The sequence below is a fragment of the Gracilimonas sp. genome, from assembly GCF_040218225.1.
Taxonomy (GTDB): Bacteria; Bacteroidota; Rhodothermia; order Balneolales; family Balneolaceae; genus Gracilimonas.
Genome location: NZ_JAVJQO010000008.1, coordinates 1 through 57,671, shown reverse-complemented (window position 1 = coordinate 57,671; position 57,671 = coordinate 1). Strand labels below are relative to the sequence as shown.

The following is a 57,671-nucleotide window of genomic DNA, read 5'->3' as shown; positions in this document are numbered from 1 at the left end:
ATATATCAGCCATAAGTTGCAGAGGGAACGTCAAATTAAAGTCTCTATGGTAATCGTAAGGCCCCCAATCATTTACTTTTACAAAACTGCTGAACTTCATTTTCTTGTAAATCATCCTGACATCCCCGCCATATCGGGTGATTAGTCTTGGATCGCTGCCTCGTGCCTGAGCATCTCCTCCATAGAGGTTGGCAATAATTCCAAGATCTCTGTTCAGTTTTGATACAACCCGGGCATGAACTTCCCAAAGGTCTTCAGCTGGTGGTGCTCCCGGGAATGGGAAAAAGGTTCTTCCATCCGGCAGAATACCAATTGCAGCATCCTGTGTAGTGGGAAGATGGCGATACACAAATCCAAGACTCATCGCCAGAGGGGCATCTTCCGCTATATCGTTGTTCCATTCGTACATGTAAGTGCCCGGAGTCGGGTCGAATGTAAGTAGCAGCTCACCCGCTATTTGCTCACGGTTTGCCCTTACTATAAATGGGTCTGAAAGGATGTTTCGGGGGCGACCGGGCGCTTGCACATCGGAAGGTACCGGACCTTCAATTGGTTTTTGCCATAAGAAGTTAGGTGCAATTTGCAGATTCCCGACATTGTAGGTAAAACCAGACAAGAAATTGTATTGATTGCCACTTCCACTGTCTTTAAGTCTCCAGCCTGTAAAAGTCATGGTTTGGTCTGCTCCGCCGTTGGCAACTAATCCCATGATAGCAGATTGAGCATACCAGTTAAATAAACCACGTGAATAGGTCAGTTTAACTTTTCCACCCCAGTTATCCATTGATTCGATTTCATCTACATATACATCATAGCTACCGTCAGATTGCTCACGAACCAATTGGAATTCCCGGCCATTTAGTGGCTGCCCGGCCCAAATACCCCCAAGTTCTACTCCAAAATTCCCGAACTCACGACCGGCATATAGAGTCAGGCGTCGGGTTTTAGGCTGAGGAATAGCAAATGAGCTTCCTGTTAATCCCTGTCTTTCGATATCCTCATGAAACACTCCAGTAAAATCGGTTTGCCCAATATTTGTGGAATACTTTAGCAATACTGCCGGGTTAGCACCCCACCAAAGTTGTGGACCGAAAGCCAATTTGAAGCCATCGAACATTTTTTTCCCTTCGGCTTCAAACCCAAAAGGTGCAATGCCATTATAGATATCGATTTGATCTCCATAATTTGCCTCCGGATACAATCCAAAAAAGTCGCCTTCGTATCCCCAGTGATAATGACCGGTTCTATAGAAACCATCCAGGTTAAAATATTCCTGATTCCAGTTATACGTTGCACTGTAAATCTCTACCCTGTTTAAAGATTCAACGGTAATGGCATCGTTCTGCCCCATTAACTCTACCGCTCGTCCCCTGTTTTCATAGAAAATCTCATCAATCGGGTTCTCAGCAACATTCCCTAAAATGTTGGTAACCACTTCTGCTCTCATATTTGGGCTTGGGTTTGCCTCTACACCTATGTAAAAGGACTGCAGGTGATCAAACCCTAACTCATCGGGAAATGCGTTCCTGTCCGGGATTTCGTTTTGAGGAGTGGTTATCAGGCTGCCCCCCGTATTAAATGTTTCAAAGGTAGCTGAGAACCGGCTTAAGGAGATCAGATCTGAACTTCCGCCTGCTTCTCCTCCTGCTGCCTTTGTTCTAAGTTCAGCATCGATGATGGATATATCTGAAAAGTGAGATTCCAGATTATCCTGAGATACTCCCTGCTGGTATGGGTTGAATTGATGTACCTCTTTAAGCACATAATAGGCAGCCCTTGGATACAGCTCATAAAAACCAGAAAGATTGGTTGGCCCTTTAGCCATGATGCCAAACCATTCCTCATTCATGTTATTCTCGCCTTCTTCAAAATCAAACTGGTAGCCACCATTAGACCAGGAAGCATTATTATCATGAACATCAAGGTTTTCAGTTTGGCCATATTTCCACCAGCCATCACTAAACTGAAAAGTAAAGCCGCCTAAAGAATTATCACTTCCTCCCATTCCGGCTGCATTTTTATAGATCTCTTTCCAGTTATTAAATAAATATGTTGCCTGTGCACCCTGAGCTTCTTGTAAAGTTCGGGCATTAAAAGCATCAGAGCCGAATTCCGTAAGCAGAACTGGCTTGCCATATTCATTCTCTACGCGCTCATATAAATCAGTGAAGGTTAAGCCCCGGTAGGTGTTTGTACCAAAGATGTCGATATCAGGGACTAGCTCCGTGATAAGGTCCATAAACAGAAGATCCCCGTTACAGATCGCAATTGGGTTACTGCTGTCAATTTCCTTCATGGCTACAGCTGCATCATTAAATAATTCGTACATAGCCCGGGCACGGATGGTAGACTTCCGGTCTTCGATGGGAATATCTTCCGTTTCAGCCCCACCCCAGAACAGACCGTAGTTGTTCTCATTTCCTAATAAATAAAGAAGCAGTCCGGGGGTGTCTTTATATTCTTCTACAAGCTGGGTTACTTCATTCAATAATAACTCACGGACTCTTGGATCAGAATATTCTGTATTTGCCATCCAGGCCCCGTCAATAGTAAGGCCATATCTGCCAAAAGAGTGGTTAAGCATCGTGTAAATGCCATAATTCTCATAAATGTAGGTGATCCATCTTTTGGGAATACCGGTGTAAACACGAATTGCATTTACGCCCATATTCTTAAGCAAAGACATTTCATAGTCTAAAGCTTGTTGAATAAACTCCGGAGATTGATCCCATAAGCTATATGCATAATTGGTTCCCCTGGGAAAGTAATCCCAGTTCATACCATTAATAATCAGTTCTTCCCCGTTGATGAGTAGCTTCCACCCCTCGGCGGATTTTTCAACAGCAACTTCTTCAGATTGGCTCATTGCTGTTATATTTAAACTCAATAACGCAATTATTAGTAAAGCGATTCTTTTCATTTCCACTAAGTTTTATTCCTGGAGAGATTTATTATGAACTCCGCCAATTAATTCACTATTCCGCAAGTGATCTGGCAGACAATAATTGTGACAAGCCGAAATGGCAATATTAACATTATATATACAGCGGTCAGAAAAGCGCTTTTCTGAGTCCTAAATACCCTTTCTTCATTCAGAAAGGCATGTTTGACAATTGCATTGGATTGGAGTGAAAGCTTAAAAAAAACCCGGCTGTATATACTTTATAAAGATTGTCGGTCCTTATTTTACTACCTGAAATGTTTTTTTAAGTCCAAAAAGATAGAACGGGATTGCTCACCCGGAACCAGAAAAGCTGAATCAGGTGATGTCAATGAATCTTAAACCTCATTTGTCGCGTAGGGATTCTATTGATCTTAAAAGATAGCTACCCTTAATCCAAATCACCGATTATGAAACATCTACTCTTCCTCTTCCTGATTTCATCCATGACTTTTCCGATATATGCTCAATACGAATATGAACCCAATGCCGACCATCCATTTGGACAACTCAATCCTGAGGCCCCTGAGCAGGTAGCAGATTTCGATCCTCTTATTGGCAGAAGCTCCTGCAGTTCTGAAAGCAGGGCTGCAGACGGCAGTTGGAATGAACCGGTAGATATGATATGGACGTTCAAATATATCATGAATGGAAAAGCTGTTCAGGATGAGACCCTAAAAGCCGATGGCGCTCATTCAGGAAGTATCAGACAGTTTAATGCAGACAGTCTGAAATGGTATGTCCATTATTACAGCTCTTCTTCCCTGCCGGCTGTATTACCCTCCTGGGAAGGTACACAAACAGAAGCAGGCAACATTGTGCTTTATCGGGAGCAGGCGGCCCCTAGTGGCACCGAAGGCTTCTACAGATTAACTTTTTCTGAAATTAGTGAAGATGGGTTTGAATGGGTTGGCGAATGGGTTAATACAAACGAGACTTTTGCTTATCCAACCTGGAAAATAACCTGTATGAAATCTGAGTAGATTTTCTTTCTTTTAAACCAGTTAACAAGCACGCCTATGGCTACAAGCAAAGAATTCGTTGATTTTGTAATTGGTCAAATAACCAATGCCGGTGATATCACTGCAAGAAGTATGTTCGGAGAATACGGAATCTTTTCTGACAAAAAGATCTTCGGGCTGATCTGTGATAACAAGTTATTTGTTAAACCTACCGAGGCTGGCCGAAAGTATATCGGGAATGTGGTTGAAGCCCCTCCCTATGAGGGTGCAAAAAATAGCTTCCTGATTGAGGAAAAACTGGAAGATTCTGAATGGCTGAGTGAATTGGTTCGAATTACATTGAAAGAGTTGCCTGAACCCAGGAAAAGAAAGAAAAAATAGCTACAGCTCAGTTATTTAAATAAAGGGTGATGATCTCCGAATAACTCAAGCCATCCAGCATCTCACGGCGACTAAGTTCTCTCAAAAAGTCCTCCGTTACTCCATTGGCATGCAGGCCAACGATCCCCGAATAGTCCAGCTCATCCAGGTAATCAATACGATTGAGGGTTTGAATGTAATCGAGAGGAACTCCATTTGCATACAAACCAATAATACCAGAGTAGCTGAGTTCATCAAGGTAATCCAGCCGATTCAATCCCCTGAGGTAATCTTCAGGCACGTTATTCGCATATAACCCAATAACGCCCGAATAATCCAGCTCATCCAGATAGTCGATGCGTTCCAGCGTACGGATGTAATCGGAGGGTACACCATTGGCATATAAACCAATGACACCGGAGTAGCTCAATTCTTCCAGGAAGCCGATTCGATCGAGATCCTGCATATAGTCCAGTGGCACATCGTTTTGATATAAAGCTGTAATCTGATTTTGATCAGGAGTCTCATTGAAATCGAGCTGGTTAACCTCATCCATGTATTCCAGGATTCCACCTGACAACCCTGACTGCCCCTGAACAACTTCAGTCACCTGACCGGAATCTCCGGTAATTCCAAGTGTTTCAAGCGGACGCCAGTCGTTTAACCAGAAAAAGAAAACGACCAGGAAAACACTCAATACAATAGCGTCTCTTTTGAGGGTGCGCTTCTTTTCTTTGTTGAACTCCGGCTGAACATAGCCCAGAAACCCATCCTCCTCCTGAGGATCTTCACCACGGGAATCAAGATCTAACTCCGGCTCCTGCTCCGGATCATTATTATGCAGATGGTTTTTAAAGCGTTTGCTATGTTTGTCTTTCTGGGATGCCATAGCCGAATGTATGAATTGCTTGGGTAAGATTGTACCGGGAGTCCAAAAATTCGTCCATCAAAAATCGGTCGCTCGATCTATCACATTTCATACAGAACTGCGAGTAACGATTGACGAATTGTTCTTCATGATTTAGCCAACTAATAACGGGTTAATTCTTCTACTATATCATTAAATCTTCGATCAAATTCCTCATAGTATTCCCCGGTGGCCGGGCCGGTGAAATAGCTGTGTACATAACGTGCATATCCTTTTTTATCGATAAACACCAGTGTTGGAAATGCCACAATCTCATCTATAAATGGAAAAGCTTCGGCTGCTTTGGATTTGGACAGTGGTCCGCCAAGAATCATTTTATACGGTATGCCCAGCCGTTCTTTATAAGTTTTAATTCGATTTAAACCATATTCTGGCGAATAGTTAGCCTCGAAATTCACCGCCAAAATTTCCACGTTTTTGTCGGGATGTTCCTCCACCCACTCGGTCAAATACCGGGTTTGATCCTGACTGTTAGAGCACCATGTCCCCATCAGCTGAACAATAAGCACCTTGCCTATATACTCTTCCGGGTTGATTTTCTGTTCGGCCAGTACAGCCAAACTTTCCAGATCAGGCTTGATATTCTTATCGGTTAAATCAATCATTTCAAACGGATCGGGGAGTCTGGCTGTGCCATCCCGTGTAGCTATCCATGGTCGGGAATAGCCATCGTCGAGCACAAGTTCACCGTTCCAGGTTTCATCATCTGCATCATAAGTTCCCTTCAGGAGAAAAGAATGCACTCCATCAAAAGTCGACATCTCGATACTGTTACCTTCCACCTTACCTTCAAAAAACCGGTAGTCACTGACTTCCGTCATGATCGTGCCGGTTACCTGGTTTCCATTCTGTTTAAAAAGTCCGACCGCAGGATACTCACTGCTTCTGCCATAGTTAACCGTCATATCCCAGCGTTTTCCCACATCAAGCGGTTCCTCCTCCTCGGTTATCTCATATCGAGGTTGTCCATATTCAGCCCTGAAAGAATAACTTTGATTTCTGTAGTGCTTATAAAGCCGGCCTTCCATGTGGATTTCCCCCATTTTCATTTTGAGGGTTATATCAAACCCAAACATGGGGATTATCAGACTGTCGTTTCGAACTGAAGCTTGGAGCGATGCTCTGTCCTTGCCATTGATAAAGGTCAGAATAGGAGACTCAGATTTTCCAGGGTAATCTACCTCAAACTGAAAAGGAATTTCGGCGTTGCTGTAGATGATAGTTCCTTTCCAAATTCCCTCTTTTGGAGTTTGGGCTGCTATGAATGACTGGAAGAAAATGAGGAGTAGAAATAGTCCGGCTATATTTTTCATGGGGAGAATATAGCTAATTCAGGTTGAATAGACATTGATGATCGGACAGAAACCAAATCCGTTTTATAGTAGCGCTGTTACGCGAAGCCCTGAAGGACTTCGCTTGCTTACCTTAATAGATGAGGGGCAATTGATAGAGTGACACCTGTATATGCCATTTTGGGTAACCCAAATAGTAACAGAGAATCCGGATCAAGTCCGGGATGTCTGCGTCACATATTACGTCGGTACTGCCCGCCTACTTCATATAAGGCATGTGAAATCTGGCCCAGCGAAGCAACCTTCACGGTTTCCATGAGTTCCTCAAATAAGTTGCCGTTGTTTCGGGCTACTTCTTTGAGTCGTTCGATGGCTTTATCGGCATCTTTTTCATTTCGCTTCCAGAAGGCTTCCAGGTTCTCAATCTGCTGACGCTTCTCCTCTTCCGTAGATCGGATCAGATCAATTTCTTTATCCCCCTCTTCTCCTTCGCCTTCTTTCTGGAAGGTATTCACTCCGATAATAGGGAGCTCTCCGGAATGTTTCTTAGACTCATAGTAGAGCGATTCATCCTGAATCTTGCCGCGCTGATACATATTCTCCATTGCACCCAATACACCACCACGTTCGGTGATACGATCGAACTCAGTCAAAATAGCTTCTTCAACAAGGTCAGTCAGTTCATCTATGAAATAAGAACCCTGGTTGATGTTCTCATTTTTAGCCGTTCCCAGTTCTTTGTTAATGATCATCTGGATAGCCAGGGCCCGTCGTACCGACTCTTCAGTCGGCGTTGTGATAGCCTCATCATATGCATTGGTGTGCAATGAGTTACAGTTATCATATATCGCCAGTAATGCCTGCAGAGTAGTACGGATATCATTAAACTGAATCTCCTGTGCATGCAGTGAACGACCACTGGTCTGAATATGATACTTCAGCTTCTGGGAGCGATCGTTGGCTTCATACTTATTCTTCATAGCTACAGCCCAAATACGTCGCGCTACACGGCCAATCACCGCATACTCAGGATCTAAGCCGTTACTGAAGAAGAACGACAGATTATGGGCGAAATCATCCACATCCAGTCCGCGTGCCAGGTAGTATTCCACAAAAGTGAATCCGTTCGCAAGTGTAAATGCAGCCTGCGTAATTGGGTTCGCACCGGCCTCTGCGATATGGTAACCGGAAATAGAAACCGAATAATAATTCCGAACTTTGTGCTCGGTGAAATAGGTTTGAATATCCCCCATCATTTTAAGAGCAAATTCGGTTGAGAAGATGCAGGTATTCTGGGCCTGATCTTCTTTCAGTATATCTGCCTGAACCGTTCCGCGTACTACACTCAGCGTATTCTCCTTAATTTCATTATAAGTACTCTCTGGTAATAAGTGATCACCTGAAATACCCAAAGTAGCAAGACCAAACTCATCGTTGCCTTCCGGAATTTCATTAATGTATTGAGGCTGCTCTACACCACGCTCTTTGAAGTAAGCTTTGATTTTCTTTTTCGCTTCTTCCCACTTTCCATTCTCTTTAAGGTAGCGTTCCACTTCCTGATCAATCGCTGTATTCATAAACATGGCCAAAATCATCGGCGCCGGACCATTAATGGTCATTGAAACGGAAGTTTTAGGGGAAGTCAGCTCAAAACCGGAATATAGCTTCTTCATGTCGTCCAGCGTACAAATACTAACTCCGGAATTTCCAATCTTACCATAAATGTCAGGTCGATATCCCGGATCTTCACCATAGAGTGTCACCGAATCAAAAGCCGTAGAAAGTCGTGCGGCCGGCATCCCTTCACTTACATAGTGAAAGCGTTTATTGGTTCGCTCGGGCGTTCCCTCTCCCGCAAACATTCTGGTCGGGTCTTCCCCTTCCCGCTTGAACGGGAAAACCCCAGCTGTATATGGAAAGTAGCCAGGAAGGTTTTCTTTCAAAGCAAACTTAAGCTGCTCGCCTTTATTCTTCGTTTTCGGAAGGGCCACACGTGGAATCTTTAATCCACTCAGTGATTCCCGGTATAATTTATTTTTGAAGGTTTTGTCGCGGATCTGAACTTCAAAATGCTCCTGCTGATATTGCTCAAACAGTTCATTCCAGCCCTCCAGGATTTTCTTGGGTAAAACATCCAGCTTAGAAAGCCAGTGTTCCCGCATCTTAGCCAGATTATCCTGCATAACCTGTTTTTCATCAGGATTCCAGCTTTCCAGCTGATCAATGGTTCCTGAAACCTGGTCCAGTTTGGAGGCAGCATCAACCTGCTCTTCCACCCACTCGTGGTAATCACGAACGGTTTCTGAGATTTCGGATAAATACCGAACCCGTTTACCCGGAATGATCGCCTGTGCCTGAATATCTTCAGCTGGCTTGGGATTGGTATAAATTTTCGTTTCCCAGCCAATGTCATAATGCCCATTAATCTTATCCACCAAAGCCTTAAACAAGCGATTCACGCCTTCATCATTAAACTGTGCGGCTATGGTTGGGTACACCGGCATATCTTCCTGCTTGGCATGCCATGAGCCCGTATTTCGGATCATTTGCTTGCGCACGTCTCTAAGGGCGTCAAGCGATCCTTTCTTCTCAAATTTATTGAGCACTACCAATTCAGCCAGATCCAGCATGTTGATTTTCTCAAGCTGTGTGGCAGCCCCATATTCACTGGTCATCACATACATCGGGATATCGGTGATATCCACAATCTCGGTGCCGCTCTGACCGATACCGGATGTTCCCACGATAATCAGGTCAAATCCAGCAGCTTTGTATAATTCAATAGCTCCTAGTAATCCCTTGCTGGTAGAGCGATTGGATGCCCGGGTAGCCATACTACGCATGTACACCCGGTCGGTGTCAATGCTGTTCATTCGGATACGGTCGCCCAATAAAGCTCCGCCTGTTTTCACTTTGGAAGGATCTACGGAAATGATACCAATGGTCAGATCTTCAAATTCAGTGAGAAAACGTCGTACCAGCTCATCGGTTAGGGAGCTTTTTCCAGCCCCTCCGGTTCCTGTAATTCCAACCAGGGGAATAGTTTTCTTTGCTAACTCAATCTCTTTGCCTTTTCCATCCAGCAGCTTGCCTTCTTTCAGCGTTAAAATATCATCGTGTTCATTTTCAATAGCTGTCAGAGAACGAGCCAGTGCTATAGTATCTCGTTTTTTGAGCTTCTTAAATTCGGGTTTTGCTACAGAGATAGGATCGAAATCACATTCTTCCAGCATGAAGTTGATCATACCCTGAAGTCCCATCTTGCTTCCATCCTCAACAGAAAAAATGCGGGTTACGCCAGCTTTATGGAGTTCTTCTATTTCGGAATCCACAATTACTCCGCCACCTCCACCAAATACCTCGATATGTCCTGCACCATGTTCTTCCAGCAGTTCAATCATATATTTGAAATACTCTACATGTCCGCCCTGGTAAGAGCTAATGGCAATTCCCTGTGCGTCTTCCTGAATAGCGCAATTCACTATCTCATGAACCGAGCGGTTATGCCCAAGGTGAATGACCTCAGCTCCGCTGCTTTGCAGAATTCGGCGCATAATGTTGATACTGGCATCATGGCCATCAAACAGGCTTGCAGCTGTCACAAAGCGAATTTTATGCTTCGCCTGGTAGGGCTGCTGAATGTTGTTATTCTTATCTGATTTTGCAGCAGCTTTTTTAGCTTGTGATGTTTTCGTGTTTACCGACATAATCTTTTTTCTTGATGTTGGAAGCGGTTCCATAAGATATGGATTTGAACAAGAAGTATTAAGTGCCTTGATCGAATATTACATCTTCTTCAAGATGCGGAGTTTTCACCACTTTCAATGCTTTTTGGAGGACTATTTTTATATACCAACGTCCGATATGGGAATGGAATTTCAATTCCTTCTGCGTCAAATCGTTTTTTAATGCTTTCGAGGAGATCACACCCCATTATGAATGCGTCAGGAGGGTTTTCGGCCCAGCTCCAGGCTCTTAAATTCACCGACGATTCACCCATCATGATGACACGTACCGGAACAATGTCATCACCCGCTTCAATTTGCTCTTCAGTTCGGACATCCACAAAGTTAGGATGCTTGAGCACCTCTTCTTTCATAATTTTCTTGGCAAGATCAACGTCAGAGTCATAACTGATACCCATATCAATCCACTTACAGATTTTGTTATCCTCGTAGTTGGAATTAATGACCACCTCATTGCTGATCACCGAATTGGGAATGATAATACGCTTGTTTTCAAAATTACGGATCACGGTGTGGCGAAGGTTAATATCTTCTACTACCCCCGTTAAATCCATTCGAACCTGAATACGGTCAGAAATTTTATATGGTTTAAAAAGAACGATGAATAAACCGCTGATTACATTCGAAAGAGCTGCCTGAGAAGCAAAACCTACCGCTACAGCCAGTAAACCAGCACCAGCAAGCAGAGACGCTGCTATAACCCGAAGCTGCGGAATCATATATATGGCAAAACTGATACCTGCCAGATAAATAAGTACGACAATGGAACGCTTAAAGAAAACAAGGCTGGTTACATCTTCATTATCTTCTGCTTCGCGGTTTCGCTTGATAATGGCATTCAGCACTCTGGATGTAACCCAGGCAATAATAATCGTGAACAGGATGATTACTCCGATTAATATCGGGAGGTGCCAGATTTCGTCAATGTAGGTTGAAAGCAGTTCTTTCATGTGTTTAGTCGAATGTGATATTTACTTCAGAAGTAAATCCTTCCTGAACTTTCAAATTCTTTTGTACATAGTAGTGTTCGGGCGCATTAAACGGAATAACGGTTCCCCGATCCCACTTTTTATCGCCATTCTTATCTCTGAATAGGATAAGGGTATATGAAAGCGGGGGCAAATCTGAAATGATAGCAGATTGGCCGAATTGAGTAAAAACTCGCTCTTCTCCTCCTGGGGAAAGTAATTGCACATAATGGATATCGGTTGAATCCACATTCTGAAGGTTGATTTCAATTTCCCCATACTCAGTCGAATCCCAAACTTCAGGCTCGTACAACTTTCTTCTCTGGCTTTTAGGATTCCAGACCAGAAATTGGTAGTCAACACCTTCAATCCATTCACCCTGAGGTGCCACACTTAATTCGTTTCTGTTAGTTTGAACCTCAGGCCATTCTTCAAAATCTACCTGCCCCTCGATCACAACCAGAGAATCTGTTATCTCCGGCTCGGTGATTGGAGCGGCGTAGGTTACTCTGAATATTTCATCCTGAAGCAAACCGTTCTTTCCATTAGCAGAAATTATGCGCTGTTGAGTAGTGTCTTCCTGCGAGGTTCCTGTAAACGACATTTCTTCCGTTTTAAGTGGATTCCCCGCCTCATCTGTAAACCCTGATAACCGCAGGGTATATTCTTCGTTTTCCAATAAAGGCTGTTCACTTTGCGCAAAAGCAACAAATGGTTCTTTAGGTGAAATATATAGTGGATATGCGGAAGTATAGTTCTCCCCCGATGAATCTTGTACCGTTAACCCGGCTTCTTTTTGAATAACAATGTTCTCACTGAACCGGAGACGCATCCGATTGGTGGAGAATAATCCTATGCCCTGTAAATTTGGAGCAATGGAATCTACCTGAGTAGTATAAATTACATCCAGTGTATCTTTACCCTCTTTTTCCAGGGTAATGGTTTCATCAAAAAAGGGATAAGCTGACTCATTTCCCCGATCCCAAATTTTATTCCGGTTCCGGTCATCAACGAGCATAGCTTTATATCTGCCCTCGGCGAGATAGGTGAATCTGAATACTCCTCCCGTATCCGTTTGGGCTTCATAATTGGCTTTTCTGCTTAAATCAAAAGGGTGCCTGTAGAGAAGAATTCGCTGATCTCCTGCCCCGGTACCGTCTTTGGCCATCCGGATTCGCCCCATAATTTCACCTTCGTCAATTTCATCACCTGTTGATATCGCAAGTGTAACGGGGCGTTCCATCTTATTTCCACGGGTATCAGAAAGCTCGGTACCCAGTTTTAAAATAATGGTTGTAGAATCCGGAAAAGGCTCGGCAAACTCGATGGTCATTGTCTTGCGGCGCCAGGAAATGTCGTAATCTATCCCCAGATCAGGTTCTACTGTAATTGCTCTTTGAACCGAGGAACGGCCTATGAATTCGTCGAATTGAAATACAAATGCCCGTTCATTAAAATTTGTAGTCCCGGATTCCGGAAATGTGTATTCCACCTTTGGGCCATCTTTATCGGGAGGACCGCCGGTTGGAGCCATAGGAGTAGCGCACGAAAGTGCAACTCCGGCAAATACACAGAGAACAGCTATCTGAATTTTTAATCGTGAGGTCAAATGAAAATAGTCAAACCGTTAAAATTTCATCGAGAATATACTCAATTTACACCGCATTGATATCTTTGAAACAGAATAAAATTAGGACAAAAAATAGGGAATGATTGGGAAAGAGCTAAAAAAATCCATATCTATTCAGTCTGATATATTTGTGAATCAGCTGGTTGACAAGTAAAGCAAATATTGAAAGTTTATAGCTTATGAAACGGTTACCGGGGTTAGTTGCTTTAATTTTTTTGATTGGTGGATGTGCTGCCTACAAGCTGGATTCTGCTCAAACCCAGCTGCGTACTTCCTTTGCCTCCGGCGACTATGCTTCTACCGTGCAACTCATCGAAAAGCTGGATAAAAACGAAGTCTACCAGAATAAAGAACGTGTATTACTTCATCTTGAGCACGGAATGGTGAACCACTTTGCTGATAACTATGAGCAGAGCAGTTATCATTTCACAGAAGCCGAGAACGAAATTGATGCGCTCTTTTCAAAAAGTGTAAGCCGGGCTATAAAATCGTTTGTCGTGAATGACAACACCCTGGCCTACGACGGTGAAGATTACGAGGACATATATCTAAACATCTTCAAGTGCCTGAATTACATTCATCTTAATGAACTGGAAAGCGCTCTCGTTGAGGTACGGCGTGTTACCTATAAACTTGAACGGCTCGACCAAAAGTACAATGGCCTGGTAGAATCATTATCCAAAGCGGACACCACAAGCACCAATGAAGACAAGTGGAAAACGGGCAAGACGAATGTTCAGAACAGTGCTTTGGGTCGGTATCTCTCTACCATCCTGTTTGCAAAAACCAATAAGCCGGATGATGCCCGAATCGAATTCGAGAATTTACTACAAGCGTATCGGGAGCAACCTTCTGTGTATGGCAACGGGCCAAATCAAAGTAAACTGCGCGAAATCACTGAACCTGAGCGTTACAATGTTTTGGTTCAGGCTTTTGCTGGACGGGCACCCGTTAAAGAGCAAAATGATATCCGGCTTTACCTGGATGAAACCGATACATATCTAAAGTTCTCTCTTCCAAGCCTGAAAACGTTCAACTCTCAGGTTAGCTCTGTGAAGGTTAAGTTTGCTAATGAAGAAACGGTACAACTTGCCCTGATTGAAGAAATGGACCAGGTTGCTAAAGAAGTTTATAAAGTGAAGGAACCTATAATATATGCCCGGACTTTTGTGCGAACCTTTTTAAAAGCTGCAGCAGCTGCGAAGATGAAAAAGGAAGCCAAAAAGGAAAATGAAACGCTGGGCAGTTTTGTGAATATTCTAGGCAAGATTGCACAGGAAACAACTGAAAAAGCCGATTTAAGAAGCTGGCAGACCATGCCTGGGAAAGCTTACGCAACGGTACTGAATCTGCGGCCGGGGGAACATCAAATTCAGGTACAATATTACGGCCGGTCGGGGCAACTCATTCATACCCAGAACCGCACCATTACCATGCTGGAAAATGATAATCTGAAATTAGTCGAATCTATTTACTGGAATTAATACGGAATCTCTAAGTGATCGTTATGAACAAACAATTGATAGTGCTTTGCGCCATTGCCGCCCTTCTTTTGCATGGATGTGGTTCATCCCAGAATGCATCTTCGGGAAGCAATGGCATTCCAAGCTGGGCAAACAATCCAGCTAGTGAGTTTAACGAACAAAAATACCTAATGGCAGCAGGAAGCGGAAGTACGCTTAACGAAGCAAGAGGTGATGCCTTTGCCAGCCTTTCGCAAATTTTCCAGATGGATATTGATGCAACCGAACAAGTTACTTCTGAATTTATAGACCGAAACATCAATAACCAGATCTACTCTGAGAGCACTTCTCAACTTTTAAATAATATCAAGATTGGAACAAACCAGGAGTTGATGAATACCACCATTCTGGCTTCCAAAGTGGATAATTTTGGAACTTACCACGCCCTCGCGGGCATGGACCGCGCTGAATCATCCCGCATTTACAGCCAGGAAATTTCAAATAACAACATTAAGATTAATGAATTTGAACAGAATGCAGCGGGTGAAGAAAACATCCTCCAGAAACTCGTTCTTTTGAAGAAAGCCCAGGCCATAGCTGCTGCTAACGAGATCTTAACACGCCAACTCAACATTATACGAGGCGGAGCCGGAACGGGTGGTGAAGCCACGGAAACGCTGGCTCGCTTGCAGGAAAAATTCAGAACAGCCCAGCAAAAAGCAATTGTCAGGTTGGCATCAGAAAATGCCACTTCAACCGTTAGAGCTGCGGTGGCCAGTGTTCTCCAAAATGCCGGGTTCACTCTTTCCGAAAGCAAGGGAAATGCGATTCTTGCCGTGAATGTAAATTACCTTACTCAGAAAGCCGATTTAAACCGCGACGATGCTGAGTTTGTGAAGTGGGAATTGATTATTGAGGTTAATGACCTGCAAACAAACCGTTCTTTTAAAACCTATATGACCGAAGGCCGTGATGGAGCCCCCTCCTATGCCGATGCATTGAAGAGAGCCGATTTTACTGCACGCTCAAAAATCGAAAAAGATTTTAATACCTTTCTAAATAACGAACTTTTGCAAATCAACTAACCCTCCAGAACTATGAAATATCTTACACTCTCCCTTTTTATATGCTCATTGATTATCACTGGCTGTGGGCCTTCCCAGCAGGTAAGCCGTGTAGCTGCTGACACCCAAACCGACCTTTCGGGACGCTGGAATGATACGGATGCCCGACTGGTAGCTGAAGACATGATCAGCGACGCCGTTTCAAAGCCATGGTTGTCTAACTTCAACCAAAACCATAGCGAACCTCCTGTTACTATTGTAGGTAATGTTCGGAATGAAACAATGGAGCATATTGATACAGAAGTTATTACTAAAGAAATGGAGCGCGCGTTTGTAAATAGTGGAAAGGTTCAGGTTGTGGCAAGCCAGGATGAGCGCCAGCAGATTCGGCAAGAACGCCAGGATCAGCAAAGCTTTGCCTCCTACGAATCGACCAAGGCACTGGCCCAGGAACTTGGTGCAGACTTTATGCTAATCGGTAACATCAGTTCTATAATGGATGAATCATTGAGTGGAAAAGACGCAGCTATCTTTTATTCTGTGAATCTTGAGCTTATTGATGTGGAAACCAATCGTAAAGTCTGGATTGGTAACAAGAAAATTAAGAAGCTTATCGAACGCCGTAAACTACGCGGATAATATCGAACGTTTTGATTTGCTAAGGCTTTCTGTACTACAGAAGGCCTTTTTATTTTAAGTAAGCTATGCTCTTAGATAAACCTACACTTTATACCGACTTCTATGAACTCACGATGGCTCAGGGCTATTTTTTGTCTGGCCGTCACGAACAGCCCGCCAACTTTGATTACTTCTTCCGCAAGCTCCCCTTTAAAGGCGGATATGTAGTTTTTGCTGGCTTATCGGACCTGCTGGAAATCGTCAATGATTTTCAATTTCATGAGGATGAATTAGCTTATCTGGAAAAGCAGGGATTTAAGAAAGAATTTCTAAGCTATTTAGAAGATTTCAGGTTTCAGGGTAATATCTGGTCGGTAAAAGAAGGTGAAATTGTTTTTGCAAACGAACCGGTACTACGGGTTGAAGGCAATATTCTTGAAACACAGATTTTGGAAACGGTGCTGCTAAACACCCTCAATTTTGAATCTCTTATTGCCACAAAAGCATCACGAATTAAACTTGCCGCCGGAGATAAATCCGTTCTGGATTTTGGGTTACGCAGATCTCAGGGCTTGGGTGGATTGCAAGCCTCCAAAGCAGCTGTTATAGGTGGTGTTGAAGGTTCATCAAATGTGATGGCAGGCAAGATGTATGATATCAAGGTGAGTGGCACGATGGCTCATTCCTGGATTCAATCTTTTGAAGATGAGCTTCTCGCATTCAGAACTTATGCCGAGCATTACCCCGACGCTTCCATCCTGTTGGTTGACACCTACGATACGTTAAAGAGCGGTGTTCCTAACGCCATTAAAGTGGCTAAAGAAATCGAAGAACAGGGCCATCAGCTATTAGCCATTCGTCTCGATAGTGGTGATTTGGCTTATCTAGCCCGGGAAAGCCGGAAAATGCTGGACGAGGCAGGACTGGACTACGTTCAAATTGCTGCTTCCAATCAGCTGGACGAGCATGTAATCAAAAGCTTGCTGGATCAGGGAGCACCAATTGACCTGTTTGGAGTTGGAACCAAGTTAGTTACAGCTTATGATCACCCTGCCCTTGATGGTGTATACAAACTCAGCTCGATCAACAATAACCCTACCCTTAAAATCTCAGAGAACGTAGAAAAAATCACCCTCCCCGATATCAAAAAAGTCGTGCGCTACCTTAATGAAGATGGCAGCTTTAACTGTGATGGAGTCTTGCTGGAAGATGAAGAAGATCAGGATATGATTTACCATCCGCATGTAATCCATAAATCCACCCCGGTTTCTCAGCTAAAGTCCGAACCCCTTTTGAATAAAGTAGTCGATTCAGGCAAAATCATCATCTCACTGCCAACCCCTGAAGAAAGTTCAAAATATGCTCAAAAAAGATTATTGAAACTAAACCAAGAGCATAAACGCTTTGATAATCCCCATGTGTACAAAGTGGGCGTGAGCAAGAAGTTACGCGAACTGAAAGATCAACTGGTTCAAAATAGTTAATACGATGAGAGCTTTAGTGATGGTTGATATACAAAATGATTTCTGCCCCGGCGGAGCCCTTGCAGTTCCAGGTGGGGATGAAATCATTCAGCCAACCAATAATTTGTTATCGGAATTTGACTGCATTGTTCAAACGCAGGACTGGCATCCTCAGGATCATCTATCCTTTGCATCCAATCACGAAGGCAAAGAGCCCTACGAAACCATCGAACTAGATTATGGTGAGCAGGTGCTATGGCCGGATCATTGTGTGCAGGGATCTGAAGGCGCAGCCTTTCACCCTGATTTGGAGACCAATGCTTCGCAGGTAGTCGTACGAAAAGGATTCCGAAAACACATTGACTCCTACTCTGCCTTTTTTGAAAATGATAACGAAACTGTTACCGGTTTACATGGGTTTCTGCAGGAGCGTGGTGTAGATGAATTATTTGTGGTAGGTTTAGCTACCGACTTCTGCGTAAAATGGACCGTTCTTGACGGACTCAAACTTGGCTATAAAATTAATCTGGTAGAAGATGCTGTTCGCGGAATTGACCTTAACGGTTCCGTTGATAAAGCCATGCAGGAAATGAAAGACGCCGGAGTAAATTTAACCTATTCAAAAGATATTTAGCCCGTGAGTAAAACATTTGATTTTTGTGTACTCGGAGCCGGACTAGCCGGATTATCTATCTCTAAACATTTAATTGACAGCGGAGCCTCGGTTTGCCTGATTGATACCAGTGAAATTGCCTCAGGAGCTTCCGGAACACCCCTTGGCCTCGTTAACCCGGCTACCGGTCGTTGGGGCACCAAAAGCTGGCGAGCTGAAAAATGTCATCAGGCTGTTTATGAAGACCTAAAAGAAATACAAGAACACACTCCAGTCCGGCTTTTCGATAAAACAGGTATTCTTCGCCCCGCTCAGGATGAAAAAATGGCCGAGCGAATGCATGATAACTATGAAAAAAATGACTGGCCTGAAGACTGGTGCCATTGGCTGGATAAAAAAGAAGTTCATGACATCAACCCGGAATTACATTGTGTTGAAGGTGGAATGTGGCTACCGCATGGACTAACTGTTAACGTTCCAACATATCTGAAATCGAAAGCTGACTTCCTTAACAAGCAAGGCTTAGAAATACGAATCAATGCTGACTATAGCATCCATGAAAAAGGGACTGGTTTTAGACTTAATTTCAGCGATCATGGAACCATAGAAACCAACTCGGTTGTTTTCGCAGCCGGCTCATATACTGCGGATTCTGAGTATTGGAATTTTCTTCCCCTTCATGCTATAAAAGGACAGGTTGCTGTTTTTGAATCTCCCAAAACACGAAAGTTTGACTACTCCATTTCTGCACTTGGGTATATCGCCTCCATATCTGATCACCGCTTTGTAGCCGGAAGTACATACGAGCACCATTTCGATGATATTGAACCGGACATTGAAGGGCTGGAATACCTTACAGACCGGCTGGGGGGTGTCTATCCCTCTTTATTTAAGGAAGCCAAACTTGTAGACCAGTGGGCTGGTGTGCGGGCTTCAATGCCAAATAAAAAGCCTGTCCTGGGTTCTCATCCTGAGATAGAAAATATGTTTGTTTTCACCGGGTTGGGTTCCAAGGGATTGCTGTATAGCGTTTACCTCGGAAAGTCATTAACAGACTATATTATTCGCGGTTCTGCTATTCCAAAAGAAGTATCAGTGAACCGGCTTTGATTGTTTTTGCTCTTCAATTCTGCCTTTGTCATCTACCATTGATTTGCTGTACAGATTTTGTTTATTCAGCTCTTCAATCTTCTTATGGATGTACTTCATTTTTTTCGGAGCTTTTTTATCCATAAATATTTGCTTAACCCGCAACCAGGCATTGAGCTCATCTTCTTCCCTTCCACTCCACATGGCAGAAAAAAGTCGTTCAAGTTCATCCTTATATGTGTCCCGGGAGTACTTCCGGGCAAACCATGCCATTGTGTAGCTTAATGGCAGCGCCAGGATAAAACCTAAAATCTCATAAATAGCAAAGCTCGTCATAGTGCCTATTTGATTCGGCACCTAAAACGAGCTTGCTAAAAATTTAATTCAGTTTATTATTAAAATCAGAATCGAAGCAGGATTCCACTCCAGGCTACACCAGCAGAAGACCCAAAGTTCTCAGAGTTACCCACATTGGATGCTCCAACAGTAAACTCCAGGAAGTTGAAGTCTAGTCCTATACCGGCTGAGTAAGAAGCTGAAGAATATCCTCCAACACGGGTTCCAACACGGATAGGCACAAAACCAAACAGTCGGTACTGAGCACCAAGGCTAAGTACACTTCGGTCTGAGTTCAGGCCGTTTTTGTTGAATCCGATTCCATAGTCCAAAGCCAGAAGAAGTTTACCCATCTCCAGAGAAGCTCCGAAATTATACATAGATGGAAGATTGTAGGTTATACCATCCGTCTGCTCAGAATTGAACTGACCATATACATCATTCTGGAGACTGTCGGAGAGATTATCGAAAAAGTTCGAAAACTCATCTTCATCGCCCGCTCCCTGATAACTAAAGGAACCATCAGCATAAATACTTGAAGGATCTTTGTCATAGGTCAGTTTACCCATGTCAGTAATCGACATTGAAATACGCAATGTCTTTTGTTTTCTGACAAAAAGAGGAATCGGAACGGAAGAAATATCCATTTCCAGTGTACCACCAATATCCAGGCCAAAGCCTGTTGCTTGTGGGGAACTCAGATCGTCGGTAGCATCTCCAAACTCTACATAATCTCCAAATTCAGCATTGTTATCCTGATTGTAGGCAGCTTCGTATGCCTGAAGCTGACGGGAAAGCTCACCAATGGTTTGCAGGCTGTAATTGAAATCATGGTTAATGGTAAAATTTGAACCATTTGAACCGTCATCTATCTGCAGAGTAGAGTTGAAATCAAGATCCGCAGTATAAACACCATACAAATATTTCGGAGCTGCTCCCACATACAATTTAATGTCTTTGGCAAAAAACAGATCCGGGATATTAATAAAGTCCAGCTCCCGTGCATAACCTACGGATACTTCCGCAAAAGCTACGGTATTGGAACTGAAGTTAACCGGTGTTGGTGTAGAAAACTTGTCAGAATCCAGGCCATAGGTCATGAGTTCAGCCATTCCCTTGTTAATCGCAAAGTCTTCGGTAACCCGAACTCTTGAAGCAACACTAAAGGCTTGTTTAGCCGCACGATGAGAAACTCCAAGCGGTGCCATGCTGAATGTAGCAGAAAGCTCGCGTTCGTTGGAAGAACTTTCACCAAACCAAGCGTTCAGCATATTGGTTCGGGTATCCCCGGCTATTAATTCTCCCGTTGTCAGGTACTTATTGTAAACGGCAACGTTAGCCAGGCTTCCGCCAGCCTTCACCCCAATATTTATCAGACCTATCTGAGTGTTATTGCGGTGAATATCCAGCATCAGGTTCGCAGGATTCACAAAGTTGGCATGATATCCATCCACATAGGCAGTACCCCCACTTCCCATTGCAAGGGATTGGGAAGTGTAGTGCCTTGATTGTGCAAACAATGACGTAGTCGCGAAACCAATAACTAATGTTAAGAATAAACCTTTTTTCATAATCTTATTATATACCCTTTTATTCATCTTACTTTACCTCCGATTCGATGGTTAACTCAGCACGAACCGACAAAGTGATGTAATCGGTAGTTCGTATTTTTACGTCTTCATTATTTGTTGTTTGTAATGAAGCCGAAACCTCCAAAAATCTTGTCTTATAAAGTTGGTCCAGTTGTTCCTGGTTCAGTGCAATCTCAATAGTTCCACTGCCGGGATTTGCATGATCAGAAAATCGGTCGGTACCAATCTGCGAAGGCAATAAGCTTATATCATCCAGTGATACATTTATAGGAGAAAACTCGTTCTGTAATGAATCCAGAAATGTGATCTCCAGATCAACGCCGAGAGGGAATCCGTTTTCATAATCGATAGCGATAATACCCTGACTAATGGAACTCTGATCTCCCTGTTCTGGAGAAGGAACACCACCCAAATCCTGTTCTACCGTATCCGTATAGGTTATAGGCTGATTTGTTGAGAGCCTCAATGGAATATCGACACTGATTTTAGGATCGAAGTTCAGAGGGTCAATAATAGTGGCCTCATCTTCATCTTCATTCACAACGGCTTTACCTATAAAGCGAATTTCAGAAGGAAGATTATTCAGGAAAACATCCACATTGGTATTGGTACGGTCGAACTGAATGGAAGCGTTGATATCATCCCCATTCAAATTCTCAGCCAGTGAAAACTTAATCATCTCATCGGCATCAAGAGGATCACCTGCATTCTTGAAAAGTCCGTCGATTGGATCTGTAGATTCTACGTCAAAATCTCCGCCGGTTCCTCTCAGGTAAACCTGCTCTCCATCACCATTGGTACCTACAAAAGCTCCGTAAATAGTGGTAGGCACACTGATATTGGTTGAATAGTTAATGGAAAGAATCGGGTTGGTGAAATTCAGGTTACTTAGTTGTGATGAAAGATCGTTCAATCCATCAATCTCGGTAATCTCAGCCTCATTGTCATTAAAGAGCGCTAAGTCATCATCAAAGTCAGTTTCATCTTCGGTATTCAACAATACCGTTTGCTGCTTGATAACACCCGTAGCCCTCTCGATCTCCAATCCTGAAATAGTAACTGAAGAAGCAACAGACTGATTCTCATTAATTACACGGATCTGGTCTCCCTGAGGGGCAGACTTCGTGTTTTCGGTAGCCGCACTTATAGTAAACGTAACCTCGTTATTAGTGGCATAAACTTCACATTCAGCCAATGGAATAGTTACACGATTTGAACTTCCTGCTCTCGATATCTCCGTGTTATTGGCTTCGGTATATGAAATCTGCAGAGGGTTCACGCTTGTAATCTCCGGAATGTTGTTAGCAACAGAAGCCGGACAATTTCTGATATCAGCAAAGTCGATGGTTACATCAATAGAAAATTCCAGGTCATTTTGGATAGGTGCAATGTCAATTTCACCTGCATTCATCCTGATGAAGTGACTTGCATCGGTGAATTCAAACTCCTCATTACTGAAAGTAGCTGTACTGGTCGTGGAAAAGTCTTGCTCATCCAGTGCTGCCTGTACCTGTGAGGCAATCAGGTTTTGACCATTCACAGAGTTAACGACCAGCTCCTGTGGGTTGGCAGGGAAATTAAAGTTATTCCAGGATACAACAATTTCAACCCCAAGATTACGTAGTTGATCTCCATCAGAAAAGTCGATAGCCGCTGTTTGAGTTGCTCCATCTGTTAACTGATTTCCATCAGCAGCACTAAATGTAGCAGCACTCCCGATCGGTGTATTGGTAGTAGTATCAATAACCTGAATGTTTGCCGTCTGGAAATCGAAGCCTAAACTGTTCGTCAATTCAACGACCAATGATCCATTTTTAATGGTTGCACTTCGGAAAAAGTCGGTATTGGCACCAATACCAATTCTTACCGGAGCAGAAGCATTACTTCCAGCCGGGATTGGCGTGCCTGCCGGCACAAAGTTTGGATCAGATCCCGTTACTTCCTCGATATTAGCCGAACCCAAATCTCCGGATCCTGAGGAAAAGTCTGTTATCTCAATCTCTCCTACCGCTGCGTCAAAAGAAGTCGGGTCCACATCAATGACAGGAATGGCATCATCTAGCTCCCCAAAGTTGAAATCCTGTTCTTTTGAGATCGTGATGAAGTCATCGCCATCTATTGTAAACAAAGAATCGAAGTCTGTGCCTGACGTATCAATCATCACCGACATCGTAGAGTCTCCCATGAATTGAAACGTTTTGTTATACATCACGGGGGCTTCAACTTTGTGAGAGGTCTTGAAATTCGGTGATTTCGGAATTTCACAACCCGTAAAAGCCACACCAAGTGCAATAAACGCTATAAAGTGTTTTTTAATCTGCATTACCGAGTGTTTTGATTTTTTAATTTTATTTGGACCCGAAGAAAATACCTTAAGGTAGGTTCGACAGTATTTTAACCTAAAGCTATCAAAGCCTTTTCAGTATATAAAGTTAAAAATGATTTAACTAAAAAAAACGCCTGAATATGTAGTTTTAATAAGTCGTAAATACCGCACTATTTCTTCTCAGGCATTCTTATCGACTACAATTTGATTTTGTTAATACTTAAAATGCAAACCCAAACTAATTTGTTTTGAGCCTCACAATTCTCACTACAATTCGGTATTTTTGATGCTTCGTTTGAACGCAATTAATTAATCCAATTTTTATAGATGTCTGAACAGGAATTATCCCTCTCCGAACAAGAAGAAATTCGCAGGGAAAAACTGCAGGAACTCCAGCAATTAGGAGTCAACCCTTACCCTTACTCTTTCGACGTTACCCACAACTCAAAACAGATTTTAAATAACGAAGATCACTTTCTGCGTGATGAGGATACCAACCCTGATTCAGAACAAGTGACAGTGGCCGGACGGGTTATGACCCGCCGCATTATGGGGAAAGCTTCTTTCTTTAACCTTCAGGATTCCGAAGGCACCATTCAAGTGTATATTCGCCGCGATGATGTAGCCACCGAAGAATTGGGTACCGACAACTATAATAAGGTATTCAAGAAGCTCGTGGATATAGGAGATATTGTAGGTATCAAGGGTTTTGTATTTAAGACCGGTACCGGCGAGACCACCATCCACGCCGAAGAATTTCACTTTCTAACCAAAACCATCCGTCCCATTCCTACTCCCAAGGAAGAGGAAACAGAAGATGGCGAGACGATTGTCCATGACGCTTTTACGGACAAAGAGCAGCGCTACCGAATGCGCTATGTAGATTTAATCGTTAATCCTGAAGTACGGAAAACCTTCCAGCAGCGAACCAAAATGGTTCAGATCATGCGCAACGTGATGAACGACAAAGGCTACCTGGAAGTAGAAACGCCTATTCTTCAGCCTATTTACGGTGGCGCAGCGGCCAAGCCTTTTGTGACGCACCACAACGCCCTGGATATGGACTTGTATCTCCGTATCGCTAATGAACTCTATCTGAAACGACTGATCGTTGGCGGATATGACGGCGTGTATGAATTTTCAAAAGATTTCAGGAATGAAGGTCTCTCCCGTTTCCACAATCCGGAGTTTACCCAGGTTGAGTTGTACGTTGCTTACAAAGACTACAACTGGATGATGGAGTTCACCGAGAAGATGCTGGAGAAAGTAGCCATCGAGCTACATGGCTCAACCAAAGTTCAGGTTGGAGAAAACGAAATTGATTTCAAGGCTCCGTGGCCTCGTGTACCACTTTTTGAAGCTATCGAAAAAGAAACCGGGCATGATCTTTATGGCAAAGACTTGGATGAACTCAAGGTGGTTGCCAAAGAATTACATATCGAAATGGATGAGTCTTTTGGCGCCGGCAAGATCATTGACGAGATTTTTGGTGAATATGTGGAAGGCAAATTAATTCAGCCAACATTTATCACGGATTACCCGTTGGAGATGAGTCCGCTTACCAAAAAGCACCGATCCAAAGAAGGATTGGTAGAGCGGTTTGAAGCCATCTGTAACGGAAAGGAAATTGCCAATGCCTACACCGAGCTTAATGATCCGATCGACCAGCGGGAACGACTGGAAGAACAGGCTAAACTTCGCGCAGGCGGAGATGATGAAGCCATGACCATCGACGACGACTTTATCCGAGCCCTCGAATACGGCATGCCTCCTACTGCAGGAATTGGAATTGGAATCGACCGGCTTGCCATGATTATGACCAACTCAGAATCTATCCGCGACGTCCTCTTCTTCCCTCAGATGAAACCGGAATAGTTGTTTAAGCACCAAATACCAAGTCACAAGCTCCAAATTCCAATGACCAGAATAAAAACTTATAGATCATCATTTACCGTCATTGCGAGGAGACGAACAGTTAAAACTGTAATTGGGATTTATAACGACGAAGCAATCTTCATTAATCAAGCAACAAGTCCTGAAAAGGAGATTGCCACGTCGCATTCACTCCTCGCAATGACGGTATTTTCTGGTTTTTGGAATTTGATACTTGAAACTTGGAGTTTAAACAGATGAAATTTGAGTGGTATCTGGCGCTTCGATATTTCAAAGGCTCGCGCAAAAGCTCGGGCTTTTTGTCGTTCATCAAGTACATGTCGATTACCGGCATTGCAGTCGGTTCAGCCGGACTCTTGATCGCCCTTTCCATTGTTCACGGATTTAAATCCACGATTAACGGAAAGATCATGGATTTTGCCCCGCATATCACCGTGACTACGTTTACCGACCGACCCATCGAACGGGTGGATACCGTTTTTGCACACCTCGACCGATACCCGGAAATCAAGAGCAAGCAAATTGTAATTCAGGGTCAGGTGATGATCCAAACCCGGGATGCCGTAACCGGAACCACCCTTAAAGGTGTCGACTTGGATAAACCTTCATTCGGAGTCGGAAAATACATCACGAAAGGAACCTACAGTTTAGGCCGTGATTCCACCGGTATGCCCGGCATTGTGATGGGTGCACAGCTGGCCCAGGAGCTGCAGGCTGAACTCGGCTCGGTGATCACTGTTTACACCATTGAAGGCATTCCCTCTTTAATCAACTCCCCGGAAATCAAGCAATTCAGGCTGACGGGCATTTACGAAACAGGTATCGATCGGTTTGATGATGTGTTTGCCATGGTGAGCCGAAGCCACGCCCAACAGTTGTTCAAATATCCACCAAATACCGCTGATGGGATTGAACTGAGGCTGCAGGATGATGTAGATATTTTCCCTTTCAAGGAAAAGCTTAGTGAAAGTCTCACTTTCCCCTATTACAACGAAACCATTTACACCGTGTTCGGGAATATCTTTGCGTGGGTGGAGCTCCAGGAAAACATGATCCCTCTGGTAATCAGCGGGATGATTATTGTAGCTGCCTTTAACCTGATTGGAGCCATCCTGATGATGGTGCTGGAGCGCACCCGCGATATTGGCGTGCTGAAAACCATTGGCAGTAAGTCAAAGATCATCCGCCGTGTGTTTTTAATGGAGGGCCTGATGGTCGCCGGGGTCGGACTCATCATAGGGATTGGTATATCATTACTTTTCTGGTTCCTGCAGGCTAACTACCAGATCATACCTCTCTCGCAGGAAAACTACTACATGAGTTATGCTCCGGTTGAACCACACCTTATGGATTTTCTGATTGCCACCGTGGTTACGCTCGTCCTCTCTGCCATCGCTTCGTACTTCCCGGCCCGCGTGGCGGCCAACACCGATCCGGTTAAGGTAATTTCGTTTGGGCGGTAGTCATTGTCATTGCGAGGAGCCGATCAGCTAGTCACAGGTTTAGATTTATATCGACGAAGCAATCTCCTTGACTATTGCAACCAAATCATCACACAATGTCATCCCTGCGAAAGCAGGGATCTGATTGGCTAGATAAGCTCTACAACATGTGCCTTTAGATAACCCTTTCGACCTCTTTTGTTTTCTCTTTATCAACGAGAAAGACGCTTGTTAGCTGTATGTTTAAACTTGGCTCAGGCATTGACTTTTGAATTTGAAAAAGCAGTAATAATTTTTTTTGAAACCGAAAAAATAAATAAGGCAATTAATAGGTTAAAGAGAAAAATTGTTACTACTTCTGGAAAAATATTTTTGAACAAACTTCTATGAATTTCTGCTGGAATAAGATTGAAAATGTTTGGCGGGCGCATAGCTCTAAACAAGAAAGCTAGACCAAACAAATATGGAAGGAATTTCTTCATTAGTTCTATCATACAGCTAACGGCGCGGGGATTATGATTTATTTGAAGTAGCGAAATTGATTCCTGGCAATCAAGTTTCCATCGCACCCCGTCCGCGGTCTCTGCTGAAGTTGATTCAGTATCCGATTTAAACGCTTGTTAGGCACCGAAAGAATTACATGTTATAGTTAGAAAAGTCTTGCCGGAAATGACGAACTGTTAAAACTTCGATTATATTGGGATTAACCTCATAGATTACCCCATAATTCTCATGGACAATTATTTCTCGAATTTTGTCATTATTTGTTGGTGGAAACACTCTTCCTGACTCTGGATTTTGACTTAGATTTTCAACTTTCTCTTCGATTAAATCAATAAGAGCTAAAGCAGCAGTTGGGTTATCTTCAGAAATATACTCGAGAATTTCTTTGGTTTTGTTTCTTGCCGTTGGCGACCAAATAATTTTCATGATGAATATTGTGATCTCAGTTCGCTTATGAATTCATCATGACTTATACCTTCTCCATTATCTAATTCCTTTCGGGCAGCAGATAATTCTTCCAATAACTCAATCTTATCTAACATTTTTTGATAATCTTCTACATCAATTAGTACGGCAGAACTTTTGCCATGCTGAGTAAGAATAAGCGGTCGGCGTTTTGATTTGACACGCTCAATATAAGATGCAGCATTAGCTCGAAAATCAGAGAGTGAACGAATATCTTGGTCAAGTTGAATGTGAGACATGGGTAAAATCTTTAATTATTGTTCTGTTTAATGTACTAAATTCAGAACAATATATTGTACTAAATGTCTCGCAGAAGAGGCACACTAACGACCCAGCGTTTAAACGGCGCAGGGATTATTAGTTAATTAAACTCTAAAAAGTTATAACAAGTAACTTTGGAAACCGAAGCTACGTCCGCGTCCCAGTTAATGCGCTTTTTATACCACTATTATTTTTTGATTTACCCCCATTAAGTAGGACAACGCCACATAATAATGAAGTACCAATTAATGACCACGTGAAAAGAACCGCAAACCAAATTGAACTTCCATTACCCACTAAGAGACTTTTTATAAAAGTATATGTTGTATCACTTGTTATGAAAACTGCCAGGAGAATAAGACTAATTCCTAGTATGGTTTTAAAGTTGAATTTCATAAATCAGTTATTCTAAGTCTTAGTGGTATAACATATTATTGATGAACATTTCGTCTCCCATAAATGTATATCATTCATTTCTCAATTTCATTAAAATTTAGGGGTTAGGGGTATTTTTATCCCAAAATGTTCAATAAACTCGTTCAAATAAGTCGGCTGAATAAAAGTTTATTGAACTTTTATTGTAATCAATTCGCTTTCATTTCTTTTCTCCGAAACTCCTACTTTTAATCCTTCAGCTGAAGAGAAGTCATCCCTGCGAAAGCAGGGATCTGGTTGGTGCCATTAACTCAATATCTGTTACCTAAAACACTACAAGATTTCGGGCATTCGCCGCAAAATGACAGTTTTAAGAATTAGTTTTTAATTTGAATACGAATCTTCATTAGACATTACGCAGCTCAATTACTGAAAACTCTATAACATAAACTGAGAAATATCCCATGGACCCCGTCACTCACGGACTTATTGGTGCCACCGCCTCGCAGTCGTTTGCGGATAAACGAACCTTTCGGGCAGCGGCTTTTACCGGGTTGGCTTCGGCCATGCTCGCCGATCTGGATGTGTTTCTTGGGAGTGCCTCCGATCCGCTGCTCAATCTGGAGCTGCACCGGCAGTTTACCCATTCCATCGTGTTTATTCCGGTTGGAGCGTTGGTGGCTACTTTCCTGCTCTGGTGGTACGTGAAGAAATACCTCACGGTAAAAGAAACGTACTTCTTCAGCTTAGCCGGCTATGCCACTGCCGGCATTACCGATGTTTTCACCAGCTACGGCGTACATATATTCTGGCCTTTCACCGACGCCCGCTATTCCCTGGATATCATCTCCGTCTTCGATCCCCTTTTTACCCTTGGGGTTATCATTTTCACCGGAATGGCCTTCTACAAACGTAAGCAGCTCTTCGCCTGGCTCGCCCTCGGATGGATGGCACTCTACCTCCTCTTTGGATTTAGTCAGCAGCAAAAAGCCGTGGAGATCGCCCGGCAAATAGCCGAAGATAAGAATCGCGAAATCAGCCAGCTGATTGGAAAACCTACCATTGCCAACAACTGGCTCTGGAGTATCCGCTACGTTGCCGGGGATAGTTTATATTCTGCTGGCGTTAAACTTATTCCTTTTTCTGACCCTGTAATATATGACGGCGAATCCGCTTCCCTACTCCAATGGAAACAGGAATTCAATCACCTGAAAGGAACCACTTTGTACAAAGACATCGCCCGTTTTTCCAAGCTATCGGATGCGGTTTTGATTTGGCATCCTGATTACAATAACGTCATTGGCGATGGGCGCTATTCGATGCTTCCTACTACCCTCTCACCGCTTTGGGGGATTGAGATTGATACAACCAATACCAATCAACATGTGGAGTTTGGGACGTATCGAGATGCAAATAAGGAAGTACGGGAAACGTTTATGGAGATGTTGCTTAACTAACCATCCTTGCCTGCCGGTATCACCATTAATTCATGAGTCCTCCTCTTTCCTTTTTTCCTCATCAAGGAGAAAGACTCGTTGGAATATTTTCTGGCTCAAATCAATTATTATACTCTTTTTATGAAGCACGGAAAAGTCTCCTCCTTACGAAGGAGGAGATTTAGAGGAGGCCGGATGTGCTACCACTCGACAAGCCATTTCCACCTAACAACCCACCCCGGCCCTCCCTATTGCGCTCCGCTTACATGGAGGGAGCGCTTAATCAAAGAGCGTTTTCTTAACTCATATCTTTTCCATCACACCAACTCTCACTACAGAGTCCTCTTTCCCTGCGGCCCAAGCTAAGGATTAGAATGTAGTACAGACACGCCGGAGGGAGAGAGACAGAGTGAGGGTCCGGTATTAAAGGGGCAGTCATTTATTCACACTAACCTCCAAAATCTTCTCCAGCACCCTATCCAAATCCGCCAACTCCTCATTTTTTATCCGAAGAACTTTTAACCCCAATCCATTCAGTACTAAATCCCGTTGATAATCAAACTCCTTTTGGAAATCGTGGACTTTGCCATCCAGTTCTACAACCAGTTTTAGTTCCGCACAATAGAAATCGGCGATGTAGAAATACCGGTGGTTATTATGTTGCTCGTGCACAAAGGGTTTCTGCCGAAGAAATTTATATCCACCCAGTTGACGGTTTCTTACATACTTCCATAATGTTTTCTCGGAAGGCGTTGCATTCTTCCGCAGCTCTCTTGCTATTTCGATTATGGTTTTTTTGGTGAGATTCATAATTGAATTAGAATCTTTTGCTCGAAAACCGCAAGTTTGTTTTGCAAACATTTTAGCCCTTCACCAAACGACCCACCCCAACCCTCCCTATTGTGCTCCGCTTATCTGGAGGGAGCACCTAATCAAAGAGTGTTTTCTTAACTCATATCTTTTCCATCACACCAACTCTCACTACAGAGTCCTCTTTCCCCGCGGCCCAAGCTAAGGAATAGAATGCAGCACAGGCGCGCCGGAGGGAGAGAGACAGAGTGAGGGTCCTCTATGAAAGGGCAATAATTACCCCAAACAAAAAAGGCAGACAAACTGTCCGCCCTTTTGGTATTCTTTTTAAAACTGAAAACTCAGACTCAGTTCAGAACAGTATCCACTTCATCCCATTCCAGATCAAATGCTTCAGCCACATCTTTGTACACAATCGTGCCGTTGGCAATATTCAGCCCTTTCAGGAGCTCAGCATCATCTTTAAGCGCTTTCTTCCAGCCTTTGTTGGCCAGAGATACCGCATATGGAAGCGTTACATTGGTGAGCCCCATTGTTGAGGTGTAAGGAACCGCACCAGGCATATTAGCCACACAATAATGCACAACATCTTCCACCATATACACCGGATCTTTATGCGTGGTTGGCTTGGAGGTTTCAAAACATCCGCCCTGATCAATAGCAACATCCACCAATACCGTTCCGGGCTTCATTTCTTTGAGCATATCACGGGTAATCAAATGTGGGGCCTTTGCACCGGGCTTTAGTACAGCCCCGATAATCAGATCCACGTCCGGAAGCATCTTGCGAATGTTGGCTTCAGATGAAAACATGGTGTTCACATTTTTGTCCATCACATCATCAAGGTACCGCAGGCGTGGCATATTGATATCCATGATGGTTGTATCTGCGCCCATACCGGCTGCGATCTTGGCTGCGTTCACACCTACAACTCCCCCGCCTAATACCAATACTTTTGCCGGAGGTACACCGGGAATTCCACCCATCAGTTTACCTAAACCACCTTTGGGTTTTTCAAGGTATACCGCTCCTTCCTGGGCAGCCATACGTCCTGCTACTTCACTCATCGGAATGAGCAAAGGTAACGAGCGATCTGCTTTTTCTACCGTTTCATAAGCAATGGCAATACACTTTGAATCCACAACAGCTTTGGTCAGAGCTTCTTCAGCCGCAAAGTGGAAGTAGGTGAAAATCACCTGCCCTTCACGCATACGCGGGTATTCCACAGCGATTGGTTCTTTTACTTTCATGATCATTTCGGCCTTCTTCCAGACTTCCTCCACATCGTCAATGATGGTAGCACCAGCGTCAATATACTGTTGGTTGCTGAAGCCGCTACCTACCCCGGCATTTTTTTCAATTAATACCTCGTGTCCGTTGCGCTTCATTTGAACCACTCCGCCCGGCTGAATAGCTACCCGGTTTTCGTGGGTTTTAATCTCTTTTGGAACTCCAATAATCATGATTTAAAACGTTTAGTTATGCTGTCATTTAAGGGATGCAAAGGTAGGTATTTTTAACCAAAACTGACGAATGAATATTTAATAATTAGCTGTAAAACTATTTTTGTTATTTGATGTTAAATGTCTAAAAAATTGAATCATTTATACTAATTTCACCCAAATTACTTTCGGAAACTAAATTATAAGCTTCATGTCTGTCTCGTCTCCTAAATTTTTATCCGCTTTTTTTCTATCACTTTTCTTGATTGCTGGCTGTTCCTCTTCTAAAGAAACAGCTTCCAATTCTGCTCAAAAACCTTCCCAATCAATGAATTCTTCTTCCAATGGAATGAAGGCATACCCGGAAGTCATCACCGATAAAGCAAAAACGGATAAAGGCTTGTTTGATGTGCATTGGGTTGATGACAAACTTTATTATGAAATCCCGGATTCTTTATTGAATCGCGAAATGCTGCTGGTAAGTCGTATCGCCCAGGTACCCACCGATTATTTTGGTTTCTTTTCCGGCGGATCTAAAACGGCAGAGCAGGTACTCACTTTTGAGCGTCAGAAAGATCAGATTCTAATCCGAAAGCAGTCTTACAATGCGGTTGCAAGCGACACACTCCCTATTTACAAGTCGGTTAAGGCCAATAATTTCGCCCCCATCCTTGCCGCTTTTCCAATCGAAGCCATTGGTAAAGATTCAGCTTCCGTTGTAATTGAAATGACGGATTTCTTCACTTCAGATATCGAAGCCATCAGCGGTGCCATCAGCTTTCTGAGAAGAGAATATCAGGTACGCCGACTGGATGGAAACCGCACCTACATTGAGTCAGCCAAAAGTTTTCCCGAGAATATTGAAGTCCGCCACGTCCTTACTTACGATGCCGGTAACCCTCCTTCCGACCAGGGAACCAACACCCTGTCTATGCTGATGAATCAGTCCATGGTACTTCTTCCCAAAGAGCCCATGCGTCCCCGTTATGAAGACTACCGGGTTGGCTGGTTTACAGTAAACCAAATTGATTACGGACTCGAAGCTCAAAAAGCCAAAGAAGTCAGTTACATCCGCCGCTGGAGGCTGGAACCAAAAGATCCTGAAGCCTATGCACGGGGTGAACTGGTTGAGCCGGTAAAACCCATTGTGTATTACCTGGATCCCGCCACTCCCAAAAAATATGTGCCGTATGTAAAGCAAGGTGTGGAAGACTGGAATGAAGCATTTGAAGCTGCCGGCTTTAAAAATGCCGTTATCGCCAAAGAAGCTCCAACACCAGAAGAAGATCCTGACTGGAGCCCGGAAGATATTCGTTATTCTACCGTTCGCTGGGTAGCCAGTACTATTCGGAATGCGGTTGGGCCCAGTGTAAGTGACCCCAGAACCGGCGAAATAATCGAGAGCGATATTGTTTGGTATCACAACCACATGCGCTCTTACCGAAACCGATTGATGATCGAAACAGGAGCTGCAAATCCTGCCGCCCGGCAACTCCAGCTGGATGACGATCTTATTGGTGAGACCATGCGCCGCGTAATTGCTCACGAAGTAGGTCATGCCATCGGACTTCCTCATAACATGCAGTCCAGCTCGGCTTATCCTGTTGATTCCCTGCGTTCTGGCACATTCACACAGAAATACGGCATTGCAACGACCATCATGGAATACGCACGCCAGAATTATATCGCCCAGCCGGGTGACGAGAACATCCGGTTCATTAGAAAAATCGGACCTTATGATAAATATGCTGTAAACTGGGGATATCGCGTGATTCCAGAAGCAGAAACTCCGGAAGAAGAAAAACCAATTCTCGACAAATGGATTGAAGAAAAGGCAGACGATCCGATTTACCGCTTTGCCTCATCCACTGGCTGGGATCCATCGGCTCAAACCGAGGACTTATCCAACGATCCGGTTCAGGCCAGTACCTACGGATTAATGAACCTTAAACGGGTTGTACCAAACCTGATTGAGTGGACCTCTACTCCCGGTGAAGGCTACGACGACCTCGAAGAGATTTATGGTGAATTGGTATTTCAATGGGCTCGCTACGCCGGTCATGTTTCTACAAATATTGGGGGTGTTTACCAGAGCAGAAAAAGTTCAAATCAGGGTGGCGTCCTCTACACTCCGGTACCCAAAGATTATCAGCAAAAAGCACTGGCTTTCCTGAATGAGCATGTTTTTACAACTCCGGCTTGGCTTCTTGACAAGGAAATCCTGCGCCGCATTGAACATGCCGGAGCTTTAGAAAGAGTGAAAAACCTGCAGTCTCGTTTACTCAATGATGTGATGGCCGCAGACGTGATCATTCGCCTCAACGAAGCCTATACTTTCGATGACGATGCGTATGCTCCGCTCGATATGCTGGAAGATGTACGAGAAGGTATATGGAGTGAAATATACTCCCCATCGGCTATAGATCCTTACCGCAGAAACCTGCAAAGAATGTACATTCACAATATTGAAGAGATGTTTGAAAATGATGAGGCGGGCAGTTCCTGGAATCCCGTTGATGTGGCTACTTCTGATATCCGTCCATTGCTCAGAGTGGAGTTGAACGAACTCCGGAATGATTTAGAGCGTGCTCAGAACCGGATTTCTGATCCCATTTCAAAAGCGCACATCGCGGATGTACTGGAACGAATTGACGGGATTTTAGATCCTTCTAATTAAGATTAGCTGTATTGCTTATGATGGCTTCTGTTTTAATAAAGCAGAAGCCATTTTTATTTAAGCTTCAGTACTTTCAGAATCCCTTTTTCGGAGATTTTGATATGTCCGTAAAGTAATGGGCCACCAATACTGGCAATCTCAATCAGTTCCTTATTTTCGAGGTACTCGAGCAGGTTTTTAAGTTCTGTGCGATCTATTTCGAGTCCTTCTACAAGATCTTCAACAGGTATTTTTTTTCCAGAATCCTGCTCACTTAGCTCCCCAAGTCTAATAAGCAACTGTTTTGCTCTGGTATTAAAGTCTCCGCCAATCAGCATATATACGCTTTTTTGTTTGTTGGCTAAGAATCCCCAATTCAGCTAAAGAAAAGGTTATGTTAATGTTAAGCTATCATTAACATGAGCAAAGCTCAGAATTGAAAACCTGTTGATTTATAAGACTATTCTAATCGAATATTTGCTCAGTTAGACGGAACTTTACCTTAATAAAAATAGGTGTTTTATGTTTGATGGGTTGACGCTGAGGAATAGAATTTTTCTATTCTCTTCTCTATTACTTCTTATGGCCTTTGTGCTGATGTGGGTATTCGTACGCCCTCAATACAGAGAAGCTATAATCAACGAGCGTACCACCATCGTTTCTCAGCTCCAGGAATATTCCCTTAAACGCTCTGATCAGGTCATCCGAAACTGGCTGAACTCAACCAATTATACCGCCGAAGAAATAGCAAAAGCGCCGGATCAGACACAGAATATCGTAACCAAAACCATCAACCTTACCCCGGGGTTGATGAGAATTACCATTTCGGAGCAATCGTCTACAGAATCTGTGGATATCAGGCGTTCCTTATATGATGATATTGACTTCAGCGGGATTAAGTACAACTGGTATCAGTCCCGGTTAGATCCTATGATCAATGTAAGCTGGAGCCCCGATACCCTTCAAAACACTCATTTTTTTATTGCCAAACGGGTGATCCAAATTGCCGGTAATATCTACCAGCTGGATATGTTTTTTGATGCATCTCAAATTACCATTGAGCTCATTAACATTCCTCTTGGGGGAACTTATGTTGCCAACATTGTAAGCGGAACGGGTGATAACATTGTTCCTGAGCAACCTTTTGAATTTCCAGCCTTTCTGGTTGGCGATGCCAGTTATTCCAATCAATCTACCATAGAACTTAATGGCAATAATTGGTTTGTAATGACCTCCCGTTTCCAGACCACTCCTTTTTGGCATGTGATTGCCGTTGAAGATTCGTTTGTGCTGCAACCTGTTTATGATCTCATCACCTATTCCCTTATCACGGGTGGAGTGATCCTCTTTATCCTCTTTTGCTTCAGCTGGTACGTAAGTATTCACGTGAATAAACCCGTTGAGCAGATTATTACCGATGTGGAATATTTGAGCGGCCTGAATTTTGATCACCAGATCAAACCTGTTTCACTACCGGAGTTTGACCTGATGCAGGAGACGCTGGAAAACATCCGGCTCACCCTTCAGCGTTATCAAAAAATTAATGTGGAAAAAATTATTCTGGAGGAGTCTAAAAACAAGTATATGATGACCTATTCAGAAGATCTGATAGGCATTTTAGACGAAAACCAGCAGTTCAGTTTCCTCAACAACAATTTCCAGAGTTTTCTGGAGAGTCTTTCCCTGGATCCAAAAGTAAGCTCACTGGATGATATATTGGGACACGAGAATATCCAGACCGGTAAGTTCGAACGTACCATTCATTATCCTAACCCCTACACCATTAAGATCAATCGTGCAGAACTATCGCAGTCTTTTAAGGAAGGGAAAACCTATTTTTATGATTTTCAGTATGTGACGATTGTTGATAAGGAAGGCGCTGAACAAGCTGCACTTATTATCCTGCATGACAAAACAGAAGACCGTTTGAATGACATCAAGCGGAACGACATGATCAATATCATCGTACATGAACTCAAAAACCCTATAAGTGGGGTAATTGGATTATCCCAAATTCTGCTTGAAAACAAAAATATTGCCGCTGAAGAACGGGGAGTTCTCGTTGACCAGATTTATTTGTCGGGCGACAGAATGAATAAGCTGGTAAACCGTTTCCTTGAAATTCAGAGGCTCGAATCAGGAAAAGAATCGCTGGAATTAGAAAATGTTGATTTGAATAAGATTGTACAAAACGTGCATCAAATCACCAATCCTTTACTCAGCGAGAAAAAGTTGAAAGTTAGTGCTTCCAAAAAAGGAAAAAATTTCAAGGTCAAAGGAAACAGTGATTTAATTTTTGATGCAGTCCAAAACCTGATCAGTAATGCCATTAAGTATGGTGACCTCAACCGTACCATAGAAACGCAATTAAAAGAAACAGAAGACAGCATCCTGTTTAGTGTTACTGATTTTGGATATGGAATCAGCACAGAGGACCAAAAAAAGATTTTTGATAAGTTTTTTCGGGTTAAATCTAAAGCCAATGCTAAAGAAAAAGGTACCGGACTTGGTTTAGCCTATGTACGGGAAATTATGCACCGCCATAACGGAGAAATTGAACTGGAATCGAATGAGGCCATTGGAAGCCGGTTTACATTAGTATTCCCAAAATTAAACAGGCAGAATTAATATGACTAGAAAATACAGAGGTCATATCATATTGCTAGTGCTGCTATCGGTGATTTGTGTGCAGGCACATGCACAGCAGAATCCGCTTACCTTTCAATCCAAAGATCTGCAATTAATAGCCCAGCGCTATACCGGAAGCACGGTTAACTGGCCCATTGTTATAGAAATGGCAACTCATAATGTCAGCAGTAACTCTTTTACACTCAACCCTGCTGATATATTGCAACTACAGAACTTTGCGGACTTCTCTTCCCGGGTAAATGAACAAAAAGACCGAATCAGTAAACTTATTAATTCCGGGGCAACTGTTTTTGCCAATCAGGAATATATAAATGCTAAGAACATTATCGCTGAGTATTCTGCAGCAATTGATGATGGTGAGCTGGAACAAGCCATTGAGTCGGCCGGGCAGTTAAAAGAAGCCGTCGACTTGCTGGAAACTACATTGATGAATAACAGAATTGTAGACATTCAGGCTCAGCTAAGCAGAAAAAAAGGAGAAGTTGATAAGAGAATCGGACTCCTGGGAAGCTGGTCGGACGCCATGACTGGTGACTTATTCAAGCAATCGGATGGCATCAGAACATTAATCGAAAGCTATGCTACTCTCTCTTTTACCGACGGGAGTGATATACAGGTAACACCCAACACCGTTGCTGTAATTCGTAAATCGAGAATTGACAAACTCAATAACTCAACAGATACAGAAATTACACTGGAGGATGGCGGACTATTAGCCAAACTTTCTGCAGCGGGTAAAGATCGCAGCCGGTATATCCTGAATGCAGGCCCCTCCCGCTCTGAATTGAAAACTCAGAATTTTTATGCTGAAACGGAAGGTGAAGAACGAGCGAAGTTATCCAATTATGACGGGGAGGCTATTATAAACTCCAATGATGTAACCATTACCATTCAAAAGAATCAGGGTACTATTGTTGAAGAAGGTAAAGATCCCATGCAGCCTGTAGAGCTGCTGCCAGCTCCTTCCTTAAATTGGTCGTCTGCAGATACCATCATCAATAAAGAAAGCCTGCTTTTTTCATTCCGGGAAATAGAGGGTGCTGTAAACTATCGGGTTCAATATAGCACCTCAGCGAATTTTGATGGAGAAGTAACGGAGGTAATGACCGATGAAACAGCGCTCACTATTGAAGATTTACCCCTCGGCATGACTTATGTAAGAGTTCAGGCCACTGACCAGCTGGGACTCAGAGGGCCTTATTCCAAAACCGCGCGGATCATCAGGAACGTAGACAACAACCCTCCTCCTGTTTTTGTGGATGATATAAGGGAGAATCTGCTTTTAACAACCAGTGAGGACTTTGCCATTGAGGGAGTTACCGAACCGGATGCAAAACTGACTATCAATGGAAAATTAGTGTCAATTGCAGCTTCGGGTCGATTTTCACACCCGTTATCAGGATTATCCGGAGAAACTACCGTTGAGATTTTATCGAAAGATCCTACAGGTAATCAATCTGAACTTAAGGTCACAGTAGTACGATTGTCAGAAGAAATTCTTTTTAACTTCGATATTGGAAGGCTGCCTGCTTTAGATGCAGAACGGGTAAAAGCAGGAAATACTATTCTATCATCTCAGGCCTATGCCGGGATAAAAGTTGTGATCTCTAACCAACAACAATCCCGAACAATATCAACTGATGGGCAGGGTCGCTGGGGTACAAAAATGAACTTAATACCCGGTGAACTGACCATTACCTTCAAAAACATGAGTACAGATCATACCTATTTGTCGAAGTCTTTTATCGTTGAGGCAGAACAATGAAAAGAATCACCATAAGCACATATCTTCTGCTCCTTTTTGTGTTATGTCCGTTTGTATCGGTACAGGCACAGGAATTATTTCTCTCGATATCAGGAACGAATACAGATTTCAAAAGCGGTGACAGCAGGCATCAATACGATATTTGGATAAAACCAGAAGCCAATGCACCAAAGGCCATGCTTCAGCTTTATGATGCAGGTATTGGTGGAACCATTGATCAGATTACTACACCGAATGCCAACACAACTACTTCCTACCGTATTTATACATTTGATGAACTGTATTCACTTGATGGAAATCAGGTTGTTGAAAAGCAGAAGAATGAATCGGTCTTAGAAACACTCTCCGTAAAAAATGAAGAACGTTTTAAAGGACGGTGGATTAACTTTTTCGTACTCAATGAAGAGGCTGAAAATGGATATATCGTAAGGGTTACTACTGATGGCGGCAATGATGTAAATAATTTTGACCTCCGTGTAATGAATACCGTTGGCGAACCCCTCAGAAATCAACCCTGGAAAATTATTACCATTGATCTGGCTATTGGATTTTTTGACATGCCACCTGATCAAAGTTTGCAGATTAAGCCCCACAACCCCGGTTTCATAATACCAGAACTGGTTATTGACGGAGAAGAAGACAGCAAGGTTGAAATAACCGATGCTTTAGGTAATACCTATCCATTCAATCAGCCTGGTAACCGCATCCCTGAAAGCAACCTCGGTATAGAGAATGAATGGGCAGTGAATATAAGCGGATCCAAACAAATCCTGAATAACATTGCAATATATGGGAAGGAACAACCAACCCTGTGGCTTTATGAAGAACAGTTCTCATCAACTGAAAAACCTGAATTTGAGATACAAACTACCACTGCAAACAATTGTACAGATAAAATATTCAGGCTCAGCAGTAATTTATTTTCACAGCGGGACATGCAAAATGCTCAGTGGAAAGTTGATGGAAGAACGGTAGCTACCGGCTTTTCCCCTACTATTCCTTTTTCTGTGAGAGGAAACCAAACTGTCAGTGTGATGATACCAAATCCGGTATCATCTGCATTGCCGGAATACTGGATTGCATCAACTGAAGTTAATATTACTTCACCTCCTATTGCCAGACTTTACAGCCCTAAGGAAATTATTGCTCCGGAGGAGGTTATTACTTTGTCAGCCGAGGAGTCGTACGATTTAGGCAGGGAAGAATTGAACTACACATGGTTTATAAATGGACGGCCAGCTGGAAACGGACCTACTTTTGATTTTTCATCACCCGATGAAGGTTCTTATATCATCTCAGTGAGAGTTAATAACGGAGGGGATATCATAAGATGTAACAACAGTCAGCGCCAAATCCGGATAAGAGTCAACTCCCAGCCCTATGCCGAAATTGAATATGATTCAACATTCCAAACCGGACAATACCTTACCTTTTCTGTCGCTAATGATAAGGATATAAACAACGACTCCCTGAGCTTTGAATGGGAAGGATTGGGTGTTGTCAGCAGTGACATCACAGCTCGTGAAGTGGTGATCAGCCATATGGCTACCGGTACTTTTGAAGTGTCCCTAACGGTTGATGATAATACAAACACAGAAAATTCCAGTTACACGATCACCCGGAACTATACCGTCATCCCTCCTGTGAGAAATATTCAGCCGGTATCTCAGGATTCATCAGTTGCTGACACTATCCGGGCAAAACCAATAACTGAAAATATTAAAACGAATGATGAAGTAATCGCAGAAGATAGCGTAGTTAATAGCGCCTTAGCATTTGAACCTGATTCTTTCATTAGTGCACCCCGTATTTCTTCAGCTTCAAAAGTAGGTTTTACAGTAAACGACTCTCTCACAACTGCTGCTGATACTGGTTCTGTTGTGTACGAATGGGACTTTGGCGATGGAACGGTAGCTACCGGAATTCAACCCTCACATTTATATGAAAAGCCCGGCACCTATGCCGTAAACGTAAGTATTAGAAAGGGTGATGAAATCCAGAAAAAACGTCACGTAATCGTAATCAATGAATATCCGGTTGCCTCTTTTAACGTTGCTGATACTTTAGCTGCAGGACACAGTTTCCGGGTTGATGGAACTCAAAGTATCGATAATGACGGTTTTGTTACCAATTATCAATGGTATATAGATGGGGTTCCTGCTGCAAGCGGCCCCAGCCCTTCGCTTATGATTAGCGATCCCGGAGAGCATACTATTTCCCTGAGGGTTCAGGACAACTCCGGACACGAGAATGCCCAGGATCTTTCCAGTAAAGATGTATGGGTTAATCATGCCCCTGTTCTTAAATGGAATACCAGTCCTGATAAAATTGCACCGGGCGATGAGGTTACTTTGAACGCATCAGAATCCTATGATCCGGATGGGGAGATCCGGGAAATGATCTGGACCTTCGCTGATGGCACCGAAATTAAAGGCTCAGAAGTTCGGAAACGATTTGATGAAAGCGGGCCTCATTACTTTACCCTGACAGCCACTGATAACCAGGGATTGGCCAACTCATCAATATCCAAAGAGGGAATGGTAAATATTAACCATGAACCTTATATCATCACAGAGAAAGTAGTTCGTTCAAATTCTCTGGATATAAAATTAGACGCTTCTGAAACCTATGACGTTGACAACGATCAGGTATTTTTTGAGTGGACACTTCCCGACGGTTCTAAAAGAAATGAAGCCAGTTTCAGCTGGAGAGCTCCTGAGTTCGGTGTACATATCGTAGGCTTAACCGTTCATGACGGACTGGGTTTATCGAATAGCACCAATCAGGAAACCATACGAATACTAGTCAATCGCCCTGTTGAAGCCAATGTCGATTCGCTGATCGCAACCTGTAGTGGAAAAACCGTTCTGTTTAACAGTTCAAGCAGTTTTGACCCGGATGGAAATAACTTTGATGTAACCTGGTACTTTGGTAACGGAGACATTTCTAAAGAAGCTAATCCCTCTTACATTTATGATGCTCCCGGGGTTTACGAAGCCAGACTTGAACTCAGTGACGGAATCACCGAAGAAAAAACGATTGCAAAAATACCCGTGATCGTTGAAGGTTCTCCCGTTGCCAAAATGAATATAAGCGACACAACCATTTGTGTTAATACAGCTCTGAATCTTGACGGCTCAAATAGTCTCGATCCATCGGGCGCCCTTCCCTCTTTGGTTTGGAGCCTGGGAGACGGAACCACTGAAAGTGGCCCTAAAGTGCAGCATGTATACACAGAACCAGGTATTTACCCGCTCACATTAACGGTTGAAGGTTCAGGTTCAGCTCAGTGCGGAAATACAAACCAGGTGCGGGCTAATGTCCGGGTTATTCAAGGCCCCAATGCCGTTTTTGATTTGCAGGAATGGGCAACTCCGGGAGATGTCATCACCCTTGATGGGAGTGCTTCTTCGGCCGACGATGATATCATCAATGCCGAATGGAGAATTGAATATGTAGCTGACGGTTCACTCGAAACCGTTCAAGGCCTGCAGGCAAGTCACCAGTTTACTGAACCTGGGGAGTATCTGGTTACCTTGTTCTTGCAAACAAATTCTTCGACCAGTTGTAATTCGGTAACCCTGACGAAATCCTTAAAAGTAAATGCGGCTCCAAAAATTGTATGGGAGCTTGCTGAAACAGTTCCGGCCGGTTCGGACCTGAACCTGAATGCTCTTCAATCAGAAGATCCTGACGGTTTTATCAAAGAATATAATTGGTATCTGGATGGTGAATTAATTAGCAAAAATGCATCTGAAATCATCAAAACGGTAGAACCGGGTAATCATACGGTAGTCCTTGAAGTGAAAGACAATTCTCCTTCCGAAAATAACAAGGCACGTATGGAGAAAACCTTTTTCGCTAACAGCGCTCCCCACCCTAAGATTACTGTTCCAGGAAAAGTATACCTGAATCGGGAGGTCAGGCTTTCGGGAAGTCCTGACACCGACAGGGATGGAGATCAATTAACCAGTCTGTGGAAAGTCAACAACCGTGTTATTGCTGACTCTGCTTTCACCCCTACTGAACTTCGAAAATACCGGATCACTTATGTTCAGGATGATGGGCGAGGAGTTTCAAATTCTGTTGATTCGGCTGTGGTGGAAATTATCCCTGTTGGTCACCCTGATATCTCACCTGAATATCCATCCCGGATAAGCCTTGGAGGCAGTATTTCCATCAGCGATCTTAAAATACCTGATCAAAATGACTGGAAGTTCGTGTATAGCGGACAGTTTCAGGATATTTGGACGGCCAATTCACCGGGTGCCGACAGCCTCCATTTAATGTGGTTTTTTGAAGACCGCCCAACCTCATCGGTTAAATTCCCAATCGTGGTATCCGAACCACTTCAGTTTGTTTCCGCTTCGGATACCCTTCGGAATGCTGAGTGGAATCCGGCTAATCCCTTTACTGTAATCAGAGCTCCCGAAGTTAACCGGGACGTTTCACAAGTCAAATTTACCTGGCTGCGTGATGGTGAAGAAGTGGGCGTGGGATATCGAATTAACCTGCCGGTTCAGAAAGGAGAAAATCGTTTTACCGTGAGAGTGAGAGACCTGCAGGTGAAACAATCATCACCCGTTGAAACCGAAATGGTTATTATCACTGAATAGACCGGTATCTTTAAGATTATATTGAATTTAAAATATTATATATGGTTTTATTTTCAGTAAAAAAGATGGTAACATTGAACGTTTTATAATTAATCATCAGGCTTCATTTGAAGATTGTTATTATTGGTGCCGGGGAGATTGGCTATGATCTTGCCAGTGTACTTTCATCAGAAAAACATGACGTTACCGTATTAGACCGGGAGAAGGAATGCCTAAACCGGGTAGCCGAGTCTCTCGATGTACTCACCATAGAAGGAAACGCCACCTCCGTCAAAGATTTGGTAAAAGCCAATGTGGGAGAAGCAGATATCCTGATTTCGGTTACCAGTATTGACGAGGTAAACATGATTTCAGGGATGATCGGGAAACGGCTGGGCGCAAAAATGGTAATAGCCCGGATTCGCAGCGACGAATTTTCTGCCGAAAATGCCCCTCTCACCCCTTCTGATCTGGGCATCGACGTGATGATTCACCCCGAGCTGAGTGCCGCACAGGAAATCGCTCAGCTTCTAAAGCGATCATCAGCCAGTGATGTTATTAACCTCGCTGAAAATCGCATGCAGCTGATTGGAATCAGGCTGGAACCTAATTCGCCTTTGATTGGAAAATCTTTGAATGAATATTCTGCAGCTCATTCAGATGTGACTTTCCGTGTTGTAGCTATTGGCCGGCGGGGACGAACTATTATCCCAAACGGTTCGGTAAAGCTTCAAAAATATGACCAGATGTTTGTGCTGGCTAAAACGGAGAACATCCCTTTTATCATTGAAACAACCGGAAAAAAGGAGACAGAACTGAATTCCGTTATGATTGCCGGTGGTTCTGCCATGGGAGCTATGATTGCCCGTATTCTGTGTGCCGACCCATCCAAGAACTGGTCCATCAAGCTGATTGAACCTGACTACGATACCGCTGAAGAACTCGCCATTGAGCTCAAAGAAGTGATGGTTTTAAACGGAAATCCTACCGACCCGGATTTACTGGCTACCGAAGGCATCAGCGAGATGGATGCATTTATTGCTGTTACAGATGACGAAGAATCGAATATTATTTCTTGCCTGATGGCCAAACACCTGGAAGTGAAAAAGACGGTTGCTCTGGTTTCTAAACCTGATTTCATTCCCCTGGCCCAAACCATCGGCCTTGATGCAGTAATCAACAAAAAAGTAGCGGCTTCTAACGAAATTCATCGGTATGTGCGCCGCGGACGGGTTATTTCGGTTACCGAACTAAGAGGTATAAAAGCTGAAGTTATTGAACTTCAGGCCAACGAAGACTCAAAAATCACTCAAAAACCCATTAAAAAATTGCGGCTGCCGGAAGGTTGCGTAATTGGTGGTGTATTATGTGACGGATCGGTTGAAATTGCCACCGGTGAGACAGAAGTAAAAGCTAACGACCGGGTCATGATATTCTGCCTGCCATCAGCCATCGATAAAGTAACCAAGCTATTCCAATAATGGCTATTTCTGCAACCTCAAATCTGAACCGGGCTAAGATTGACTTCCTTGTTGTATTGGGAGTGTTGGGTGCGTTTATATTTTTTATGGGATTTGCCCTGCTGATGCCCGCCTTTGTTGATCTCTATTACGGACAAGATACCTGGCATTCTTTTCTTTTTTCTGCAGCTATCGCTTTTGTGGTTGGAGGTGCTTTATGGTATTTATTCCGCCCACAGGATGAGCTCAGGGTTCGGGAAGGTTTTCTTATTGTAAGCCTGACCTGGCTATCGCTGTCTTTGGTGGGCGCTCTCCCCTTTGTGATTTCCGGCATTCTCCCCTCCTTTACGGACGCTGTTTTCGAAACCATGAGTGGATTATCGACCACAGGTTCAACTATCCTGGGAGGCACAACCAGCGATGGTTTTCAGAATCCTCAGATTGAAGATATCCCAAAAAGCTTTTTGTTCTGGCGATCGCTGGCTCACTGGCTGGGTGGAATGGGAATTATCGTACTCTCACTGGCCATCTTGCCTCTACTTGGAATTGGAGGAATGCAGCTATTTCAGGCTGAATCTCCAGGGCCTACCGCCGACAAGCTCACACCGCGTGTACAGGAAACAGCCAAGTTACTCTGGGGTATTTATGTAGCCTTTACTGCCGCCGAGTTTATTTTACTCTGGCTGCACCCTTCCATGGATTGGTTTGAAGCTATTAATCATGCTTTCGCGACGATGGCTACCGGAGGTTTCTCCACCAAAAATGCCAGTATCGAAGCGTTCAACTCAGCCTACGTCGATTGGGTGATCATCATTTTCATGTATTTAGCCGGGATTAACTTTGCCATGCATTTCCGGCTTATTCAGGGTGATAGAGATTCCTTTTTCGCGAACCGTGAAATCCGTTTTTACACACTGGTTATTTTTATCGGGATCCTCATTATCTCCGGCTCTCTCTGGATTATCGATAATTACGACATTCTTGATGCCCTGCGGTATGGAGCATTCCAGGTACTTGCTATTGTAACTACCACTGGATTCGGTACCGATAATTATGAAGTATGGAACACCGTTGGCGCCTTTTTTCTCTTCCTGCTCTTTTTTACCGGAGGATGTGCCGGTTCAACCGGAGGTGGAATCAAGATGATTCGATGGATGATCCTGATTCGAAATACCGCCCGTGAAATCAAGCAAATCATCCACCCTAAAGCCATCCTTCCTGTACGAATCGGAGATCAGGCTATCAACCGGAATATTCAGCAGACCGTATTAAGCTTTTTTATTCTGTATATCTTCATATTTGCTGCCGGAGCTTTTGCCATTAGTTTATTCGGCTACGATATCATGTCATCCATTGGAGCAAGTATTGCCGCTATAGGAAATATTGGTCCCGGTTGGGGTGATTTTGGTCCTACCGATAACTTTGCCGGACTTCCTTACCTTGGTAAATGGATTTTAATCATGCTGATGATGGTGGGTCGCCTCGAAATTTTCACCGTCCTGATTATCTTCTCTCCTGCCTTCTGGAAACAATAATAACCCATTATCTATCCAGAAACTTCACCAAGCGGTGTTCCAGCCACCTTCTGAATTCTTCCGTTGTGGGTGGGCAGTGACGGGTATCTTTCAGCAGCTCTGTTTCTACGCCCGGAATATGTGCCTGTACCCTTTCGATCAATGACTCGCCAGGAAACGAAATGTCATTCTGTGCAGCTATGGCAAGAACCGGCATCCTCAGGTTTTGAAGCTCTTCATCAGTAGCAACCGAAGGTATCTTTTTTGGGGTGACAAAATCATTCATAGAATCGATCAGGAAAGGTCCCCAGTCTTCATCCCAGCTCGTTAACAGAAAGCCGGCAACGCTCTTCATGTTATCTTCAGAGGGATTCAGCTTATATTTGATCATAGGAATAGCCATGCTCATCAACCCTTTTACAACTGAAGCCTGAACAATACCGGCCGGCACCAATAGCACAAGCTTATTTACCCGATCAGGAAATGCAGTTGAAAACTCCCGGGCTATATATCCTCCAATACTGATCCCAAATAAATTAAAGCTGTCCAGATCAAAAGCATCCAAGACTTCGGTAAACCATTGAGAATGACTATTATCTGTAAAAAACAGTCGCTCAGGAATAGCTTTCACCGAATAGCCTGGAATATCAGGGATGATTAACTGGTAGTGCCCGGCCAGATATCTGATTTCAGAAAGTAAATGGGCTGAGCTGGTGAGCATGGCATGCAGACAAATCAGCGGTGGGTTGTCAGGATCTCCGGCTAATAGAACATGACTTTCACCAAAAGAAGTGGATACTGTTTCAAACTCTACCTTCAGATTAGCTCTGACCAAAAACCGCTGATACCATTCTTCCTGCCTGTTACAGGCTCCCGGATTTTTAAAAATATCTTTCCCCACCTGATTGACTCCCTGTTGTTATGATTGAAGCCCTTGCACTTGCATACAAGCCTGCGGCGGGGAAAATATAATAAAGGAACTAACTTGATGCCTGAAAGATTTAGTTTACTCCACAGAAGAAACAACCAACCTCACATTTATCGACATTTCTGCATCCACAAAGTTATTATCAATAATACTGGATATTCGCTCCCAATAGCTCCCATGGTAAGAAACATTCCACTCAAAACGGTCGATGGTGAATGAAGCCCTGTAAACTAATTCGCTATCGTTTATAGTTTTATAAGCTTTAAAAGACACCGGTTTTATCACATCTCTTATCGACAGGTTTCCGGTGATCATCAAGCTGACTCCTCCTGAATCTTCCGTTCGGGTAATTTCAAACCTGGCAGTTGGATATTTTTCTACATGAAAGAAATCCTCACTTTCCAGATGCTCGGTTAAATACCTTCTTGGAACCGGATCGCTTTTCGGGATATCCGTCACTTCGATGGAATGCATGTCTGCCACAAAATATCCGCTGACCAAGACTCCATTTTCAAGCTTCAGAACTCCGTCACTCAACTTTAGTATTCCCTCATGACTGTCAGCACCGCGCATTTCTGTTCCTCTCCATTTCACAACCGACCGCTCTTTATCAATTTGCAGGTTTACCACTTTTGAAGAATCACCCTGAGACTGAACGGGCGGCTGTATCGCAGAGTAAACCTCCGCTGTACCAACCATCAAAAAACAAAGTATGGCTAAAATCATGACCCTACTCATAGCCGGAAACATTTTTTCCAAGGATAAAATCTCTCTTCCCTGTCAGGATTCCATTCTCCTTTTCCAGCGAAAGCACACCACTGCTCCCGCCCCGGGGCGAGTCAGGATTTCTCTGGTCAGAGTCCAATCGTGGGTCATCATCAAAAAAGTAGGCATCCAGCCAGTAATATTTACCATTCGGTTCCAGAACAACTGGATGGATGTGGGCAGGTTGGCGACCATATTCACCAGGTCTGAACGTGTAAAACGTATATCTTCCATCTGCTCCGGTTTTAACCCAGCCATGGATATACCCATAGTTTCGCTCCCAGCCGGTTTCATCGCCGCGGGTTGGATATACTCCCTTCCGGTTTGTTTGGTGTACAAACAGGATCACACCTCCGGCAGGAGTTACTCCATCACGTTCATAAATAGTACCGGTTAACTTTATTTTAGGCTCATTACTTTCAAATTCGGGTAAAGTATCGACTGAGGACAGGTTTCGGTCTCCAAAATCAAGTACAGCTTCACAACCCTGACAAGGACCTCCCACCAACTTCGCATGTTGTACAGCCGACTTCTGCGCAAAGCCCGAACATGAATAAACAGTAAATAACAATAGCGGTATAAGTATTTTTTGCATAGCAACTGGATTTTGATTTATTGAACAGAATGTGCTTCTGCCTCAATGTAGTCATCCCGATAAGCCCTGAAGAATGCAATTATATAAGATGAGTAATTCGTTGCACAAGATGAGTAGAAAAGCTACAGCAGGTTTCCCCTGAGTTCTTTTGTGTAATTCCGGCTGAGACGAAGTTCCCTGTCATCATCCAGAATTACATCATAATCTCCGTTACCGCGCGACTGCAATTTCTTAATCCGGGCGATATTCACAATAGTGGATTTATGAATACGCTTAAAATTCTCCGGCAGGGTTTGGATGATATTTTTCAGGCTGTCAAGTATCACATGTTTTTGGTTATCGGTGTGAATATCAAGATAGCCCCCGTCAGAGCTAATCCATTTAATATCAGCAATCTCAACCAGTACAGCACTTCTGCCATTCTTTACCGTGATGGTTTTTGGCTGAACCTTGGCCTGAACTCCCTCCCGGGATCTTCTGCTCTTCAGGAAGACGCTCAACACAGACAACGTGCTGTAGATTGACAACGCGATATACAGCCGGCTGGATAGTTTTTCATACAGCAAAAATAACAGGGTCATCGGGTTGTCATGAATGAGAATAGAAACCCCGAATAAAATCAACGAGAATACAAGCAGATGGATGAAAGTGATCACTACCGTCTGTAAGATCAGGGCACACACATACCATACTCCTGACAAAGCCTCATCCGCTTTAGCAAGCCCGTAATCCAAAGCGATAAAAAACGGAATAAATAACGGCCAGAAAAGCTTGTACGAAAGCGACTCCCCTATTCTGAATGTGTTGTCCTGCAAAACAGAGCTGATGTAATCCTGTCCAAATTCCAGAACAGCAATAAAAACCCAGAAGGCACAAAACCAGATGAAATACTTTTTATGAGCCGCAGAAAACAGCCCGCCGGAAGGCAAAAGTCGGAAGGATGGATAAAATTGTTTTAAATTGCTCATATATAGAAATTCAAAAGAACAGGACATGCGGGCTTTTAACGCTTCTATCTAACAAAATATTGAATATTTGGCAAGAGCAAGCAATTTGGCCTAAATCAAACACTATCCTAATAAGCATACGCAACGGCAATTACCAGGTACGCTCCGTCTTTTTTTTTTTGAGCGTGTACCTGTAGTTGATAAAGATATCCGATCCTGTGTTACAACAATCCGGCTTTCCTCCAGGCTTAGCCTCTGCTAGGCATTTACAAAAGTACGTACCTGTTAAACCGGCCAGGGGCAGTAAAAGAATCACACCATTTAGTGCTCTAACTTTTTTTTATTACATGATTTATTAATCAGCTAAGCAATCAGTCCATAGTTACCGAAAGCAATATATTTCGACCGAATGTATTATTAGGTATTCAGCCTACTCTTCTTTCGAGATTTTTTTGGATGAAAAGTAAGAGCAGAAACTAAAAATCCCGGAACTGGACTCAAAAACTCAACCAATAAGAGCCAAAGAAATCAGCTCATTATTTCAACAGCGTCATTTTTTTGGAATTGGTGTAATTACCAGCCCTGATTTTGTAAATGTAAATTCCACTGGAGAGGTTTCCGGAATCAAATGTTACCTTATGTTGTCCTGCATTCCTGAAGTCATTTACTAATGTTTTAACTTCTCTTCCCAGCATATCATACACTTTGATTTCTACCTCGGCGGGTTCAGGTAAGCTGTATCCAATTGTGGTAGAAGGATTAAATGGATTGGGATAGTTCTGCCCCAGGTTAAACCTCTGAGGCAACTCTTCGGTTTGTTCATTTTCTTCGGAAGAGGTAGCTATGCTCGTTAGATTTTCAGAATTCTCGTACCTCCCATCCATGTTGTCATCAATTCTCAGGGTTACTTCCTGTTCTTCCAGATTATCCCAACTGTCAACCACCATCTTATATCCCGATGACTCGTTTAGTTCCAGGTCCTCATACCTGAAGTAGTCTTCTCCCCCAAAGTTAGTCCTTAACTCCAGGTCGAGTGTAGTAGCACCTGCATAATTTTCTACATTCAGCTCATTACCGTTTTCAAGCTGAACCGTCACAGAATCACTCCCGCTAACTGATACATCCATCAGTCGAAATACCTGTTCTTCATCTTCGGTAAGATTGTAAGCTTCAAGGTCAAACTGTTGGTTGTCTCCTGAAATTGAAATTGAATTTCCATACCTGAGTTCATCAACACTTTCAGAAGCAGGTTCATGGTTTATATATTTATACACTGAATTTCCTGTAAAGGCTGTAAATGAACCCTGTTCCTGCCCGGTATATTCCAGTTCTACCTCGTACTCATCATCCACCAGGTAGTATCCTATCGGCTCATGCTCTCCTCCCACAAGAGGAATGACGGGAAATGAACCGGGTATTTCGGTAGAGTTTTCATCACCTTCAAGAGAAGTAACATTCCCCTGGCTATCGGTGATTCGCAGATTATTTTCAGAATCTACCAAAGCAAACATATAGCCTATGTCTTCAAGTCCTGTAATTTGATTTCGGATATTACCTTCCTTCTCCTGGGGTTCCTTAAGCATCCTCGATTCCGTTTTATAATCTTCAATAGGGTCGGCCAGGAACAAACCGGTTTGACCGAAATATCTGGGATTTCCGTTGGTACCGGGTTCATTATACACAAAAGTATTTGCTTGGGTATCCACTTCTACAAAAGTACTGTTGTCCGCCGGATAATTACTGTCGTGGATATAAATTTTCCATATCTCAGGATTATCTTCTCTCTGTTCCAGCTTATATGGAACCACGGAGTGGATAGAGGTAAAGGTGCCATTTTGAACCATAATTAATGGCTGGTAGTTTACGCCCGGACCAGGAGTATCCAACATAGTCTTAAGCTCTTCCAAAGTCTGCACGGGGGGAGCAAAAACTAAATCACTTTGTTGTATATCTTCCAAAGTTATTTCTTCATCATTCTCTGCCTTTTCAGCAAGGTTCTCAAGAAGATCTTCACTCAGGGTGCCGATTAATTGAGTTGGAAAATGATCAGCTGACCATTGCCGCACCCAAACTTTGTTGATCATCTTCCGAATTTCGTTATTTACTTCAGCACTGTATAAGCTATCACCGGTTATATTAGCTCCCAACTGCCCCAGCTCCTGCTTGCCGTCTGTAAAACTAATTAAGTTGGTAACAGAGAACCCATGGCAAACACCATTGAATCCCATCTCCCTGAGCACTCCCCACCAAACCGATGCACTTAGCGTGGGTATAATATTGTTAAAACCCAGAGTATAACCTGCAATAGTTCGATCTTCTCCAAACGCCTCCACCAGTGAGTTAAAACTTGGAAAATCACGCTGTTCTCCGCCTAATAAGTAATCAAGCGGGCCTTCATACTCAATGTTTTGCCATAGATCCTGGGTCCACATTACGCTTGCCCTGTTTGCCATTCGCCACCCATGTACTTGAGGATCGTACACCTCGTACGTCTGATTGGTTTCCAGATTTCTCAGGTGATAAAAAGGTTCATCGGGATCCAATACTGTAAAAGTGGGCGACTCATCCGTTACATCTTCGATGTTTTCGGCCGAAACTCTCAGTTTGAAATTCTCTGATTGTTCATCCGGAAATATGTATTCATGCAGAACTTCCTCAGGTTCCAGTCCGTCCTCTTCTAATTGCCATGTTTCTCCCCCATCCGTCGAGTATTCTAAAGCTACGCTGTCTATCCGGCTTCCTGATTCCCAGTCAAGGTAAAAATCACTGCCGGCCTGATAATAACCTCCGTCTTCAGGGGCATCGGTCAGGGATACATAAACTTGGTTCAGGCTTGCTACGCCGGCGTTTAACACATTGAAATCACCGGACATCCATTTATTCTGGTCACCATCCACAGATATCCATCCCAGGTAATTATAGAACTCATCTTTCTCCGCTATCACTGTCCATTCTTGTCCATCATACTCCGCCAGGTATCCATAATGTGTGGAATCGGCCTGATCGGTAAATTCACCAAAAGTAGCCAGTAAATAGTCTCCTGCATCTTCATAGGTATGAACTCTTACACGGTTATTTGGCAGGCCATCACCGGTGGTCATTACTGTCCAGTTTCCATTTTTAATATGCACAAGTCCGCCACTTTGTGTACCGGATTCAGCAGGCAAAGTACCAATCCATAGTTGTCCATCCTGCTGTGCCACAATGGATGAAACCAAACTGCTCGGCAAGTCTGAGTTTTGAGGCGTGAACACTTCCCAATTGCTGCCTTCTTTCTTTATGAGCCCATCTCCTTCGCGATGAGTGGTTATCCATAAGGCCCCGTTGGCCATTGCCATGTGCCTTGCAGGGAGCTCTGTTCCAATGTTAATACTATCCGGTTGAGGAGCAGGCAAGGGACTGTTTGATGTATCATATACTGCCCATCCATCGTCTTCATTATAGGATAACAATCTCGGATAGCTGGTTAGCATCAACAAGCGATCTTCTTGTTCATGTTCTATCATATCAACGATTCGTTCCTGACCTTCATCCATAGGTTCCGGCATAGCTGAATTTTGTGGATTTATAACATCAACAGCATTGGAAGTGTATTGCCTCAGGTTATAGCCACTGGAGTAAAGCGGTAAATTGTTATCCGGTATGATAAGTGGCAGGGATGTAAGAGCGGTATCATTTTCCGTGGAGAGATTAAATTCATCTTCTACTTCCCAGCTACCTGACCGGTAATGCATAAAAAGTCCCTTGTAATCCCCTGCAAATGTCTTACCTGCTCCAATGGCCCAAATATCATTAACGGATTCTACTTCCACTCTCGACAGGTAAAACTCTTCAAAATTATACTCAAATCCCAAAACCGTGAAATAGGGATAAAAATACCAACCGGGTTCTAAATCATTAATCAGCGATACAGACTCGGCTGTACTTGAATTTGAATTGACTTGAATGTTTTGTGCGTGAAGAAAGGCCGGAAATAAAAACAAAAGCAGAGCTAAAATTAGAACTCTATTTTTATCGGCCAATGTTCTCTCGTAACTATTCATAATAGATCAAAGCTGTTTAAAAATATTCCTAGGAATAACTGGTTTGAATTCTGCCTGGGTACTTGTCTGTCAGTACTATTTCTCAGGCAGTCTCTCTAAAAGAATCAGCTCGGATGGTTCAGACTGGCTAGCATCTCCTTCCGGCCATTCATCTATTTCGGCAAGTCCGTCCCCGTCATCAAACGACCTTCCGGTACCGTTGGGAATGATGTCATCGAAACCTGCATTCTCTTTCATCATAAGTGCAAGCTGAGGGTTGTCAATTCCATCTTCTGTGACAATTCCGGAAAAAACACGTACCGATCTGATGGTTTCCCCCTCACGCTCCGACTCTTGTTCGGCAAATATCGTAAAGCTGCTGTCTTCTCCTGTAATGTACCCTCCTAAACCCGTAGATACGGACTGTTGTCTATGCCTCATACTGATATCAATTTCCTCATTGTCTGTGTTCTGGTTGCCCATTCTCACATACATGTCGTAGAACAACTGGTCTTCATCATCATCCGGCACCACTGTTTCAACCAATTCAAAAGGCTCCATTATTACTGTGACTCCCTCAGGAGGCTTCGCCTTCTGTGTACCCGCTAATAAACTTTCGATATTCGGCGGACTGCTGCCTCGGTTAACCGATACGCCTAAACTGTCTTCAACAGTGGCAAGCAGGTCATCTGGTACTATTTCTTTTACTTCAGGAGGTAATTCATCATCAGAATTATTGCCGCCGTTGCTGTTGAAAATATTGCAGGATGTGGTGCACATTAAAATTGTACATATTCCTGTAGCTAAAGCTATTGGCTTAATTAACCTTGAATACATTGTAACCCCTTATTCTCTATTCTTAGTTTTAATTCAAAAAGTGACCTGCTATCACATTGACTATAATCTTAATTATGGTCAGAATTGAGGACCTGAAGATTTTTTATTGGTAGAGCAAAACAGAATTTAATCTGCTTTACTTATTTTTTGTTGTGCCCCTATTTTACTCTCAAAATGCTATTTAACAGGTCTTTTACCTAATGTGTCTGTATTAAAATGCCAAGTCATTTTTCAATAACTTGATGTAACAATTTAAAACAAATTACTGGGGCATTATCAAGTTTTGACTAATTGCCTATCAAAAGTGAAGGTCCAAGTAAGCTGCTTCATTCAAATACAGAGGTTATAAACGTTCGGGAAAGCAAATTTTAGCTTTAATACATCGCTATTAATCCTATTCACAGAAATAGCCTCTCAACCGACTGGAATTCCATAGTCATCGGTATCCTTGTGAAATTGTTTTAACAAACAACACGGAGCTATGTATTTCGCCCACTTGAACGTCAACTCTATTTTCCAGAAAATCAGTTTGACTTCTTTAGCGGCTGAGTTCACTCATGAAGCATCCGCTCTTTTATTTTGAATCAAATTTCCGGTTATTAACTTTTTCTCAAAGATAACTCATACCTCCATACCCTTTGAATTCCTTATTTGAAACAACGCATCTGTTTGCCTCCTATGATACGGAACATCTCCTGCTCCTAACCGGATTTCTGTTCATTGGCTTCCTGTTTTTCCGGATGCTTGGTTCCTGGCCAGAACCTGCACAACGGAAAGTGCTGCTTGGCATCGCTGTTTTATTATCCATTACACAACTTCTGAAGGTACCTGTAAATATGTATCTGGGCACCTTTGATGTGAAACATGACATCCCACTGCATTTATGCAATTTCCTGCCATTTGTATTGATCTGGGTGTATTTCACCAAAAGCCGCAAAGTCTGGGGAACCGTCTTCTTCTGGATCGTTTTGGGAGTTTCTCAAGCCAACCTGACGCCCTCGGTTCAGTTTTCATTATTTCATTATGATGCCATCCGGTACTGGATGGTGCACATGGGGCTCGTGCTGCTGGCCCTGTATCCCGCCCTCATCTGGAAGTGGGATCTTGAACGTAAAGACATCCTGCGAACCGTGGGATGGCTAAATGTAGCGGCAGGACTCATCTTTGGAATCAACCTGCTGCTGGGCAGTAACTACATGTACGTGATGGGAAAACCACCGGGAACTACTTTTTTCAGTCTTTTACCCCCCTGGCCTGCATACATTTTGGTTCTGGAAGTTATACTGGTGACATGGTCATTGATAGTATACGCACTTTTCAAGTGGATACGCGCAAAGGCCAAAGGTTCCCCGATTGGTATGGTGGAAGAACCAGGAGTTTAAAATTAAGAATCCGAATTGGGTCCCTGTCATATATGTCGGCAGTTCAATTTGGAACGTTTGGCAGGGTCTAACTTTATGACATTAATCTATTTTAGAGAACCTTTTTTAAGTGAATCTTTTCTTATTTCTGTGGATACTTCATTCTCTCTTTCATGATTATCACTTACTTCAAATTTGGGATATAAGATCAGAATAAACAAAAATAAGCCAATTAGAATTACGGGAACTGATGTTCCAATTCTATATCCTGTCAAACCCAATAGAGCATCTTCGACTTTCGGTAAATGGTTTTGCTTTCTTGCTTCTTTCTTAAATGCATTTAGGTATTGAGACATCCTGTAAAGGATTAACATCTGAACAAACATAATTAAAATACCAGCAACCAGTAGTGATTGACCTAATAAAAGTTGCTCATTACTTATTAAGGCGTACCAACCTGCTAAAATTGCGATCGCTACAAATGGTACAGAATAAACAGTTCTCCAAAACAGCTCACTTTGATAAATCCAGAGATCTACAATCTTTGGGTATTTGTTATCTTTTGATGATTTATGATGTTTATTCATCTCAATGCTTACTTAGCGGCCAGACCTTTTAGCGCCACAAGGATTATAATTTCTTTGAAGTAGCGAAATTAATTCCTGGCAATCAAGTTCCATCGAACCCCGTCCGCGTCCGATTTAAAACGCTTGTTAGGCCAACATTCACTTCATTTCAGTTTTACTTTCTATCAATTTACGTAACTCTCTAGCTTTCTCACCTAGTGATTCGTCATTATTGGCTTCAAGTTCTTGTAACAATTGATAGGAATTATATTTATACAGTTTCATGATTTTTGTTACTTGGTTAAAATCATTTTTTGCATGCCCCAACCAAGTAAGTGCACCTTTATTATCTTTGATGTCTACAAAATATTCTGCAAGTCTGACCGCATATATAAATTTCCATTCATTTTCTAGGACATGGTAACTTGCTCTGAATGCATTAAATTTGATTTCGTCGCTTGTTTTCCTAAGATCCTGATATTCTTTCTCAAAATTATTTTTCCACTCATCAAGAATATCTAGTCGATTTTCGTGTTTTTTTAAATATGCTTGCCACCCAATTAATCCAAAGAAGAATAATAAGAGAGTTACAATTCCAGTAAATATTGCAGTTTGTGATTGAAGTATCGAAGAAAAATAATTTTCAGAAATTTGAAACTTATCAAGTTCTTTTTGTAATGAATCAATTTTAGTAGCTAGATTTCTATGATTCATTTGAATTTTATCAATCGTAGCAGAGTCAGCCTGAACAGTATAAATATTACTTCCATAGCTAGATGGAATTAAAAGCGCCAGTATAAAAAGTAGCGAAATGTAATTCTTAATATTCATGATGAATAGGTTTGTTGGCCTAACGGCCCAGCGTTTAAACGGCGCGGGGATTATAATTTAGTTGAAGTAGCGATATTAATTCCTTGCAAACAAGTTTCCATCGAACCCCGTCCGCGTCCGATTTAAAACGCCTTGTTATACCACAACATATGATTACTTAA

At 43.0% G+C, this 57,671-nt stretch carries 41 protein-coding genes (1 of these 41 running past the window's edge); 18 read left to right on the top strand and 23 right to left on the bottom strand.

Features of this window, described 5'->3' with window-relative positions; translation table 11 throughout:
* A protein-coding gene (locus RIB15_RS11580; RefSeq protein ID WP_350202320.1) for a glycoside hydrolase family 2 TIM barrel-domain containing protein crosses the window boundary here: on the bottom strand, window positions 1-2,920 show its 5' portion. 218 nt of this gene lie to the left of the window's left edge; the window shows 2,920 of its 3,138 coding nt (coding positions 1-2,920); the start codon lies at window positions 2,918-2,920; its stop codon lies off the left edge, out of view.
* A 431-nt stretch (window positions 2,921-3,351) separates the two neighbouring features.
* On the opposite strand from RIB15_RS11580, the gene RIB15_RS11575 reads away from it, so the two are divergent.
* Both RIB15_RS11575 and RIB15_RS11570 read left to right on the top strand, forming a co-directional pair.
* Window positions 3,352-3,924, top strand: a complete 573-nt coding sequence (locus RIB15_RS11575; protein WP_350202319.1) for a hypothetical protein — start codon at window positions 3,352-3,354, stop codon at window positions 3,922-3,924.
* A 36-nt stretch (window positions 3,925-3,960) separates the two neighbouring features.
* Window positions 3,961-4,284: a TfoX/Sxy family protein gene (locus tag RIB15_RS11570; protein WP_350202318.1), complete on the top strand. Its 324-nt coding sequence runs from the start codon at window positions 3,961-3,963 to the stop codon at window positions 4,282-4,284.
* Window positions 4,285-4,291: 7 nt separating this feature from the next.
* Here RIB15_RS11570 and RIB15_RS11565 read toward each other — a convergent pair whose 3' ends face one another.
* The 5 genes from RIB15_RS11565 to RIB15_RS11545 all read right to left on the bottom strand — a co-directional run bounded on the left by RIB15_RS11565 (window position 4,292) and on the right by RIB15_RS11545 (window position 12,806).
* A complete protein-coding gene (locus RIB15_RS11565) occupies window positions 4,292-5,152 on the bottom strand; it encodes a hypothetical protein (protein ID WP_350202317.1) in 861 nt (286 codons plus the stop codon).
* Between the two features lie 140 nt (window positions 5,153-5,292).
* Window positions 5,293-6,504, bottom strand: a complete 1,212-nt coding sequence (locus RIB15_RS11560) for a TlpA family protein disulfide reductase (RefSeq protein WP_350202316.1) — start codon at window positions 6,502-6,504, stop codon at window positions 5,293-5,295.
* Window positions 6,505-6,716: 212 nt separating this feature from the next.
* Window positions 6,717-10,190, bottom strand: coding sequence for a methylmalonyl-CoA mutase family protein (locus tag RIB15_RS11555; protein WP_350202315.1), 3,474 nt, complete (start codon window positions 10,188-10,190; stop codon window positions 6,717-6,719).
* An 89-nt stretch (window positions 10,191-10,279) separates the two neighbouring features.
* A complete protein-coding gene (locus RIB15_RS11550; RefSeq protein WP_350202314.1) occupies window positions 10,280-11,179 on the bottom strand; it encodes a mechanosensitive ion channel family protein in 900 nt (299 codons plus the stop codon).
* Window positions 11,180-11,183: 4 nt separating this feature from the next.
* Complete coding sequence (locus RIB15_RS11545) at window positions 11,184-12,806, bottom strand: Ig-like domain-containing domain (RefSeq protein WP_350202313.1); 1,623 nt, start codon at window positions 12,804-12,806, stop codon at window positions 11,184-11,186.
* A 200-nt stretch (window positions 12,807-13,006) separates the two neighbouring features.
* On the opposite strand from RIB15_RS11545, the gene RIB15_RS11540 reads away from it, so the two are divergent.
* From RIB15_RS11540 to RIB15_RS11515, 6 genes are all read left to right on the top strand, one after another.
* Window positions 13,007-14,311 (top strand): COG3014 family protein, encoded by a 1,305-nt coding sequence (locus tag RIB15_RS11540; RefSeq protein WP_350202312.1) that lies wholly within the window; start codon window positions 13,007-13,009, stop codon window positions 14,309-14,311.
* 23 nt (window positions 14,312-14,334) lie between these two features.
* Complete coding sequence (locus RIB15_RS11535; protein ID WP_350202311.1) at window positions 14,335-15,375, top strand: LPP20 family lipoprotein; 1,041 nt, start codon at window positions 14,335-14,337, stop codon at window positions 15,373-15,375.
* Between the two features lie 12 nt (window positions 15,376-15,387).
* Window positions 15,388-15,993 (top strand): penicillin-binding protein activator LpoB, encoded by a 606-nt coding sequence (lpoB, locus tag RIB15_RS11530; protein ID WP_350202310.1) that lies wholly within the window; start codon window positions 15,388-15,390, stop codon window positions 15,991-15,993.
* A 65-nt stretch (window positions 15,994-16,058) separates the two neighbouring features.
* On the top strand, window positions 16,059-17,456 hold the full coding sequence (locus tag RIB15_RS11525; RefSeq protein WP_350202309.1) for a nicotinate phosphoribosyltransferase: 1,398 nt from the start codon (window positions 16,059-16,061) through the stop codon (window positions 17,454-17,456).
* Between the two features lie 4 nt (window positions 17,457-17,460).
* Window positions 17,461-18,069, top strand: a complete 609-nt coding sequence (gene pncA / locus RIB15_RS11520; protein ID WP_350202308.1) for a bifunctional nicotinamidase/pyrazinamidase — start codon at window positions 17,461-17,463, stop codon at window positions 18,067-18,069.
* A 3-nt stretch (window positions 18,070-18,072) separates the two neighbouring features.
* Window positions 18,073-19,158 (top strand): NAD(P)/FAD-dependent oxidoreductase, encoded by a 1,086-nt coding sequence (locus RIB15_RS11515; protein ID WP_350202307.1) that lies wholly within the window; start codon window positions 18,073-18,075, stop codon window positions 19,156-19,158.
* On the opposite strand, the gene RIB15_RS11510 is transcribed toward RIB15_RS11515, so the two are convergent.
* The 3 genes from RIB15_RS11510 to RIB15_RS11500 all read right to left on the bottom strand — a co-directional run bounded on the left by RIB15_RS11510 (window position 19,141) and on the right by RIB15_RS11500 (window position 23,388).
* Window positions 19,141-19,473 carry a hypothetical protein gene (locus RIB15_RS11510; RefSeq protein WP_350202306.1) on the bottom strand — a complete coding sequence of 111 codons (333 nt, stop codon included), beginning with the start codon at window positions 19,471-19,473 and terminating at the stop codon, window positions 19,141-19,143. The two genes, RIB15_RS11515 and RIB15_RS11510, sit on opposite strands and share 18 nt — an antisense overlap.
* Before the next feature lie 65 nt (window positions 19,474-19,538).
* Window positions 19,539-21,044 (bottom strand): DUF5723 family protein, encoded by a 1,506-nt coding sequence (locus tag RIB15_RS11505; protein ID WP_350202305.1) that lies wholly within the window; start codon window positions 21,042-21,044, stop codon window positions 19,539-19,541.
* Between the two features lie 28 nt (window positions 21,045-21,072).
* A complete protein-coding gene (locus RIB15_RS11500; protein WP_350202304.1) occupies window positions 21,073-23,388 on the bottom strand; it encodes a hypothetical protein in 2,316 nt (771 codons plus the stop codon).
* Between the two features lie 330 nt (window positions 23,389-23,718).
* Between RIB15_RS11500 and lysS the strand changes: the two genes are divergently transcribed.
* A complete protein-coding gene (gene lysS / locus RIB15_RS11495; RefSeq protein WP_350202303.1) occupies window positions 23,719-25,266 on the top strand; it encodes a lysine--tRNA ligase in 1,548 nt (515 codons plus the stop codon).
* Window positions 25,267-25,520: 254 nt separating this feature from the next.
* Window positions 25,521-26,747: an FtsX-like permease family protein gene (locus RIB15_RS11490; protein ID WP_350202302.1), complete on the top strand. Its 1,227-nt coding sequence runs from the start codon at window positions 25,521-25,523 to the stop codon at window positions 26,745-26,747.
* Between the two features lie 233 nt (window positions 26,748-26,980).
* Here RIB15_RS11490 and RIB15_RS11485 read toward each other — a convergent pair whose 3' ends face one another.
* The 3 genes from RIB15_RS11485 to RIB15_RS11475 all read right to left on the bottom strand — a co-directional run bounded on the left by RIB15_RS11485 (window position 26,981) and on the right by RIB15_RS11475 (window position 27,934).
* On the bottom strand, window positions 26,981-27,220 hold the full coding sequence (locus RIB15_RS11485) for a hypothetical protein (protein ID WP_350202301.1): 240 nt from the start codon (window positions 27,218-27,220) through the stop codon (window positions 26,981-26,983).
* 142 nt (window positions 27,221-27,362) lie between these two features.
* A complete protein-coding gene (locus RIB15_RS11480) occupies window positions 27,363-27,656 on the bottom strand; it encodes a type II toxin-antitoxin system RelE/ParE family toxin (protein ID WP_350202300.1) in 294 nt (97 codons plus the stop codon).
* Window positions 27,653-27,934: a type II toxin-antitoxin system Phd/YefM family antitoxin gene (locus tag RIB15_RS11475; RefSeq protein ID WP_350202299.1), complete on the bottom strand. Its 282-nt coding sequence runs from the start codon at window positions 27,932-27,934 to the stop codon at window positions 27,653-27,655. Before RIB15_RS11475 ends, RIB15_RS11480 begins: the two co-directional genes overlap by 4 nt.
* An 861-nt stretch (window positions 27,935-28,795) precedes the next feature.
* Between RIB15_RS11475 and RIB15_RS11470 the strand changes: the two genes are divergently transcribed.
* On the top strand, window positions 28,796-29,788 hold the full coding sequence (locus RIB15_RS11470; protein ID WP_350202298.1) for a metal-dependent hydrolase: 993 nt from the start codon (window positions 28,796-28,798) through the stop codon (window positions 29,786-29,788).
* A gap of 414 nt (window positions 29,789-30,202) precedes the next feature.
* On the opposite strand, the gene RIB15_RS11465 is transcribed toward RIB15_RS11470, so the two are convergent.
* Both RIB15_RS11465 and ald read right to left on the bottom strand, forming a co-directional pair.
* Complete coding sequence (locus RIB15_RS11465) at window positions 30,203-30,577, bottom strand: endonuclease domain-containing protein (RefSeq protein ID WP_350202297.1); 375 nt, start codon at window positions 30,575-30,577, stop codon at window positions 30,203-30,205.
* 347 nt (window positions 30,578-30,924) lie between these two features.
* Window positions 30,925-32,040, bottom strand: coding sequence for an alanine dehydrogenase (gene ald, locus RIB15_RS11460; RefSeq protein WP_350202296.1), 1,116 nt, complete (start codon window positions 32,038-32,040; stop codon window positions 30,925-30,927).
* 190 nt (window positions 32,041-32,230) lie between these two features.
* Between ald and RIB15_RS11455 the strand changes: the two genes are divergently transcribed.
* Window positions 32,231-34,696: a zinc-dependent metalloprotease gene (locus RIB15_RS11455; RefSeq protein ID WP_502881352.1), complete on the top strand. Its 2,466-nt coding sequence runs from the start codon at window positions 32,231-32,233 to the stop codon at window positions 34,694-34,696.
* Between the two features lie 53 nt (window positions 34,697-34,749).
* On the opposite strand, the gene RIB15_RS11450 is transcribed toward RIB15_RS11455, so the two are convergent.
* Window positions 34,750-35,013: a hypothetical protein gene (locus RIB15_RS11450; RefSeq protein WP_350202294.1), complete on the bottom strand. Its 264-nt coding sequence runs from the start codon at window positions 35,011-35,013 to the stop codon at window positions 34,750-34,752.
* Between the two features lie 184 nt (window positions 35,014-35,197).
* Between RIB15_RS11450 and RIB15_RS11445 the strand changes: the two genes are divergently transcribed.
* The 5 genes from RIB15_RS11445 to RIB15_RS11425 all read left to right on the top strand — a co-directional run bounded on the left by RIB15_RS11445 (window position 35,198) and on the right by RIB15_RS11425 (window position 46,679).
* On the top strand, window positions 35,198-37,303 hold the full coding sequence (locus tag RIB15_RS11445) for a HAMP domain-containing sensor histidine kinase (protein ID WP_350202293.1): 2,106 nt from the start codon (window positions 35,198-35,200) through the stop codon (window positions 37,301-37,303).
* Between the two features lies 1 nt (window position 37,304).
* A complete protein-coding gene (locus tag RIB15_RS11440; protein WP_350202292.1) occupies window positions 37,305-39,089 on the top strand; it encodes a hypothetical protein in 1,785 nt (594 codons plus the stop codon).
* The gene (locus RIB15_RS11435; protein ID WP_350202291.1) at window positions 39,086-43,705 is read left to right on the top strand and encodes a PKD domain-containing protein; all 4,620 of its coding nucleotides are present in this window, start codon (window positions 39,086-39,088) and stop codon (window positions 43,703-43,705) included. Before RIB15_RS11440 ends, RIB15_RS11435 begins: the two co-directional genes overlap by 4 nt.
* A gap of 107 nt (window positions 43,706-43,812) precedes the next feature.
* Window positions 43,813-45,165 (top strand): Trk system potassium transporter TrkA, encoded by a 1,353-nt coding sequence (gene trkA / locus RIB15_RS11430; protein ID WP_350202290.1) that lies wholly within the window; start codon window positions 43,813-43,815, stop codon window positions 45,163-45,165.
* Complete coding sequence (locus RIB15_RS11425) at window positions 45,165-46,679, top strand: TrkH family potassium uptake protein (protein ID WP_350202289.1); 1,515 nt, start codon at window positions 45,165-45,167, stop codon at window positions 46,677-46,679. The genes trkA and RIB15_RS11425 overlap by 1 nt, the downstream gene beginning before the upstream one ends.
* A 7-nt stretch (window positions 46,680-46,686) precedes the next feature.
* On the opposite strand, the gene RIB15_RS11420 is transcribed toward RIB15_RS11425, so the two are convergent.
* The 6 genes from RIB15_RS11420 to RIB15_RS11395 form a co-directional block, all read right to left on the bottom strand.
* Complete coding sequence (locus tag RIB15_RS11420; protein WP_350202288.1) at window positions 46,687-47,559, bottom strand: alpha/beta fold hydrolase; 873 nt, start codon at window positions 47,557-47,559, stop codon at window positions 46,687-46,689.
* Between the two features lie 105 nt (window positions 47,560-47,664).
* Complete coding sequence (locus RIB15_RS11415) at window positions 47,665-48,324, bottom strand: YceI family protein (RefSeq protein ID WP_350202287.1); 660 nt, start codon at window positions 48,322-48,324, stop codon at window positions 47,665-47,667.
* Window positions 48,317-48,946 (bottom strand): intradiol ring-cleavage dioxygenase, encoded by a 630-nt coding sequence (locus RIB15_RS11410; RefSeq protein ID WP_350202286.1) that lies wholly within the window; start codon window positions 48,944-48,946, stop codon window positions 48,317-48,319. The genes RIB15_RS11415 and RIB15_RS11410 overlap by 8 nt, the downstream gene beginning before the upstream one ends.
* Window positions 48,947-49,068: 122 nt before the next feature.
* Window positions 49,069-49,914 carry a LytR/AlgR family response regulator transcription factor gene (locus tag RIB15_RS11405; RefSeq protein WP_350202285.1) on the bottom strand — a complete coding sequence of 282 codons (846 nt, stop codon included), beginning with the start codon at window positions 49,912-49,914 and terminating at the stop codon, window positions 49,069-49,071.
* A gap of 515 nt (window positions 49,915-50,429) precedes the next feature.
* Window positions 50,430-53,936 (bottom strand): T9SS type A sorting domain-containing protein, encoded by a 3,507-nt coding sequence (locus RIB15_RS11400; protein ID WP_350202284.1) that lies wholly within the window; start codon window positions 53,934-53,936, stop codon window positions 50,430-50,432.
* A 75-nt stretch (window positions 53,937-54,011) separates the two neighbouring features.
* Complete coding sequence (locus tag RIB15_RS11395; protein ID WP_350202283.1) at window positions 54,012-54,695, bottom strand: hypothetical protein; 684 nt, start codon at window positions 54,693-54,695, stop codon at window positions 54,012-54,014.
* Window positions 54,696-55,390: 695 nt separating this feature from the next.
* On the opposite strand from RIB15_RS11395, the gene RIB15_RS11390 reads away from it, so the two are divergent.
* Window positions 55,391-56,134, top strand: a complete 744-nt coding sequence (locus RIB15_RS11390) for a TMEM164-related integral membrane acyltransferase (RefSeq protein WP_350202282.1) — start codon at window positions 55,391-55,393, stop codon at window positions 56,132-56,134.
* Between the two features lie 86 nt (window positions 56,135-56,220).
* Here RIB15_RS11390 and RIB15_RS11385 read toward each other — a convergent pair whose 3' ends face one another.
* Window positions 56,221-56,700 carry a hypothetical protein gene (locus tag RIB15_RS11385; RefSeq protein WP_350202281.1) on the bottom strand — a complete coding sequence of 160 codons (480 nt, stop codon included), beginning with the start codon at window positions 56,698-56,700 and terminating at the stop codon, window positions 56,221-56,223.
* 138 nt (window positions 56,701-56,838) lie between these two features.
* The gene (locus RIB15_RS11380) at window positions 56,839-57,510 is read right to left on the bottom strand and encodes a hypothetical protein (protein ID WP_350202280.1); all 672 of its coding nucleotides are present in this window, start codon (window positions 57,508-57,510) and stop codon (window positions 56,839-56,841) included.
* Window positions 57,511-57,671: the final 161 nt, after the last annotated feature.

Bases quoted from the DNA above. Each gene is read 5' to 3' on its own strand.
- RIB15_RS11575 (WP_350202319.1), top strand. From the start codon at position 3,352: ATGAAACATCTACTCTTCCTCTTCCTGATTTCATCCATGACTTTTCCG.
- RIB15_RS11570 (WP_350202318.1), top strand. From the start codon at position 3,961: ATGGCTACAAGCAAAGAATTCGTTGATTTTGTAATTGGTCAAATAACC.
- RIB15_RS11565 (WP_350202317.1), bottom strand. From the start codon at position 5,152: ATGGCATCCCAGAAAGACAAACATAGCAAACGCTTTAAAAACCATCTG.
- RIB15_RS11560 (WP_350202316.1), bottom strand. From the start codon at position 6,504: ATGAAAAATATAGCCGGACTATTTCTACTCCTCATTTTCTTCCAGTCA.
- RIB15_RS11555 (WP_350202315.1), bottom strand. From the start codon at position 10,190: ATGTCGGTAAACACGAAAACATCACAAGCTAAAAAAGCTGCTGCAAAA.
- RIB15_RS11550 (WP_350202314.1), bottom strand. From the start codon at position 11,179: ATGAAAGAACTGCTTTCAACCTACATTGACGAAATCTGGCACCTCCCG.
- RIB15_RS11540 (WP_350202312.1), top strand. From the start codon at position 13,007: ATGAAACGGTTACCGGGGTTAGTTGCTTTAATTTTTTTGATTGGTGGA.
- RIB15_RS11535 (WP_350202311.1), top strand. From the start codon at position 14,335: ATGAACAAACAATTGATAGTGCTTTGCGCCATTGCCGCCCTTCTTTTG.
- lpoB (WP_350202310.1), top strand. From the start codon at position 15,388: ATGAAATATCTTACACTCTCCCTTTTTATATGCTCATTGATTATCACT.
- RIB15_RS11525 (WP_350202309.1), top strand. From the start codon at position 16,059: ATGCTCTTAGATAAACCTACACTTTATACCGACTTCTATGAACTCACG.
- pncA (WP_350202308.1), top strand. From the start codon at position 17,461: ATGAGAGCTTTAGTGATGGTTGATATACAAAATGATTTCTGCCCCGGC.
- RIB15_RS11510 (WP_350202306.1), bottom strand. From the start codon at position 19,473: ATGACGAGCTTTGCTATTTATGAGATTTTAGGTTTTATCCTGGCGCTG.
- RIB15_RS11505 (WP_350202305.1), bottom strand. From the start codon at position 21,044: ATGAAAAAAGGTTTATTCTTAACATTAGTTATTGGTTTCGCGACTACG.
- RIB15_RS11500 (WP_350202304.1), bottom strand. From the start codon at position 23,388: ATGCAGATTAAAAAACACTTTATAGCGTTTATTGCACTTGGTGTGGCT.
- lysS (WP_350202303.1), top strand. From the start codon at position 23,719: ATGTCTGAACAGGAATTATCCCTCTCCGAACAAGAAGAAATTCGCAGG.
- RIB15_RS11490 (WP_350202302.1), top strand. From the start codon at position 25,521: ATGAAATTTGAGTGGTATCTGGCGCTTCGATATTTCAAAGGCTCGCGC.
- RIB15_RS11485 (WP_350202301.1), bottom strand. From the start codon at position 27,220: ATGATAGAACTAATGAAGAAATTCCTTCCATATTTGTTTGGTCTAGCT.
- RIB15_RS11480 (WP_350202300.1), bottom strand. From the start codon at position 27,656: ATGAAAATTATTTGGTCGCCAACGGCAAGAAACAAAACCAAAGAAATT.
- RIB15_RS11475 (WP_350202299.1), bottom strand. From the start codon at position 27,934: ATGTCTCACATTCAACTTGACCAAGATATTCGTTCACTCTCTGATTTT.
- RIB15_RS11470 (WP_350202298.1), top strand. From the start codon at position 28,796: ATGGACCCCGTCACTCACGGACTTATTGGTGCCACCGCCTCGCAGTCG.
- RIB15_RS11465 (WP_350202297.1), bottom strand. From the start codon at position 30,577: ATGAATCTCACCAAAAAAACCATAATCGAAATAGCAAGAGAGCTGCGG.
- ald (WP_350202296.1), bottom strand. From the start codon at position 32,040: ATGATTATTGGAGTTCCAAAAGAGATTAAAACCCACGAAAACCGGGTA.
- RIB15_RS11455 (WP_502881352.1), top strand. From the start codon at position 32,231: ATGTCTGTCTCGTCTCCTAAATTTTTATCCGCTTTTTTTCTATCACTT.
- RIB15_RS11450 (WP_350202294.1), bottom strand. From the start codon at position 35,013: ATGCTGATTGGCGGAGACTTTAATACCAGAGCAAAACAGTTGCTTATT.
- RIB15_RS11445 (WP_350202293.1), top strand. From the start codon at position 35,198: ATGTTTGATGGGTTGACGCTGAGGAATAGAATTTTTCTATTCTCTTCT.
- RIB15_RS11440 (WP_350202292.1), top strand. From the start codon at position 37,305: ATGACTAGAAAATACAGAGGTCATATCATATTGCTAGTGCTGCTATCG.
- RIB15_RS11435 (WP_350202291.1), top strand. From the start codon at position 39,086: ATGAAAAGAATCACCATAAGCACATATCTTCTGCTCCTTTTTGTGTTA.
- RIB15_RS11425 (WP_350202289.1), top strand. From the start codon at position 45,165: ATGGCTATTTCTGCAACCTCAAATCTGAACCGGGCTAAGATTGACTTC.
- RIB15_RS11415 (WP_350202287.1), bottom strand. From the start codon at position 48,324: ATGAGTAGGGTCATGATTTTAGCCATACTTTGTTTTTTGATGGTTGGT.
- RIB15_RS11410 (WP_350202286.1), bottom strand. From the start codon at position 48,946: ATGCAAAAAATACTTATACCGCTATTGTTATTTACTGTTTATTCATGT.
- RIB15_RS11405 (WP_350202285.1), bottom strand. From the start codon at position 49,914: ATGAGCAATTTAAAACAATTTTATCCATCCTTCCGACTTTTGCCTTCC.
- RIB15_RS11400 (WP_350202284.1), bottom strand. From the start codon at position 53,936: ATGAATAGTTACGAGAGAACATTGGCCGATAAAAATAGAGTTCTAATT.
- RIB15_RS11395 (WP_350202283.1), bottom strand. From the start codon at position 54,695: ATGTGCACCACATCCTGCAATATTTTCAACAGCAACGGCGGCAATAAT.
- RIB15_RS11385 (WP_350202281.1), bottom strand. From the start codon at position 56,700: ATGAATAAACATCATAAATCATCAAAAGATAACAAATACCCAAAGATT.
- RIB15_RS11380 (WP_350202280.1), bottom strand. From the start codon at position 57,510: ATGAATATTAAGAATTACATTTCGCTACTTTTTATACTGGCGCTTTTA.